The organism is Streptomyces sp. NPDC000878, from assembly GCF_053599695.1.
Window position 1 is genome coordinate 56,785 of sequence record NZ_JBSFMT010000008.1, and the last position, 57,671, is coordinate 114,455.

At 71.2% G+C, this 57,671-nt stretch carries 44 protein-coding genes (2 of these 44 only partly in view); 18 read left to right on the top strand and 26 right to left on the bottom strand.

Annotated elements, in window-relative coordinates; all coding sequences use genetic code 11:
* Nucleotides 1-555, bottom strand: partial view of a LacI family DNA-binding transcriptional regulator gene (locus ACWDR4_RS10100; protein ID WP_450406325.1) — the start only. The gene continues 606 nt to the left of window position 1, outside the view; 555 of the gene's 1,161 nt are visible here — the first part of the coding sequence; its start codon is at nucleotides 553-555; its stop codon lies off the left edge, out of view.
* A gap of 104 nt (nucleotides 556-659) precedes the next feature.
* Complete coding sequence (locus tag ACWDR4_RS10105) at nucleotides 660-1,682, bottom strand: hydroxyacid dehydrogenase (RefSeq protein ID WP_450406328.1); 1,023 nt, start codon at nucleotides 1,680-1,682, stop codon at nucleotides 660-662.
* A 323-nt stretch (nucleotides 1,683-2,005) separates the two neighbouring features.
* On the opposite strand from ACWDR4_RS10105, the gene ACWDR4_RS10110 reads away from it, so the two are divergent.
* The 3 genes from ACWDR4_RS10110 to ACWDR4_RS10120 are packed head-to-tail and all read left to right on the top strand — an operon-like array spanning nucleotide 2,006 to nucleotide 5,159.
* Nucleotides 2,006-3,334 (top strand): ABC transporter substrate-binding protein, encoded by a 1,329-nt coding sequence (locus tag ACWDR4_RS10110; RefSeq protein WP_450406329.1) that lies wholly within the window; start codon nucleotides 2,006-2,008, stop codon nucleotides 3,332-3,334.
* Between the two features lie 11 nt (nucleotides 3,335-3,345).
* A complete protein-coding gene (locus tag ACWDR4_RS10115) occupies nucleotides 3,346-4,230 on the top strand; it encodes a carbohydrate ABC transporter permease (protein WP_450406333.1) in 885 nt (294 codons plus the stop codon).
* The gene (locus tag ACWDR4_RS10120) at nucleotides 4,230-5,159 is read left to right on the top strand and encodes a carbohydrate ABC transporter permease (RefSeq protein WP_450406335.1); all 930 of its coding nucleotides are present in this window, start codon (nucleotides 4,230-4,232) and stop codon (nucleotides 5,157-5,159) included. The genes ACWDR4_RS10115 and ACWDR4_RS10120 overlap by 1 nt, the downstream gene beginning before the upstream one ends.
* A 48-nt stretch (nucleotides 5,160-5,207) precedes the next feature.
* Here the strand turns inward: ACWDR4_RS10120 and ACWDR4_RS10125 are convergent, their stop codons facing one another.
* From ACWDR4_RS10125 to ACWDR4_RS10155, 7 genes are all read right to left on the bottom strand, one after another.
* Complete coding sequence (locus tag ACWDR4_RS10125) at nucleotides 5,208-6,197, bottom strand: ABC transporter substrate-binding protein (protein ID WP_450406338.1); 990 nt, start codon at nucleotides 6,195-6,197, stop codon at nucleotides 5,208-5,210.
* Nucleotides 6,198-6,252: 55 nt separating this feature from the next.
* On the bottom strand, nucleotides 6,253-7,044 hold the full coding sequence (locus tag ACWDR4_RS10130; RefSeq protein WP_450406341.1) for an amino acid ABC transporter ATP-binding protein: 792 nt from the start codon (nucleotides 7,042-7,044) through the stop codon (nucleotides 6,253-6,255).
* A complete protein-coding gene (locus tag ACWDR4_RS10135) occupies nucleotides 7,041-8,048 on the bottom strand; it encodes an amino acid ABC transporter permease (protein ID WP_450406344.1) in 1,008 nt (335 codons plus the stop codon). The genes ACWDR4_RS10130 and ACWDR4_RS10135 overlap by 4 nt, the downstream gene beginning before the upstream one ends.
* A 152-nt stretch (nucleotides 8,049-8,200) precedes the next feature.
* Complete coding sequence (locus ACWDR4_RS10140; RefSeq protein WP_450406347.1) at nucleotides 8,201-8,719, bottom strand: GNAT family N-acetyltransferase; 519 nt, start codon at nucleotides 8,717-8,719, stop codon at nucleotides 8,201-8,203.
* Nucleotides 8,716-9,855, bottom strand: a complete 1,140-nt coding sequence (locus ACWDR4_RS10145) for an LLM class flavin-dependent oxidoreductase (protein ID WP_450406349.1) — start codon at nucleotides 9,853-9,855, stop codon at nucleotides 8,716-8,718. Before ACWDR4_RS10145 ends, ACWDR4_RS10140 begins: the two co-directional genes overlap by 4 nt.
* A gap of 347 nt (nucleotides 9,856-10,202) precedes the next feature.
* On the bottom strand, nucleotides 10,203-13,100 hold the full coding sequence (locus tag ACWDR4_RS10150; RefSeq protein WP_450406350.1) for a SpoIIE family protein phosphatase: 2,898 nt from the start codon (nucleotides 13,098-13,100) through the stop codon (nucleotides 10,203-10,205).
* A gap of 90 nt (nucleotides 13,101-13,190) precedes the next feature.
* Nucleotides 13,191-14,753 carry a serine/threonine-protein kinase gene (locus ACWDR4_RS10155; RefSeq protein WP_450406353.1) on the bottom strand — a complete coding sequence of 521 codons (1,563 nt, stop codon included), beginning with the start codon at nucleotides 14,751-14,753 and terminating at the stop codon, nucleotides 13,191-13,193.
* A gap of 101 nt (nucleotides 14,754-14,854) precedes the next feature.
* Between ACWDR4_RS10155 and ACWDR4_RS10160 the strand changes: the two genes are divergently transcribed.
* Together ACWDR4_RS10160 and ACWDR4_RS10165 are read left to right on the top strand one after the other, a co-directional pair.
* Complete coding sequence (locus ACWDR4_RS10160; RefSeq protein ID WP_450406355.1) at nucleotides 14,855-15,598, top strand: Mut7-C RNAse domain-containing protein; 744 nt, start codon at nucleotides 14,855-14,857, stop codon at nucleotides 15,596-15,598.
* Nucleotides 15,599-15,862: 264 nt separating this feature from the next.
* Nucleotides 15,863-16,906, top strand: coding sequence for a lysylphosphatidylglycerol synthase transmembrane domain-containing protein (locus ACWDR4_RS10165; protein ID WP_450406357.1), 1,044 nt, complete (start codon nucleotides 15,863-15,865; stop codon nucleotides 16,904-16,906).
* A gap of 330 nt (nucleotides 16,907-17,236) precedes the next feature.
* Here the strand turns inward: ACWDR4_RS10165 and ACWDR4_RS10170 are convergent, their stop codons facing one another.
* The 7 genes from ACWDR4_RS10170 to ACWDR4_RS10200 form a co-directional block, all read right to left on the bottom strand.
* Nucleotides 17,237-18,385, bottom strand: coding sequence for a class I SAM-dependent methyltransferase (locus ACWDR4_RS10170; RefSeq protein ID WP_450406360.1), 1,149 nt, complete (start codon nucleotides 18,383-18,385; stop codon nucleotides 17,237-17,239).
* The gene (locus ACWDR4_RS10175) at nucleotides 18,382-19,614 is read right to left on the bottom strand and encodes a glycosyltransferase (protein WP_450406363.1); all 1,233 of its coding nucleotides are present in this window, start codon (nucleotides 19,612-19,614) and stop codon (nucleotides 18,382-18,384) included. The genes ACWDR4_RS10170 and ACWDR4_RS10175 overlap by 4 nt, the downstream gene beginning before the upstream one ends.
* The gene (locus ACWDR4_RS10180; protein ID WP_450406366.1) at nucleotides 19,611-20,453 is read right to left on the bottom strand and encodes an alpha/beta fold hydrolase; all 843 of its coding nucleotides are present in this window, start codon (nucleotides 20,451-20,453) and stop codon (nucleotides 19,611-19,613) included. The genes ACWDR4_RS10175 and ACWDR4_RS10180 overlap by 4 nt, the downstream gene beginning before the upstream one ends.
* 2 nt (nucleotides 20,454-20,455) lie before the next feature.
* Nucleotides 20,456-20,776, bottom strand: coding sequence for an acyl carrier protein (locus ACWDR4_RS10185; RefSeq protein WP_450406368.1), 321 nt, complete (start codon nucleotides 20,774-20,776; stop codon nucleotides 20,456-20,458).
* Nucleotides 20,773-26,451 (bottom strand): beta-ketoacyl synthase N-terminal-like domain-containing protein, encoded by a 5,679-nt coding sequence (locus tag ACWDR4_RS10190; RefSeq protein WP_450406371.1) that lies wholly within the window; start codon nucleotides 26,449-26,451, stop codon nucleotides 20,773-20,775. Before ACWDR4_RS10190 ends, ACWDR4_RS10185 begins: the two co-directional genes overlap by 4 nt.
* A gap of 5 nt (nucleotides 26,452-26,456) precedes the next feature.
* Nucleotides 26,457-33,782, bottom strand: a complete 7,326-nt coding sequence (locus ACWDR4_RS10195; RefSeq protein ID WP_450406372.1) for an SDR family NAD(P)-dependent oxidoreductase — start codon at nucleotides 33,780-33,782, stop codon at nucleotides 26,457-26,459.
* 471 nt (nucleotides 33,783-34,253) lie between these two features.
* Nucleotides 34,254-35,747, bottom strand: a complete 1,494-nt coding sequence (locus ACWDR4_RS10200; RefSeq protein WP_450406375.1) for an MFS transporter — start codon at nucleotides 35,745-35,747, stop codon at nucleotides 34,254-34,256.
* A gap of 180 nt (nucleotides 35,748-35,927) precedes the next feature.
* Between ACWDR4_RS10200 and ACWDR4_RS10205 the strand changes: the two genes are divergently transcribed.
* A complete protein-coding gene (locus ACWDR4_RS10205) occupies nucleotides 35,928-36,383 on the top strand; it encodes a MarR family winged helix-turn-helix transcriptional regulator (RefSeq protein ID WP_450406645.1) in 456 nt (151 codons plus the stop codon).
* Nucleotides 36,384-36,527: 144 nt separating this feature from the next.
* Entirely contained in the window at nucleotides 36,528-37,817 is a 1,290-nt protein-coding gene (locus tag ACWDR4_RS10210; RefSeq protein ID WP_450406378.1) for a beta-ketoacyl-[acyl-carrier-protein] synthase family protein, read from the top strand.
* A gap of 132 nt (nucleotides 37,818-37,949) precedes the next feature.
* Here ACWDR4_RS10210 and ku read toward each other — a convergent pair whose 3' ends face one another.
* Complete coding sequence (gene ku, locus ACWDR4_RS10215) at nucleotides 37,950-38,951, bottom strand: non-homologous end joining protein Ku (RefSeq protein ID WP_450406381.1); 1,002 nt, start codon at nucleotides 38,949-38,951, stop codon at nucleotides 37,950-37,952.
* Nucleotides 38,952-39,030: 79 nt separating this feature from the next.
* Here ku and ligD point away from each other — a divergent pair, with 79 nt between their 5' ends.
* Nucleotides 39,031-39,894, top strand: coding sequence for a non-homologous end-joining DNA ligase (ligD, locus tag ACWDR4_RS10220; RefSeq protein ID WP_450406384.1), 864 nt, complete (start codon nucleotides 39,031-39,033; stop codon nucleotides 39,892-39,894).
* Between the two features lie 32 nt (nucleotides 39,895-39,926).
* Here the strand turns inward: ligD and ACWDR4_RS10225 are convergent, their stop codons facing one another.
* From ACWDR4_RS10225 to ACWDR4_RS10235, 3 genes are all read right to left on the bottom strand, one after another.
* A complete protein-coding gene (locus tag ACWDR4_RS10225; protein WP_450406386.1) occupies nucleotides 39,927-40,319 on the bottom strand; it encodes a hypothetical protein in 393 nt (130 codons plus the stop codon).
* Nucleotides 40,316-40,600, bottom strand: coding sequence for an Arc family DNA-binding protein (locus ACWDR4_RS10230; RefSeq protein ID WP_450406389.1), 285 nt, complete (start codon nucleotides 40,598-40,600; stop codon nucleotides 40,316-40,318). Before ACWDR4_RS10230 ends, ACWDR4_RS10225 begins: the two co-directional genes overlap by 4 nt.
* Before the next feature lie 81 nt (nucleotides 40,601-40,681).
* Nucleotides 40,682-41,485 (bottom strand): nuclease-related domain-containing protein, encoded by an 804-nt coding sequence (locus ACWDR4_RS10235; protein WP_450406392.1) that lies wholly within the window; start codon nucleotides 41,483-41,485, stop codon nucleotides 40,682-40,684.
* 123 nt (nucleotides 41,486-41,608) lie between these two features.
* Here ACWDR4_RS10235 and ACWDR4_RS10240 point away from each other — a divergent pair, with 123 nt between their 5' ends.
* The 6 genes from ACWDR4_RS10240 (at nucleotide 41,609) to ACWDR4_RS10265 (ending at nucleotide 47,913) form a co-directional block, all read left to right on the top strand.
* Nucleotides 41,609-42,115, top strand: coding sequence for a protein-tyrosine phosphatase family protein (locus ACWDR4_RS10240; RefSeq protein WP_450406394.1), 507 nt, complete (start codon nucleotides 41,609-41,611; stop codon nucleotides 42,113-42,115).
* A gap of 148 nt (nucleotides 42,116-42,263) precedes the next feature.
* Nucleotides 42,264-43,004: a hypothetical protein gene (locus tag ACWDR4_RS10245; RefSeq protein WP_450406397.1), complete on the top strand. Its 741-nt coding sequence runs from the start codon at nucleotides 42,264-42,266 to the stop codon at nucleotides 43,002-43,004.
* Complete coding sequence (locus ACWDR4_RS10250) at nucleotides 43,001-44,311, top strand: ATP-binding protein (RefSeq protein ID WP_450406400.1); 1,311 nt, start codon at nucleotides 43,001-43,003, stop codon at nucleotides 44,309-44,311. The genes ACWDR4_RS10245 and ACWDR4_RS10250 overlap by 4 nt, the downstream gene beginning before the upstream one ends.
* A 68-nt stretch (nucleotides 44,312-44,379) precedes the next feature.
* The gene (locus ACWDR4_RS10255) at nucleotides 44,380-44,958 is read left to right on the top strand and encodes an SH3 domain-containing protein (protein ID WP_450406403.1); all 579 of its coding nucleotides are present in this window, start codon (nucleotides 44,380-44,382) and stop codon (nucleotides 44,956-44,958) included.
* A 58-nt stretch (nucleotides 44,959-45,016) separates the two neighbouring features.
* Nucleotides 45,017-46,438 carry an FtsW/RodA/SpoVE family cell cycle protein gene (locus tag ACWDR4_RS10260; protein ID WP_450406406.1) on the top strand — a complete coding sequence of 474 codons (1,422 nt, stop codon included), beginning with the start codon at nucleotides 45,017-45,019 and terminating at the stop codon, nucleotides 46,436-46,438.
* 17 nt (nucleotides 46,439-46,455) lie between these two features.
* Nucleotides 46,456-47,913: a penicillin-binding transpeptidase domain-containing protein gene (locus tag ACWDR4_RS10265; protein WP_450406409.1), complete on the top strand. Its 1,458-nt coding sequence runs from the start codon at nucleotides 46,456-46,458 to the stop codon at nucleotides 47,911-47,913.
* Between the two features lie 267 nt (nucleotides 47,914-48,180).
* On the opposite strand, the gene ACWDR4_RS10270 is transcribed toward ACWDR4_RS10265, so the two are convergent.
* Nucleotides 48,181-49,029, bottom strand: coding sequence for a hypothetical protein (locus ACWDR4_RS10270; protein WP_450406411.1), 849 nt, complete (start codon nucleotides 49,027-49,029; stop codon nucleotides 48,181-48,183).
* Nucleotides 49,030-49,161: 132 nt separating this feature from the next.
* Between ACWDR4_RS10270 and ACWDR4_RS10275 the strand changes: the two genes are divergently transcribed.
* From ACWDR4_RS10275 to ACWDR4_RS10290, 4 genes are all read left to right on the top strand, one after another.
* The gene (locus ACWDR4_RS10275) at nucleotides 49,162-50,091 is read left to right on the top strand and encodes an AurF N-oxygenase family protein (RefSeq protein WP_450406414.1); all 930 of its coding nucleotides are present in this window, start codon (nucleotides 49,162-49,164) and stop codon (nucleotides 50,089-50,091) included.
* Nucleotides 50,092-50,344: 253 nt separating this feature from the next.
* Nucleotides 50,345-51,001, top strand: a complete 657-nt coding sequence (locus ACWDR4_RS10280; RefSeq protein ID WP_450406415.1) for a TetR/AcrR family transcriptional regulator — start codon at nucleotides 50,345-50,347, stop codon at nucleotides 50,999-51,001.
* Nucleotides 51,002-51,005: 4 nt separating this feature from the next.
* Complete coding sequence (locus ACWDR4_RS10285) at nucleotides 51,006-51,329, top strand: hypothetical protein (RefSeq protein WP_450406418.1); 324 nt, start codon at nucleotides 51,006-51,008, stop codon at nucleotides 51,327-51,329.
* 103 nt (nucleotides 51,330-51,432) lie between these two features.
* The gene (locus tag ACWDR4_RS10290; RefSeq protein ID WP_450406420.1) at nucleotides 51,433-52,698 is read left to right on the top strand and encodes an NlpC/P60 family protein; all 1,266 of its coding nucleotides are present in this window, start codon (nucleotides 51,433-51,435) and stop codon (nucleotides 52,696-52,698) included.
* Here the strand turns inward: ACWDR4_RS10290 and ACWDR4_RS10295 are convergent.
* The 5 genes in view from ACWDR4_RS10295 to ACWDR4_RS10315 are tightly spaced (at most 40 nt apart) and all read right to left on the bottom strand, a layout consistent with a single transcriptional unit that may run on beyond the window.
* Complete coding sequence (locus tag ACWDR4_RS10295) at nucleotides 52,653-53,924, bottom strand: styrene monooxygenase/indole monooxygenase family protein (RefSeq protein ID WP_450406421.1); 1,272 nt, start codon at nucleotides 53,922-53,924, stop codon at nucleotides 52,653-52,655. The two genes, ACWDR4_RS10290 and ACWDR4_RS10295, sit on opposite strands and share 46 nt — an antisense overlap.
* A gap of 40 nt (nucleotides 53,925-53,964) precedes the next feature.
* Nucleotides 53,965-54,630: a GTP-binding protein gene (locus ACWDR4_RS10300; RefSeq protein WP_450406423.1), complete on the bottom strand. Its 666-nt coding sequence runs from the start codon at nucleotides 54,628-54,630 to the stop codon at nucleotides 53,965-53,967.
* Nucleotides 54,611-55,021, bottom strand: coding sequence for a DUF742 domain-containing protein (locus ACWDR4_RS10305; protein ID WP_450406424.1), 411 nt, complete (start codon nucleotides 55,019-55,021; stop codon nucleotides 54,611-54,613). Before ACWDR4_RS10305 ends, ACWDR4_RS10300 begins: the two co-directional genes overlap by 20 nt.
* Nucleotides 55,018-55,572 carry a roadblock/LC7 domain-containing protein gene (locus tag ACWDR4_RS10310; RefSeq protein WP_450406427.1) on the bottom strand — a complete coding sequence of 185 codons (555 nt, stop codon included), beginning with the start codon at nucleotides 55,570-55,572 and terminating at the stop codon, nucleotides 55,018-55,020. The genes ACWDR4_RS10305 and ACWDR4_RS10310 overlap by 4 nt, the downstream gene beginning before the upstream one ends.
* Nucleotides 55,569-57,671, bottom strand: partial view of a nitrate- and nitrite sensing domain-containing protein gene (locus ACWDR4_RS10315; RefSeq protein ID WP_450406430.1) — the 3' portion only. Its footprint extends 930 nt past the window's final position; 2,103 of the gene's 3,033 nt are visible here — the last part of the coding sequence; its start codon lies beyond the right edge, outside the window — the gene reads right to left on this strand; it ends in the stop codon at nucleotides 55,569-55,571. Before ACWDR4_RS10315 ends, ACWDR4_RS10310 begins: the two co-directional genes overlap by 4 nt.

Here is a 57,671-nt window from a genome sequence, read left to right on the forward strand (position 1 = left end):
CGGCGGGCGTCCGCACAGCACCAGGCGGGAGCCGACCGCGTCCAGCGCCCTGGCGTACTCGGCCATCCGTGCGTGGTACGCCTCGTCCAGGACCGCGCCGCCCACGAGGATGACCGCCGCCGCGTGCTGTTCCCGCATCAGCTGGACCAGGTCGTGCTCGCGGTTCTGGTCGCCGTGGGTCGTACAGACGAGGCTCAGCCGGCCCCGGGCGGCGGCCTCCTGCTCGACTCCGGAGGCGACATCGGCGAACGACGGGCCGATGATCTGCTCCATGACTAGGGCGACCGGGCCGGCGACCCCGCCGGACAGTGCCTTGGCGTGGACGTTCACCACGTAGTGCAGAGACTCGACCGCCGCCATGACCCGGGCCCGGGTGGCGGCGGAGACGGGGTGGCTGCCGGCCAGGGCCCTGGAAACGGTTGCCACCGAGACGCCCGCCTTGGCCGCGACATCGCGAATCGTGCTGGGCCGGTCGCCGTCGGCCCCGGTCCGTCTGCGCTTGCCCGACGTGGCGCGAGGGCCCGATTTCCGGGCTTCGGTTCCGTTCTCCGTCACGTTCCGACGTTACTGCATCGCCGGTGTGCCGACCGGTGGCTGTGCAGCAACTCCCTCCCCTCCTCATGAAAACGATTACCTCTCACTCCCACTCCTGCTCCCGCCTACGCGCTCCTCGCCAGATCGGTCTGCCGCACCCGATGCCCCAGCGGCACCCCCGCGCCGAGAAGCTCCAGTTCGTCCACCACCGTCCGCCCGAGACGCGCGAGTTCGTTGCCCAGCGAACCCGCGATGTGGGGGGTCAGGAACACGTTCGGCAGGTCGTACAGGGGGGAGTCCGCGGGCAGCGGCTCCGGTTCGGTGACATCGAGCACAGCGCCCAGCCGCCCGGAGACCAACTCCCCCGTGAGCGCGTCGTGGTCCACCAGGGCGCCCCGGGACGTGTTGATCAGGACGCCCCCGTCCGGGATCAGCGCGAGGCGTTCGCGGTCGAGCATGCGGTACGTCTCCGGGATGTCCGGGGCGTGCAGGGTCACTATGTCGCTGGTGCGCAGCAACTCCTCCAGGGACAGGGAGACCGCGCCCAGCGACCGGGCCTCGTCGGCGTCCACGTAGGGGTCGTACAGCGTCGCCGTCAGTTCGAACGGGCGCAGCAGTTCCAGTACCCGGCGGCCCACCCGCGAGGCCCCGATCACGCCGACCCGCCGGCCGAGGTTGCCCACCCGCGCGTAGTCGGCAGGGCCCGGGTAGACACGCTCGCGGCGGAAGCGTTCGCGCAGGCCGAACGCGTCTTTTCCGGCGAGGAGTACGGCGGCCAGGGTGTACTCGGCCACCGGGAGCGCGTTGGCCTGTACCGCGCTGGAGACGGTGAGCCCGCGCTCCCAGACCGCGTCGCCGAGCAGGCTGCGGACGCTGCCCGCGGCGTGCAGGACGGTGTGCAGCCGGGGTGCGGCGGCCAGGGCGTCGGCGCCGATGTGCGGGCAGCCCCAGCCGGTGATCAGCACCTCGGCCTCGGCCAGCGCGGCGGCGGCACCCGGGTCGGCGAAGTCCTGGACGACCAGCGCCGGATCAATCCGCACCAGCTCCCGCAGCCGTTCCATCAGGTCGGGCGGGAAGAGTTCGGGCAGGTGCACCGGGTCCATCGCGAACAGGGCGACCGGGAGACGTGGTGCGGGCACGGCGGGCATGGGACTCCAGGTTCGGGGCGGGACACGCACCACGGGTGCGGGATGTAAACGTATTCCAAGCTAGGACCGGTTCTCCGGGTCGGTCAATGCCCCCGAGGGAGATGCGATCACGCGACCGCCGCTCTCCAGAACTGGCATGGAAGAGGAAACCCCAGGTCATCCATGCTAATTCGTAACCCGTCGGCAAGGTGCGTGAAACAGAAATCGGACGACCTCTTGCTTCTCGGCCATACGCGGGCCTACCGTCCAGCACGGCAAACGGTTACATCCCTGGCCTCGCGGCGACACCCGGCGATACCTGGTGCTACCTAAGGAGCACGCTCATGTCCGTCAGATTCAGGCGCCCCGCCCTCGCCGGAGTCGCCTGCGCCCTCGCGCTCACCGTCTCCGCCTGCGGCGGGTCCGGTTCAGGTGACGACGCCTCGGGGTCCTCCGGACCGGTCACCCTCGACTTCTGGGGCTGGGCCAACGGCCAGGAGGCGGTCGTCAAGGCGTTCAACGCCTCGCACAAGGACGTCCAGCTGAAGTACACCAAGGTGACCGACCAGTTGACGATGCAGAAGCAGCTGAGCAACGCGGTGAAGGCCGAGAACGCGCCCTGTCTGCTGCAGAACACCGGTGAGTACGTGACGAGTTGGGTCGCGCAGGGCGCGCTGGCCGACATCACCAAGTACGTGGAGTCGAGCAAGGACAAGTTCAACCCGGGCTCGTGGGCCGTCGGCCAGGTCCAGGGCAAGGTCTACGGCGTACCGACCGCCTCCGCACCGGCGTTCACGATCTACCGTACGGACATCTTCGCGAAGTACGGCCTCAAGGCCCCGGCGACCTGGGACGACTTCATCGCGGCGGGCAAGGTGCTGAAGAAGCACGGCATCAAGATCACCAACTACGCCGGTGAGGACCCCAGCACCCTGGAGGTGCTGGCCATGCAGGCGGGCGCCCACTGGTACGCCATCGACGGCGACGCCTGGAAGGTGGACTTCCAGGACGCGGGCAGCCTCAAGGCCGCGAAGGTGATCCAGGACGTCATCGACAACGACCTCAACTCGAAGCTGTCCTTCGCCGACTACGCGGCCGTGCAACGCAACTTCGACAAGGGCGGCACCGCGACCCGGCAGATCTCCACCTGGCAGATGTCCGGGATGGTGCAGAACTTCACCGACTCCTTCGGCAAGTGGGCGCTCGCGCCGTGGCCGACGTACAAGGGCGAGGCCGCGAAGACTCCGGCCGGGACCAACCAGAGCGGCAATCTGACCCTGGTGTCGAAGCAGTGCGAGCACCAACAGCAGGCTGCCGAGGCCGCGTTGTGGATGTCGACCGACACCGGCGCCGTCAAGACCATGGCGAGCCCGGAGACCGGCAGCGGGGTGATGCCGGCGCTGGCCGACAGCGACTCCTACGTCCCCGAGGCGATCTCCGAGAAGCTGCTCGGCTCCAACTACCAGCCGGCGCAGCAGATCGTGAAGGACAGCCTGTCGACCGTGACCACCGACTGGACCTTCGGCCCCGACTGGACCGCGATGTTCTCCGAACTGCAGAGCCAGTGGGGCCAGGTGGTCGGCAAGAAGCAGACGGTCACCGAACTCCTCGCGCACATGCAGGAGTGGACGGTCAAGGATCTGAAGTCCCGCGGTATCAACGTCAAGGGCTGAGGCACATCCCGATGATTCGCTCACTGCGCTGGAAGGGCGCCGCCTTCACGGTGCCCTTCCAGCTCGGCTTCGTCTTCCTCTATCTGCTGCCGATCGGGTACGCCGTCTACCAGTCGCTGTATCGCTCGCAGTCCTCCGGGCTTGGCCTGGGCGGCACCACCGACGAGTTCTCCGGCCTCGACAACTACCAACAGGGCCTGACGGACCCGAAGTTCATGGGTTCCGTGCTGCGGGTGGTGCTGTTCGCCTTCGTGCAGATCCCGGTCATGCTGGTGATCAGCCTGGTGCTGGCGCTGTTCCTGGACGCGCTCACGGCCAAGGCGGCCGGCCGGTTCCGGGTCATGCTGCTGGTTCCGTACATGATCCCGGGTGTGGTCGCCGCGCTCGTCTGGATCAACCTCTACAGCCCGGACGTCGGCCCGCTCACCCCGCTCGGCGACCTGTTCGGGTTCGACTGGAACTTCTTCGCGCCGTCGATGGTGTGGCCGTCCATCGGCAACCTGCTGACCTGGCACGGCATCGGCTACAACATGGTGATCATCTACGCGGCGCTGCAAGGTGTCCCGCGTGAGCTGTTCGAGGCCGCGCGGTTGGACGGCGCGACCGAGTGGCGGATCGCGACGAGCATCAAGATCCCGTTCGTACGGGGGGCGTTGGTGCTGACGGGCATGCTCTCGATCATCCAGATGCTGCAGATCTTCAACGAGCCCGCGCTGTTCCGGAACATCACCCCGCAGACGGTCGACGACAGCTTCACGCCCATCATGATCATCTACAACCAGGCGTTCAACGCCGGCAACTACCACTACGCCGCCGCCCTGTCGGTCCTGCTCGCCCTCATCCTCGGCGTCGCCTCCTTCCTCTTCTACCGGCTGACCTCGAAGGAGACCGACTGATGGCCACCACCGCGACGACCACTACCGCCGACTCCTCTAAGGGGTCTCCGGCTCCTTCGGCCCGGCGCCTCAACCGGCCTGATCCCAGGGCGCGTTCGCGTGGCGGTCAGCGGTTCGTGCTGGTCGGTCTTGTACTGGCCAGCGCGTACAGCCTGTTCCCGGTGTACTGGCTGATCATCGCCGCCACCAAGGACCGTACGGGCCTCTACCAGTCCAATGGCCTGTGGTTCTCCGGCTGGCACCTCTGGGACAACCTGCAGCAGGTGTTCACCTACGAGGACGGCATCTTCCTTCGCTGGACGGCCAACTCGTTCCTGTACGCCGGTGTCGGCTCCCTCGGCGGCACGCTGATCGCCCTCGCGACCGGCTACGGCCTGGCCCGCTTCGACTTCCCCGGGCGCGGTGCGGTGTTCGCGGCCGTGGTGGGCTCGTTCCTGATCCCGATCGCGCTGCTCACGCTGCCGCTGTATCTGCTGTTCTCGGAGATCGGGCTGGTCGACACCCCGTGGGCGATGCTGATCCCCTGCCTGATCAACCCGTTCAGCGTGTATCTCGCCAAGGTGTACGTCGAGGCGACGATCCCCTTCGAACTCCTGGAGGCGGCGCGGATCGACGGCGCCGGCGAGCTGCGCATCTTCTTCAGCATCGTGCTGCGGATGATGACGACGGGCGGCGCGACCGTCTTCCTGCTGGCGTTCGTGAACACCTGGAACGCCTTCTTCCTGCCCCTGACCGTCCTGCGCGGTGAGGAGAACTGGACGCTCAACCTGGGCCTGTACAACTGGTCCGGGAAGCGTGCGGAGTCCGGCGTCGACCTCACGAGCCTGGTCCTGACCGGTGCGCTGCTCTCCATCGTCCCGATGGCGATCATGATGGTGGCGATGCGTCGGTACTGGCGTACCGGTGTCACCATGGGGGCCCTCAAGTGAGCCTGGTCGAGGGTCACTTGAGGCCGCCACATCTGTCTACGCGTTCCTCTACTTGTTCGTCTTCGGCAGGCCCGGCGGGTTGATCTCCGACTTGGTCACGGCCTCGTCGGACAGGCCCCAGCGCTCCAGCACCTTGCCGTACGTGCCGTTCTCGATGATCTCGTCGATCGCGCCGGCCAGCGCCTTGACCAGGCCGCTGTCCTTCTTGGTGGTGGCCGCGATCAGGCCCTGGAGGGTGGAACCGGCGCCGGAGTAGGTGCCCACGACCTCTGTCTTCCCGGAGACGGCCGCGTGGTAGGCGGCGGTCGGGTTGGGGCCGAGGTAGAGGTCGATACGGCCGGACTGGAGGGCAAGGTAGGTGTCGCTGTCATTCTGGTAGTACTTGATGTCCACCGGCTTGAGGCCGGCCTTCTCGTCCTCCTTGCTCCACTCGATGAGCAGCTTCTCCTGGTTGGTGCCGCTGCCCACGGCGATGGTCTTGCCCGCCACGTCCTTGGGCCCGGTGATGTTCAGACCGCTGCCCTTCTTCGCCTCGAAGCCGAGGTTGTCCTCGCGGTAGGTGGCGAAGTCGTACTTCTCCTTGCGCTCTTCGGTGACGGTGATGTTGCTGAAGCCGACGTCGTACTTGGCGCTGTCGAGGCCGACGAAGATGTTCTCCCAGGAGACGGTGTTGAAGTCCGGCTTGAGGCCGAGCACTTCGGAGACGAGGTAGGCGAGGTCGGACTCGACGCCGATCCGGGTCTTGTTGTCGGTGGCGTAGAAGCCCAACGGCGCCGCGCTGCCTGAGGAGTAGACGATCTCCAGGGTCCCTCTCTCCCTTGTCTTCGCCGGGAGTTCGGCGGCTATGGAGTCGACCTTCTCGGTGGTGACACGGTTCTGGTCGGGGCTCAGGTTGATCTTCGTGCCGCTGCCTGCGCCCTTCGTGGCCGCGACCTCGGTGGTCCCGCCGTCCGAGGGGTTCGAGCAGGCGGCGAGGACCAGTGCGGAGACGAGGCCCAGGGCGGCTGCGGTGGATCGGCGGGCGAGGGTGTTGGTCACGGTCGTACTCCCTGGATGGGATATTCGGCGTATTCCGGATACCGGGTAAGGGTGGTCAGAGGACCTTGGAGAGGAACGCGCGCGTTCTTTCGTGCTGCGGGGCGTCCAGGACCGCTGTGGGCGTGCCCTGTTCGACGACGAGTCCGCCGTCCATGAACACCACGGTGTCGGCGACCTCGCGGGCGAAGCCGATCTCGTGGGTCACGACGATCATGGTGGTGCCGGTGCTGGCCAAGTCCTTGATGACGTCGAGGACTTCACCGACCAGTTCCGGGTCGAGGGCCGAGGTGGGCTCGTCGAAGAGGAGCACCTTGGGTTCGAGGGCGAGTGCGCGGGCGATGGCGACGCGCTGCTGCTGGCCGCCGGACAACTGCCGTGGATAGGCGGCCTTCTTGTCCGTCAGACCGACCCGTTCGAGGAGTCGTTCGGCCGTGGCGACGGCCTCCTTGCGCGGGCGGCGCAGCGCGGAGACGGGTGCCTCGACGAGGTTCTCCAGCACGGTGAGGTGCGGGAAGAGGTTGAAGTTCTGGAAGACGAACCCGATGTGGGTGCGCTGCTTCAGTACGTCCTTCTCGCGCAGCTCGTGCAGCTTGTCGCCGGAGCGGCGGTAGCCGATCAGCTCGCCGTCGATGCTGATCCAGCCCTGGTTGACCTTCTCCAGGTGGTTGATCGTGCGCAGCAGGGTGGACTTGCCCGAGCCGGACGGGCCGAGGATCACGGTGACCTCACCGGCCCTGACCTGGAGGTCGACGCCGCGCAGCACCTCCAGCGGGCCGAAGCTCTTGTGGACACCCCGGACGTCCACCATCACGTCGTTCACCTGGCTCGCCTGGCTCACCTCACTCATCGACTGCCTCCTGCGGATACGACGGGCTGGGTGCGCTGGGCCGCCGCGGTGCGCAGGTCGCGTACGAAGCGCCGTACGCGTTGGAGCGGGGTGGGCGGCGGGGTGCGGTTGGCGCCCCGGGCGTAGCGGCGCTCCACGTAGTACTGGGCGACCGTGAGCAGGGAGGTCAGTACGACGTACCAGGCGGTCGCGACGAGCAGCAGCGGGATCACCCGGCCGTTGCGGCCGTAGATCACCTGGACCTGGTAGAAGAGTTCGCCGATCGCCATCACGTACACCACCGAGGTGCCCTTGAGCAGGCCGACGATCTCGTTGCCGGCCGTGGGGAGGATGGCGCGCATGGCCTGCGGGAGCACGATCCGCCGGATCTGCCGCAGCCGGGGGATGCCCAGCGCGGCGGCGGCCTCCAGCTGGCCCTGGTCGACCGCGATGACCCCGCCCCGGACGATCTCTGCGGCGTACGCGGCCTGGTGCAGCGTCAGTCCGATGATGGCGGCGCCGATCGTGCCGATCAGGGTGTTGCTGTCGACGGACCAGAACACCGGGCCGAAGGGGATGCCGACGCCCAACCTCTCGTACAGCGCACCGAGGTTGAACCAGAACACCAGCTGGACGATCATCGGGATCGACCGGAAGATCCAGATGTAGGTCCAGGCGACGGTTTGGAGCACTGGGCTCCGCGACAGCCGCATGAAGGCGAGTACGGCGCCTAGGAGGAAGCCCAACACCGTTGCGTAGGCGGTGAGTTGGAGGGTCACGCCGACTGCCTGGACGATTGTCTCGGAGAGTACGTAGTCGGCGAAGACGTTCCATTCCCAGACGGGGTTGGTGATCAGGCCGTGTGTGAACTGGGCGGCCAGGACGATCACTGCGGCTGCTGCTGCCCAGCGGGCGTAGTGGCGTACGGGGATGACTTTTAGAGAGGCGGGGTCCTCCGGACGGGGCGAGGTTGACGAGGTCTCGGTGTCCCCGGGTGGTGCTGCGGAGTCGGTGGTGAGGCCCATGGTGGGGTTCCTGTCCGGGGTTGAAGGTGAGGTGAAGGTCGAGGGGTGAGGGGTGGTTGGGGCTTGGTTGTTGGCTGCGGGCCCGTGGGGGCTTGTCGCGCAGTTCCCCGCGCCCCTATCGGGGCGCTCGCGCGCACCCTCATCCGGTGGGCTCAGGGAGCCAGGCGTGCCGGCAGGTGTTTTTCGAAGGGGAGTTTGCCGATCGTTTCCGGGTCGGCTCTTGTGTCGAAGAGGGGGGTGTAGCCGGTCGTCAGGTAGAGGGCTCGGGCCTCGGGCTGGCGGGGGCCTGTCGTGAGGTAGATGCGGTGGTAGCCGCGGGTGCTTGCCTCGTGTTCCAGTTCCTCCACTACCCTGCGGGCCAGGCCTCGGCGGCGGTGGGCGGAGTGCGTCCAGATGCGTTTCAGCTCCGCCGTGTTCGTGTCGTATCTGCGGAATGCGCCGCCTGCTACCGGCTCGCCGCGCTCCAGGAGGAGGAGCAGGACTCCGCCGTACGCTGCCGTGAACTCCTCGTCGGGGTAGCGGGCCAGTTCGGCGTGGGCGTCCTTGCCGTAGCGGGTGGAGTACTCGTCGCCGAGTTCGCGCAGGAGTGGGGCTACTAGGGGGTCCGCCACAGTGACCTGACCTATCGTCAAGTTGCTTGCCGACAGCTGCGGTTGTGCGACGGACGTCATCCGTTCACCGCCGGTGCCAGTACCCGCGTACCCCGTGCCGCTCGTTCCGCGTCGCGCTTGGCGACCTCCTCGCGGACGATCGGGATGACGTGGCGGCCGAAGTCGATGGCGTCGCCCAGCAGGTCGTAGCCGCGGGCGGAGAGGATGTCGACGCCGAGGTCGTAGTAGTCGAGGAGGGCCCGGGCCACGGTCTCGGGGGTGCCGACCAGGGCGTTGGAGTTGCCCGCGCCTCCGGTGGCTGCGGCGGTCGGGGTCCACAGGGCTCGGTCGTAGCGTTCGCCGGCCTCGGCTATGGCGATCAGGCGCTGCGAGCCCGAATTCTGGGGCTGGGCATCGCCGTTGTGGCGCTTGCTGATCGACTCGCCCCGCTCCTTGCGGGCGTTGATCGTGCCGACCGTGCGGTGGGCCTTCTCCCAGGCCAGTTCCTCGGTCGGGGCGATGATCGGGCGGAAGGCCACCTGGATGCGGGGGACGTCGGTGCGGCCCGCTGCCTTGGCGGCGGCCTTCACGGCCTCGATCTGCTCGGCGGTCTTCTCCAGGGGCTCGCCCCAGAGGCAGTAGATGTCGGCCTCGGCGCCCCCGGCCTCGTACGCGGCGGGTGAGGAGCCGCCGAACGAGACGTTCGGGCGCGGCTGTTGGACCGGGAAGACATCGCTGACGAAGTCGTGGAAGCGGTAGTGGTCGCCCTCGTGGTCGAAGGACTCGTGGGTGGTCCAGATCTTCTTGACGATCCGGATGTACTCCCGGGTGCGCGCGTACCGCTCGTCCTTGGTGAGGGTGTCGCCCTCGCGGCCCTGCTCCTGGTCGTTGCCGCCGGTGATGAAGTGGACGGTCAGCCGGCCCTCGCTGATCTGGTCGAGGGTGGCGAACGTCTTGGCGGCGAAGGTCGGGTAGGAGACGTTGGGACGGTGGGCGAGCAGGATCTGGAGGCGGTCCAGCTTGCTCGCGATGTACGCGGCGGCGGGCGCGGGATCCGGCGACCCGGAGCCGTAGGCGAACAGCACCCGGTCCCAGCCGTGGTCCTCGTGCGCCCGGGCGAGCCGGAGCGTGTAGTCCCTGTCGAAGGCGGCGCCGGAGCGCGGGGTGGTCTCGGAGCCGTCGTTGGTCGCGGCGATGCCAAGGAATTCCACGGGCATGGGAACGGCCTTTCTCGGGTCCCCCGGAGACGTCGACGCAGGCGGGCCCCGCACACGGGCAGAACGGAACAGCCCTGCGTACGGCCGCACTTGACGACGCGTCAGGAAAGGGGGAGACACACGGGAACGAAGGAGAGCGAAGGAAGAAGAGGAGAGAGGAGGCCGGTCAGACGGCCCACTGCCGAGTCAGGCGCGACACGCGGCGGAGCACACTCGACAGAGGTCGATGTGGCCGCGCGTAACCAAGCGCTGCTGCTGGGCATCCATGCGGACAATTGAGCAGTACGGCTCGCCATCCGTCAACCACTGCCCGGATGCCGGACAACTGGACCAGATCTTGGGACGGGTCACGGCAGGGGCTGTTCGGTCCAGATGATTTTGCCGTCGGCCGTGTAGCGGGTGCCCCAGCGTTCGGTGAGCTGGGCGACGAGGAACAGGCCCCGGCCGCCCTCGTCCTCGGTGCGGGCGCGGCGCAGTCGCGGTGAGGTGCTGCTGCCGTCGAAGACCTCGCAGATCAGCGCGCGGTCGCGAAGCAGCCGGAGGTGGACCGGGCCGGTGGCGTGGCGGAGGGCGTTGGTGATCAGTTCGCTGGCCACGAGTTCGGTGGTGAAGGCCAGTTCGTCCAGGCCCCAGGCGGTGAGCTGGTCGATGACGGCCGCGCGGGCGTGGGACACGAACGCCGGGTCGCGCGGCACCGGCCACTGGGCGACCTGGTCAGGACCCAGCGCGTGGGTACGGGCGACCAGCAGGGCCACGTCGTCGCTCGGCCGGGCGGGCAGCAGGGCGTCGAGGACGGCCTCGCAGGTGTCCTCCGGTGCCCGGCCGACGCAGGCCAGGACGGTACGGAGCCGGTCCAGGCCGACGTCGATGTCCCGGAGCCGGTCCTCGATCAACCCGTCGGTGTAGAGCACCAGTTGGCTGCCCTCGGCCAGTTCGAGATCGACCGTCTCGAACGGTGTCCCGCCGAGCCCGAGCGGCGGTCCCGGCGGCAGGTCGACGAAGTCCACGGTGCCGTCGGGGCCGACGACCGCGGGGACCGGGTGCCCGGCGCGGGTGAGGGTGCAGCGCCGGGACACCGGGTCGTAGACGGCGTAGAGGCAGGTCGCGCCGATGATGCCCGAGTCCTGGTGGGTGTTCTCGACGGCCCAGCCCTCGCCCCGGTCCAGTCGGCCGACCAAGTCGTCGAGGTGGGTGAGGAGTTCGTCGGGGGCCAGGTCCAGCGCGCAGAAGTTGTGCACGGCGGTGCGCAGCCGGCCCATCGTCGCGGCGGCGTGCAGCCCGTGCCCGACGACGTCGCCGACGACCAGCGCGACACGCGCGCCGGACAGCGGGATGACGTCGAACCAGTCTCCGCCGACCCCGGCCTGCGCGGGCAGATAGCGGTAGGCGACCTCGACGGCGTTCTGCTGGGACCGGCCCCGGGGCAGCAGACTGCGCTGGAGGGCGAGCGCGGTGTTGCGTTCGCGGGTGTAGCGGCGGGCGTTGTCGACGCAGATCGCCGCGCGTCCGGCGAGTTCCTGGGCCAGGGACAGGTCGTCGTTCTCGAAGGGCTCGGGCCGTTCGGAGCGGTAGAAGCAGACCGAGCCGAGCGTCGTGCCGCGGGCGCGCAGCGGCATGGTGATGAGGGAGTGGATGCCCGCCCGGAGCACCCGCTCGCCCCGCACCGGATCCTGCGCGATCCAGCCGCCGTCGACGGTCAGCGTCGGTTCGAGGACGGGCTTGCGGCTCTCCAGGGCGCGGGCCTGGGGTGTGGAGGCGACGTACCGGACCTCGTCGCCGACCCCGTACAGCCAGGATTCGTCGTGCACGGCGCCCAGCGCGACCCGGCGCAGCGGGATGTCCGCGCCGAGGTGCCCCGGTTCCTCGCCCCGCAGCACGGAGTCGGGCAGGTCGACGGCGGCGAAGTCGGCGAAGCGGGGGACGGCGACCTGCGTGAGTTCCTCGGCGGTGCGGGTGACGTCCAGGGTGGTGCCGATCCGGACGCCGGCGTCGTGCAGCAGCTCCAGCCGTCGGCGGGCCAGTACGGCGAGCCGCCCGACGCCGGGTTCGCCGACAAGGAGCAGCCATGCGTCGGTGTCGGTGGGTTCCGGCGCCGGGGGCGCATCGGGGACCGCGCGCAGGACGACGGGGGGCTTTCGGGCCGGCTGCGGCACGGGCGGGACATCCACGGCCGGGGTGTGGCGCAGGCGCGGGCCGCCGAGGACCCGGGCCTCGACGACCACTCCCGTCTCGCCCGCCGCACCCTCGACCTGGCGGCGCAGGAGCGTGGCGGTACGGCCGCCGGACAGCACGACCTCGTCGAGGGTGCGGTGCGGGGCAGCGATCAGGGCTTCGGCCTTCTCGCGCAGGACCGCCAGGTCGATCGGGCCGAGGACGACGCCGTCGGGGACGGCTCCTTGGTTCGCGGTCAGGTGGAGCGACTGGGCCTGGGACGGGTCATGGGGCTCGGACGGATCGTGGAGCTGGGACGGATCGTAGGGCTGGGACGGATCGTGGAGCTGAGGCGGCCATTCGCTCGCCTGCGTACCGCGCGTGCCGTGCAGCCCGTGAATGCCGTGCGTGCCATGCGTGCCGTGGTCGGCCCGGCGGTACGCGGTGAGGAGCGCCCGCTCCCGCTCCGTGGCCTGTTCCAGCAGCCGCGTCTCGATGTCGCGGACGGCTTCCCGGACGAGCCGCATCATCGCGGGGTCGCCGTCGTCGTGCAGCGAGGTCAGGTCGAGGACGGCCTCGATACGGCCGCTCAGCGGGTTGCGGATCGGGGCGCCCGCGCAGGCGAACGGTTGCAGACAGTCGGCGAAGTGCTCACGGCCGGCGACATAGACGGGGCTGCGCCCGGCGAGGGCGGTGCCGACACCGTTCGTCCCCGCGGCCCGTTCGGAGGCGTCGAAACCGGGGGCGAAGCTGACGCCGTCGAGGCGGTCGCGGAGCTTGCGGTCGCCGCCGTAGCGCTCGACCATCCTGGCCTGCGCGTCGCAGAGCGCGACGGTCGTGTTCAGCTCGGCGAGCGATGAGGTGAGACGCTGGAGGACGGGCTCGGCAGCATGCAGGAACAGGTGGTCGAGCGCCAGGTCGGGGGCGTACGGGATCAGCAGCCGGTCCGGTTCGACCCCCGCGTACCGGCACCGCTTCCACGAGTCGAGCACCGGGTCCCGGACATCGGAATCGACCCGCGCACCCGCCAGGAACCGCTCATGGGCGTCTACCAACCCACCGATGGCGTCCCAGGCGACGGACAACGGGATCACTTCCCTCAGCCGTTCTCCACTGTAGTCCTCGCAACCTCCTTGTGGTACGGATCACAGCGGGATCAAGCCTCACGCCCGGCTCCCGACTCCTCACGCCCGAGGCCGGAAGTACGCCCCCGTCGACTCCTCCCCGGTGACCGTGGCCACGCAGCGCATGACGCGCAGTCCGTCGGCGTACTGGGTCGCCGTGGGCGGGAGTACGTCGATGGTCCAGCGGGAGGAGTCGATCTTGAGCCCGTCCGCCTGCCTGGACTCGGCGAGGACCTTGCGGGAGCAGAGTTCGCGTACGTCGGGGTGCTTGATCAGTTCCTTCTGGTTGTTGGTCATCCCGTCGGACGGGAGCGGGGCTATCGCGAAGGTCTCCCACAGGTGCGACACCAGACAGTCGGAGCGGTTCACGCTGACGATGCCGACGTCGACGACCATGCCGCTCCAGCATTCGGCGGTCGTGGTGCAGCGGCCTCCCAGTCCCTCGACACCGGCCGCCGGGCAGTCCTCGGTCGTCGTCGGTACACCGAATCCGGCGTTCGCTGCCTGGGCCGACGCGCTCGCCCCGCCCGTACCGGAGGCGGAGGCGGAGGGTCCGGCAGTGGACGCCTCGGAGGTCGACGGCGGCAGGTACTGGTACGCCACCGTCCCGCCCGTACCGACGACGACCACCCCCACGGCCACGACGGACACCCGCAGCCGCCCCTTCTTCTTGCGCGCGGCGGAAGCGGACTCCGGGACGGTGGGCGGGGCGGCGGGCTGCGGGACCGTGGGGGCAGAGGTGCGCGTGGGGGTGAAGGCGAGGGTGGGAGCGAAGGTGGGGGTGCGGGGGCCCGGGGCATCCTCCACCAGGTCTACGGCGGCCAGCGCGTCCCGCAGCGCCGCCGCGCTCGGGAGACGGTCGGCCGGGTCCGGGGCCATGGCGTGGCGGAGTACCTCGGTGAGGCGTGGGCTCACTCCGGGGAGGTCCGGCAGGGGCCAGGTGTGCCGGACGATGACCTCGGCGATACCGAGGCTGCCCTCCGCCGGGAAGTGCGGGGGCCTGCCGTGGACGAGGGCGTAGATCGTGGCGGCGAGGGAGTAGACGTCCCCGGCGGGCGTGGGCTCGGCCAGCCGGAACGCCTCCGGCGGGGCGAACGCGGGCGTCAACGCCTCCCGGGTGACCGACAGTTCCTGCCCGGGGCGGGGCATCGCGGCCAGCCCGAAGTCGGCGAGGCCGACATTGCCGTACCGGTCGATCATGATGTTGCCGGGCTTGATGTCGCGGTGCAGGACGCCGCCGGCGTGGGCCGCGGCCAGCGCGTCGGCGATGCGTACGCCGATGTCCCGGGCCTCGGCGGCCGGGAGCGGGCCCGTTTGGTGGAGGCGGTCGCCGAGCGAACCGCCGGGGCACAGCTCCAGGACCATGTACGGGCGGCCGTTGTCGAGCACACCGGCGTCGTAGACCGCCACCACGTGCGGGTGGCCGGACAGCTGACCGGCCGCCGTGACCTCGCGCAGGAAGCGCTGCCGGTCGCGGTCGGTGGCCAGGACGCGGCTGTCCATCTTGAGGGCGACCTCGCGGCCGACGGCCAGTTGGCGGGCCCGGTACACGGTGGCGAACCCGCCCTGCCCGAGGACCTCGACGACCTCGTAACCGGGCACGCCCGTACGTTCGAACTGCATGCTGCCGTACTCCCCCACCAGCGAGGCGTGTTGAGAGCGATGAGAGTAGTGCACCGGAAAGTCCCGGGCGCTCCCGGCCGGGTCGATGACATGCTGATCGGGTGAGCAGACCGGAGATCGTGATCAGTTTCGCCCCTGAGCTGCGGCTTTTCGTCCCGGCCGAGCGGCGTGCGGGGCGTACGACCGTGGTCACCGACGGGTCGTCCTCGCTCGGGCACGTGGTGGAGTCGCTGGGCGTGCCGCTCACCGAGGCCGGGCGGCTGCTGGTCGACGGCCGGGAAATGCCGGTGTCCCATGTGCCGGTCGCGGGCGAGACGGTGGAGGTCGCCGCCGTCGTCCGACCGCAGCGGGTCCCGGGAGCGCCGCTCCGATTCCTGCTCGACGTGCACCTGGGCACGCTCGCCCGCCGGCTGCGGCTGCTCGGCGTCGACGCGGCGTACGAGAGCGAGGACATCGGCGATCCGGCGCTGGCCGCGCTGTCGGCGGCGGAGCGGCGCGTGCTGCTGTCCCGGGACCGGGGTCTGCTGCGGCGCCGGGAGCTGTGGGCGGGCGCGTACGTCTACAGCGACCGTCCGGACGACCAACTCCGGGACGTGCTGGACCGGTTCGCGCCCGCACTCGTCCCCTGGAGCCGGTGCACCGCCTGCAACGGACGGCTGGAGCAGGCCGACAAGGAGACGGTCGGGGAGCGGCTGGAGGACGGGACGCGGCGGACGTACGACGTGTTCGCGCAGTGCGTGGACTGTGAGCGTCTGTACTGGCGGGGCGCGCACCACGCGCGGTTGGAGGCGATCGTCGAGGGGGCGGTGCGGGAGTTCGGCGGGGCGGCGGGGCTGCCGGTGTGAGCACGCGCTGACGTCGCCGGGCGTGGCGGCGTCCGTGTGAGACGGCTCACGATTGAGGCGTCGATCGGTGACGACGGGGGGAGACTCCGTAAATAAAGATGCAGGCATCTTTTGTGTCGCCCGTCCGCCCTCACCCCTTCTGCTCCTGGACACCACCCCGTCACGCGGACTGGGCACGCTCCTGCCGTCCCGCTTGCTTCGCTCTTCATTTCCCCCCGTTCGCCCCGTTCCGCGTGGGCGCCACGCGGAAGGACGACGCGCGCTGTGTCCTCATTGCCGATAGTCCCCATAGCCCCGCCCACCTCAACGGTCCCGCTCCCTCCCCAGGACGCCACGGACCACTCCCCCACCGCTGCCCGACCCCCGCGGTTCCCCGCCGCCCGGCACGCCCGCCGGGTGCTCTGTCTGCTGCCGCTCCTGCTCATCGGGGTGTGGGCGGCCGACAACTGGCGGGTGCTGCACGACGGGGCCCGCCAGCTCACCACCGCCGACCCCGGGTGGCTGGCGATCGGGGCCGCGTTCACGTTCCTGTGCTGGGTCTCCGCCGCCTTCGCCCGGCAGGGGGCGATCCCGGAGCGGCTGCCGCCCGGGCTGCTGCTGGCCTCGCAGTTCGCCGCGGGCGCCGCCAACAACGTCCTGCCGGCCGGCCTGGGCGCCCACGCAGTCACCCTGCGTTTCCTCACCGGCCGCGGCATCCCACTGACCCGCGCCACGGCGTCCCTGGCCCTGTACTCGCTGGTCAAACCGGTAGCGAAGCTCCTGGTGATCCTCGCGCTGCTGGCCACCTTCCCGACGTCGCTGGGCGCCACCGACCTCCTACCGGACAGCGGAACGCTGCTGCCCATCGCCGGGGGCGTAGTCGCAGCCGTGGTCGCCGTGACCCTGATCCTGACCTTCGTACGTCCGCTGCGGCGCCCCCTGCTCGACGGTCTGCGCACCGCCCTGACCGACGCACGGCGGCTGCACACCAGGCCCGTCCGGGTCGCCGCGCTCTGGGGCGGGGCCGCGGGCTTCTCCCTGTGCCAGGCGGCGGTGCTGGCCTGCGTCGGAGCCTCACTGGGGCTGCCGATCGCCTGGCCGGACGTGCTCTTCGCCTACCTCGCCGCGAGCGCCGCGGTCGGCGCCGTCCCCGCGCCGGCCGGGATCGGCCCGGTCGACGCGGCTCTGGTCTTCACACTGGCCGCGCTGGGCGCCCCACTCTCCCTGGCCGCCGCGACCGTCGTCGGATTCCGCGTCCTGACTGTCTGGCTGCCACTGCTGCCGGGGGCACTTGTGCTGACGCTGCTGGTGCGCAACAAGGTGTTGTGAGGCGGCGGGGTGCGGTGGCGCACCCCGGTTTCGTGTCCCACCCAGGTGCGGTGACGCGCCCGGTGCGGTGCCCCGCCGGGGTGCTCTGACCGACCCGGGTGCCGTGGCCCATCCGGCTGTTGTGGCGCCCGGTGCGGTGCAGCACCCCAGTGCGGTGACCCGCCAGGAGGGCGGACCCACCCAGGTGCCATGGCCCACCCCGGTGCAGTGACCCGCCGGGGCGTTCTCACCCACCCCGGGGCGGTGACCCGCCGGGGTGCTTCGCCCCACCCAGGGATGGTGACCCACCCAGGGATAGTGACGCGCCCGGTGTCATGGCGTACGCCGTTCTCAGTCCCGGCGGGCCACCAGGCGGTATGCGTTGGAGACGCCGAGGCGGTGGGAGAGGGGGCGGACGGCGAAGCGGTCCAGCAGGGTGGCCAGGATCAGGGCCGGGACGCCGGCCAGCAGCAGGAGTCCGCGCAGTGTGCGGCGCCAGCCGTTCGGGGGGTGCGGGATCCACGGGAGGTTGTCGCGCGGGGCGGCGTTGTCGAGGGCCAGCCAGATCGCGGCGAGCAGGTCGACGGGGTCGTGCGGCTCGGCGTGCTGTTCCAGGACGACGGTGAAGCCGAGGTCGGTGAGACGTCGGCGGAGATTGTCCACGGGCACGAAGTGCAGATGCTGGGGCTGGAGCCAGGGCAGCCACCAGCGGCCGAGGAGGCGGGCGTACCGGCTGTCCGGGTCCGGAACCTCGATCACGAGGTGACCGCCGGGGCGTACGGCCTGCCGCGCGGCCTCCAGTTCGAGTGGGGGCTCGGTGCTGTGCTCCAGGTAGTGGAACATGCTGACGACGTCGTAACGGGCGGCGAGTTCGGGGGCCAGCTCGGTGAAGCTCCCCCGGTAGCCGCGCTCGACCCGCCCCGCCCGCTCGGCGAGTTCGGCGCCGTCGGTGAAGTCGAGCCCGTCGAAGGTGGTGCCGGTGTGGACACTCCGGGCGGCCTCGCAGAAGTGGCCGTGGCCGGTGCCGACGTCGAGCCAGGTCTTCGGCGCGTCGTCGAAGGGGAGCAGGGACCGGGCCCGCTGCTCGTACATCTTCGTGCGGCCCGCGAAGGTGTTGCCGAGCTGCTTCTCGCCGAGTCCGTCGTAGAAGTCGCGGTAGTAGAACTCCAGCCCGGCGGCGCTGAGTCGGGGGTTCTGGAAGGTGTGCCGGCAGTCCTGGCAGCGGTCGAGCACGAACCGTCCGGGCTTGTGCTGGAGCAGGTCGGTGGTCCGGACGCGCGTCTCCAGGCGGGCCGATCCGCACCAGGGGCAACTGGTGCGCGGGGGTTCGAAGAACCGGTCGAGCCCGAAGGCCAGGTCGGCCTGGTAGGTGGGCCGGAGGGCGGCGACCTGCTCGGTACGGTTCGGCGCGGCCGGTGCTTCGGCCTCGTTTGCCCCGTTGCCCCCGTTGCCCCCGTTACCGACGTTGCCCCCGTTGGCCCCGTGCTCGTCGTCGCTCATACCGTCTCCTTGGCGTGCGCATCAATGGCGAGTTGCTCAAGATGAGTTGCCGCCGCGGAGGCACCCCCGGCGGCCCGGAACGCGGTACGGATCCGGCCCGCCGCGAAGCGGTAGCCGGGCTCGTGCAGTACGGCGTCGATCGCGGCGCCCAGTTTCGGCGCGGTGACCCGCCCGAACCGCACCCGGATGCCCGCCCCGGCCGCCACGACCTGCCCGGCGACCACGGGCTGGTCGTCCCGGATGGGCGCGACTACGAGCGGCACCCCGTGCCAGAGCGCCTCGCACACGGTGTTGTGCCCGGCATGGCAGACGACGGCGTCGACCCGTTCGAGAAGCGGGAGTTGGGGGACGGAGGGCACGATCAGCACGCCCTTGTCCTCCCCCCTGTCCTCCCCCTTGTCCTCCTCGGCACTGTGGATCGCGCCTGCCGGGTCGACGATCACCGTCTGCGTCCGGTCCGCCCGCTCACGTGCGGCGGCCTGACACTCACTCAGGAACCGTGCGCCGACGTCTGTGTTGGCGGTGCCGAGGGTGACGAGGACGGTCGGGCGGGCGGGGTCGAGCCAGTCCCAGGGGAAGCCGGGCGGGGCGGGCCGGTCGGCGACGGACGGGCCGACGTAGCGGATCTGGTCCCCGGTCCGGGCCTCAGGGCCGACGAACTCCGGTGTGCTGAAGGCGAGTACGAGGTGCGGGGAGAACCGTGGATCGGCGCTGTCGGCGGGATTGCCGACCCGGTCCCGGAGCCCGTCGAGCAGCTCGTTCAGCCACTCCTCGACCTTGGGCATGCCGGAGAGTACGTCGGTGAACTCGGCGGAGGTGGTGGCCGAGGTGGCCCAGGGCAGGCCCAGGCGCTCGGCGACGAGGCCTCCGGCCAGGGCCTGTTGGTCGGCGACGACGACGTCCGGCCCGAACTCCCTTACGGCGGCGGCGACTCCGGGGGCCATCTCCTCGGCGAGCGGGGCGAGGAAGCGTTCCCAGAGGAACTTCAGCGCCTCGGGCCCCCGCAGGTCCGGCGGCCGTACGCCGTCACCGGAGCCGGGGACGGGCCCGGCGCACGGGAAGACGGTGGCGTCCGCTCCGGCGAGCCTGCGCACCAGCCCCGGATCGGCACACGCCCAGGCCGACTCGTGCCCACGCGCGGCGAGTTCGGCGGCCACTCCGACAGCCGGGTTGATGTGCCCGACGAGCGGCGGCACGACAAACAGGAACCTGGAACTGGAACGGCTCACCGCGCGTCCGCCCCCGCCAGCTGAACCGGAACCGGAACGGGAGCGACGGAGGCGCTGTGGATGAGCGACAGGATGTGCCCGCCCACGGTTCCCGACGCCTCGACGAGCACCGAGTGTTCGTGCCCCGGTACGACGACGGTCCGGCAGTCGGGCAGCAGGGCCTCCAGCCAGGGCGCGTGCTCGGCGAGGTCGGAGTCACCCCCGTACAGGCCAAGTACCGGGCAGCGTACGGAACTTATCTCGGCCTCGGTCAGGACGCGGCTGGCCGGGATGTCCTGGGCGAGGGTCGTCTCGCGGGCCAGCCGGGCGGCGCCCTTGGCCAACCGGGCGGTGTTCTGGCTGCGGTTGGCGGTGATCCAGGCGATGGCGTCGGCCTCGTTGTGGGCGAGTTCGTGCATGACCCGGCCGAGGATGCCGTCGAGTTTGCCCGCCCAGGCGGCAGTTGCCGGTTCCGACTCGATGAGGGAGACACTGGCGGCGCGCTCGGGATGGCGGGCCGCGTAGCCGAACGCGACTGTCCCGCCGTAGGAGTTGCCGACGAGATGGACCGGGCCGGTCACCTCAAGGTGGTCGAGGAGGGCCTCCAGGTCGTCGATGTTGTCGTCGAGGGTGTAGCCGGTGGCGGGGCGGGTGGAACGGCCGTGGCCGCGCAGGTCGTACATGACGACGTCGATGCCGGAGGCGGCGAACGCCGGTGCCACGGTGAAGTAGTAGCTGGCCAGGCTGTCGGTGAGCAGGCCGTGCACGAGTACGGCGGTGGCCGTGACGGGCCGTTCGCCGCGCGGCCCGATGCGCTGGGCGTGCAGGCGCAGACCGCCCCCGATGTCGACGATCGCCATGGTCAGCCCGCCTCCGCCGCTTTGAGGCTGGCGACGACGTGCTCGACGAGCCGGCCGACGGTGAGTTCGATGATCTCGTCGAACTCCATCCCGGCCAGGAACTCGGCGAAGTTGACCTGGTTGCCGTACTTCTCCTCCAGCAGCCCGGCCAGGGTCACCAGGTCGATGCTCTCCAGCTCCAGGTCACGGTTGAAGGTGGTGTCCATGCGGATCTCGACGTCGTCGAGGCCGTACTCGTCGAGGAGGGTCGCGAGCATGCCCGCGATGTCGGCGAGCACCGCCTCCTCGTCAACGGTCCCGATTTTCTGCCCGTTGAGGCTCATAGCTCCAACTCCCTTTCCTCTTCCGCTGCTTCCACTGCTTCCGCTGTGGCTGATCCGGTCGTCCAGGCCACGACGTACTCCCTCTCCGGCAGTCCGGGAGGGTTGCCGGTCCGCTCGTGGTGCACGGTGTAGGCGGGCGCGAGCCGCCCGGAGACCAGCAACCTGTCGGCGGCCGGTACCTCCCGTACGGCGAAGTCCCTCGGCCTGCCCCCGAATCCGGTGCCCTCCGCCTTCGCGACCGCTTCCTTGGCGGCCCAGAAACGGGTGAACCAGAGCGCCTCGCACTCGCCGGTGGTGGTCGACTGGGCCCGGAGCAGGGCGAGTTCGGCCGGGGAGAGGGCGGTGGCCAGGGTGGAGGCGTCCCGTTCGACGACTTCCTCGATGTCGATGCCGGGTCCGGTGCGGGCGCTGGTGCCGGTGCCGGGGGCGGAATCGGTCCGGCGCGGTCGTACGATCGCCACGCCCGCCTCACCGCAATGGGCGAGCGAGATGTCCAGCGGGGGCAGGGTCCGGCCGTGCAGCCCGGTGACGTACGGCCGCCCGTTCGGGTCGTTGTGCACCCGGATCTCGGCCGGGAACACGTCCCCTTCTCCCTCCCGCTCCCAGAGCCACCGCCGGACGGCGTCCTTGGCCGCGATCCGGCCGAGCAGCCACTGCCGGCGCCCGCGCGGCGCGTGCCGCTCGTACAGCGAACGCTCCTCCCCACCAAGAGAGTTGCGCATGATGAGGTCGCGGGAAGCGAGGTCGGGCCAGCGTTCGTGGAGCAGTACCCAGCTGCCCGGGCGGGCCTCGGAGAGGGTGTTGCGCTCAGGGAAGCGTTCGACGGGCCTGGTCTGCGGGTCGTTGTCGAAGCGCCGGTCCTGCCAGCCGCTGAGTACGGCCCAGACCCGCCCGCCGACGGTGAGTTGAACGTCGGCTTCGAGGACGGTGTCGGTGAGCGAGGTGATCCGTACGAAGCAGTCGACGTCGGTGCCGGGGGTGGGGTGGGGCCCGTAGAACCGCATCTCCCTCATGCCCACCGGGAACACGACCGTCCGCGCGGTGCGTGTCGCCATGATCCAGTACCCGAGGATCTGCCCGACGTTGTCGAGCAGGGACCCGGGCGCGGGCGGGGTGGTGATGACTCCCCGCACATGCGCCTCCCCCATCGCGGTCAGCTCGGTGACCCCCTGGAACGCCGGGCCGTGGAACATCCAGCGCTCGGAGTAGAGCTGGGCGGCGGTGTGGTCGGGGGCGCGTTCGGTGGAGGGGGCGACGGGCCAGGGGGTGGGGTGGGTCGCGGGGTTCGGGTAGGCGGGGGCGAGTTCGACCGTGGCTCGGGCCCGGGGGCCGAAGGAGACGGCGTGGTGGGTGGGGGTTCCGGGGACGGGGGTGACGGTCACGTCCACGTCGAGCGGCGGGGTGGCGGTGAGCCACTGATCGAAACGGGCGTTGTGAACGGCGACGGCTGCTACGGCCCGGGGCCCGGTTCGCGTCCGCTCCGCCGTCTCCGCCGCTTCCATGATGTGCTGCACGATCGTCGTCGCCGGGACCACCGGCCAACGGTCGGCCACATCCGGCCAGCCCGGACGCTGCGGGAAGAAGCAGTGGTCCAGGAGGTACGGCATGGTGTCCGGGGACACATGGACTGTCGTGCGCCAGGAGGGTGGGGCAGCCTCGGTGGGCGGGGGTGGGAGGAGCGGTCGTCCGCCGGGGGTGGCGGACCGAGGGTGCGGGGACGGGGGGAACGGTCGTCCGCCGGGGGCGGCGGACCGGGAGTGCGGGGCCTGGGACAGAGGTGCGGGCGTGTGGGTGCCCTGAGCGGGGTGGGGCGCACCGGCCGGGGTGGGGGTGGCGGGCGGTGCGGACAGCCCGGTTGGCGTGGCGAAGGCTTGTCGGAAGGGCCCGGTGGGTGGGGGGCCTGCCGGGGCAGTGGGGGCGGTGGTCCCGGCTGGGCCGGCGATCCCGGGGGTCCCGGGGATGCCGGGGGTCGGGGGGATCCCAGCAGGCCTGGCGGCCCCGCCAGGCCCGGCAGACCCGCCAGGGCCGACGGCCCCAGCAGTCGCGGGGATTCCGCCGGTCCCAGCAGGGCCCACGGTCGCGGGGATCCCAGCAGGCCCGATGGCCCCGCCAGGCCCGGCGATCCCGACAAATCCGGCGGCCCCGGGGATCCCGGCGGGCCCGCCCGAGCCCCGGGCGGAGCCGTCCGTGTAGGCCGCAGCGGCACCCGGACGGCGACCGGCTGCGCCGATCAGCTCGGCAGCGGTGTCCGCCGTTTCCCGCAGCAGGGCACGGAGTTCGGCGGCGGCAGGGAAGCGGCCCGCGATCGCGTCCAGCGGTGACGTCGGTCCGGCGGTGGCCGGGAGCCCGGCAGCACCGGCTGTTTCCGGAGCGCCCAATGGCCCTGCGGCAGCACGAGTCCGTTGAGTCGGTACCGGCGTCGAGGCGGCGGCCACCGGCGGTGTCAGCCCGGCGGTGCCCGGGAAGCCAGCAGCACCGGACGTCTCCGTGGCCCCCAATGCCCCTGCGGCACGCGTCCGTTGAGCCGGAACCGGCGTCGAGGCCGCGACCGGCGACGGACCGGCGGCCGACAGCGCGGCGGTGACCGAGGGCCGCGCGAGGCTTCGTCCCGGGGTCAGTTCCGCGCGTAGGCCGGTGAGCGTCTGTTCGTCGAGGGAGACGAGGGCGCCGCCCAGGTCAAGCCGGACCGGCGGGCGGGCTGGCCGGTCCCTCCGCACGGGGGTTCCGGCGCCGGCCGGTTCCGTGGAGCGGTCGGAGGGACCGGCGGCGTGGAGGGCGACGTGGGGAGCGGCGGCGTCGCTCATGGCGGGCGACGGCAGCGCCGGTGCCGTCACCCGCCCCGTCACCCACAACGCCGTTGCCACGCGCCGGAGTTGCGCGAGACCGTCGCGGTGCGGGGAGTTGGCGGCCACGACCAGGTGGTCGTGCCCGGACAGCGTGTCGCCGATCAGGGAGCCGAGTTGGCCGGTGCCGACCTGGATGAAGGTCCGGTGTCCGGCCGCGTACATCGCCTCGACCAGCTGCCGGAAGCGCACCGGCTCCAGCAGATGCCGTACGAACAGTTCACGCACCGCCGATTCGCCCGCCGGGAAGGGCGCCGCCGTCGTCCCCGACCAGACCGGAACCGTCGGGGGGTGGAGTCGGAAGCGGTTCGCGGCCTCCTTGATGGGGGCCAGGTAGGGCGCCAACATCGGTGTGTGGAAGCCGGATTGGAAGGGCAGCACCTGGCTGAGCACACCCCTCGCACGGAACGCCCGGACGAACTCCTCGACCGCCGCGTCCGGACCGCACACCATCGACTGGTTCGGCGCGTTGTCGTGCGAGAGCACGATTCCGGCGTCCGCCCAGCCCTCCTCGGCGAGTGCCGTGAGGACCCGTTCGGCGGGTGCGCCGATCGCCCCGAAGGCCAGCCCCGGCACGGTCACGGAGTCGGGGTCGAAGGTCGCCATGAAGGCGCCGACCTCGTCGCCGTCGTACAACCCGGCGGCCGTCATCGCCGTCCATTCGCCGACACTGTGCCCGGCCACCGCGTCCGGGACGACGCCCATACGGCGCAGCGCCCGGTCGAGCAGCAGCCCGACCCCGACGACCCCGAACCCGTGCCGGCCGACGTCCCCGACCTCGGCCCGTTCGTCGCCGGCCGCCAGTACGCCGTCCAGGCCGAAGTGGGCGGCTATGTCGTCGACACGGGGGTCGAAGTCGCCCTCCAGGCCCGGGAAGACGAAGGCCAGGCCTCCCAACTCCCCCTCCTGTCCTGGCTGTTCCGCCCGCAGCGGCTCCGGGCGGAACCAGACGTCGCTACGCCCGTGCCACGCCCGCCCCTTGGCGACCGCCCGGCGCGCCAGCGTGAGCCGCTTCGCGGTCGGGTCGACGATGCCGAGCCTGGTACGCCCGGCCTCTACATGCGTGCGGGTGGCGTCGAGACCGGCGGCGAGTACGGCCGTGTCGTCCGCGTCCAGGAGGGCGGCGAGGCCCTCGGGGGTCTCGGCGGCGAGCAGCAGGACGCGCTCGGGCTCGACGACGGTCACCGACGGCTCGGGCGCCGGCGACACCGAAGCCAATGACACGGGAGCCGGTGACACAGGCGCCGACGGCACGAGGACCGATGAGCCGCGTCCCGACGTCCCGGGGGCCGCCGCCGCACTCCTCGCACGCGCCCCCGGCGCCTCCTCCAGCACCACATGCGCGTTGATCCCGCCGAACCCGAAAGCGTTGACCGCCGCCCGCCGTACGGGCTGCTCGGCCGTTGTCTCCCAGGGCGCCGCCTTGTCCAGCGGGCGGAAACGGGTGGCCGCGAGGGCCGGGTTCGGGTCGTCGCAATGGAGGGTGGGCAGGAGCATGCCGTGGTGGACGGCGAGGGCGGCCTTGACCAGGCCCGCGACCCCGGCGGCGGGCATGGTGTGCCCGATCATCGACTTCACGGAGCCGATCACCGCCGTACCAACACCACCGCCACCGCCACCCGCGCTCCCGCCGTCCCCGTCCTCCCCCGGCCCGAACACCTCGGCCAGCGTAGCCAGTTCGGCCGCGTCTCCGGCGGGTGTCGCCGTGCCGTGGGCCTCCAGGAGGCCGAGCGAGCCGGGCTGGGCGGGGTCGAGTCCGGCGGCCCGCCAGGCCTGGCGTACGGCGTGGGTCTGGCCGCCGGGGTCGGGGTTGACGAGCCCGGCGGCGCGGCCGTCGCTGGCCACGCCGGTGCCCCGGATGACGGCGTAGATCCTGTCTCCGTCGCGCTCGGCGTCCGCGAGGCGCTTGAGGACGACCACGCCGGTGCCCTCACCGATCAGGATGCCGTCGGCGCCCCGGTGGAAGGGGCGGATGCGCTGGCTGGGCGAGAGGGCGCGGAGCTGCGAGAACACGCTCCACAGGGTGATGTCGTGGCAGTGGTGGACCCCGCCCGCCAGCATCAGGTCGCAGCGTCCGGAGGCCAGTTCGTTCACCGCCTGGTCCACCGCGACCAGCGAGGAGGCACAGGCCGCGTCCACCGTGTACGCCGGTCCGCGCAGGTCGAGCCGGTTGGCGACCCGGGAGGCGGCGAGGTTGGGCACGAGCCCGATCGCCGACTCGGGACTGTCTGGACCAAGGCGATCCGTGAACGCCGTACGGACTCGGTCTAGTTGGGCGGAATCCAGGTCCGGCAGCAACTCCCCCAGCGTGCGGACGAGTTGGCCCGCCGTACGGACCCGCTGGTCGAGCCGGACGAGGCCGGGGGTGAGGTAGCCGCCCCGGCCGAGGATCACGCCGATCCGGTGCCGGTCGGGCAGCCAGCCGGTCAAGTCCCCGCTGCCCTCGCCTCCTTGCTGTGTGTCGGCGAGGGCGGCGGCGGCCACGTTGAGGGCGATGAGCTGGTCGGGTTCGGTGCCGGAGACGGAGTTCGGCATGATCCCGAACCGGGTGACCTCCACCTCCGCCAGCTCGTCCACGAACCCGCCACGCCGGCAGTACACCTGGTCGGCGACGGCACGGTCACCGGCGGAGTCCGGCCGGTAGTAGGCGTCCGTGTCCCAACGCCCGTCCGGTACGTCGGTGATGGCGTCCGTACCGGCGAGCAGGTTCCGCCAGTAGGCGTCGAGGTCGGCGGCGCCGGGCAGCAGCACCGACATGCCCACGATCGCCACCGGAGTCGACGTACCGACCGACGTACCGACCGATTCACCTGGTGCTTGACGATCCGTCATGTCGGTTACCAGCCCGACGAGGTGTAGACGACGGCGCCCGCCGACTCCTCGCCCCAGGCCAGTTCACGGAGCAGCGCGGCCGTGCCCTCCTCGGGGTCGATGAGCCTGACCCCGCGCCGGGCGTACTCGCGCCCGAGTTCGGGGGTCACCATGCCGGTGTGGCCGCCGGTCGGCGCCCATGGCCCCCAGTGCACGGTCAGGGCCCGCTGTCCGCTCCGGGCCGCCCAGGCGGCGCCGAGGCTCTGGAGGGCGTCGTTGGCGGCGGCGTAGTCGACCTGCCCCCGGTTGCCGAGGACGGCGGAGATGCTGCCGAACAGGACGGCGAAGGAAGGGCTGTTGGGGAGTTGCTCCAGCGCGGCGAGCAGGGTTTCGGCGCCGTTGGTCTTCGTCCCGTACACGCGCTGGAAGGACTCGGTGGTCTTCTCGGCGATGAGCCGGTCCTCGATCACCCCGGCCGCGTAGACGACCCCGTCGAGGCGGCCGTGTTCGGCGTGGATCTCCTTGACGGCCTGGAGTGCCGCGTCCTGCTCCCTGAAGTCTACGGAGTGGTAGCGGGCCGGGCTGCCGAGGGCTGTGAGTTCGTCGAGGGTGGCGGTGATCTCCCGCTGGGCGAGCAGGAGTTCGGCCTCGCGGTTGATCTCGGCGGGCTTCAGTCCGCCCCGGGCGGCGAGGACCGCGCGCAGTTCGGCCTGGGTACGGGCGGCTGCCGTGGCCGCGCCCTCCGGGCCCTCCGGTGCGGGGGTCCGGCCGAGGAGTTCGATCCGGCAGCGGGAGGCGGAGGCCAGCGCGGCGGCGAACTTCGCGGTGATGCCCCGCGCCCCGCCGACGAGCAGCACCACGCTGTCGCGGTCCAGTCCGACGGCGGCGGCCTCGGCGGCACCGTCCCCGGCGGGTCCTGCACCGGTGCTACCGAGAGCGCCCAGCGGGGTCTCGACCAGCTCAAGTCCATGACGCCCGGCCGCAGTTCGCAGGACGACCGGGGTCCGGTCGGAGGCGAACAGCTCGGCGAGCAGGGCATCGGCGACGGCAGCGGCATCCGCCTCCCCCGCCCCGAGGTCGATGATCCGCGCGTCCGTCTCCGGGTACTCCCGGGCGACCGTCCGGAAGAGCCCGTGCAGCCCGGCCGACCTCAACTCGCCCTCGTCCGGGCCGCCTTCACCGGCAACCCGTATCGCGAACAGCCAGCGGGGGCCGAGCCCCAGGGCCGCCTTGAACACGGGGAACGCCTCGGGCAGTACGGGAGGCCGGGACACGGCCAGCGGATCGAGGAACAGCACCCCGTCGACCGGCCCGTCGGCCTCGGTCAGCAGATGGTCGGCGCCGAGGACCACCGCGTCGGCGCCATGCCCGACCAACCGGGCCACGACCTCACGGGCCACCGCACCCCCGTCGTCGTCACCGAGAACCGCGAACCTCTTGCCGCCCAGTACGGCGGAGAAGTCGACGTCACCGTCCTGCTGCTCCAGCAGCACAGGCCGCAACTGGAACCGCTTCGGCGCCTCACCGACGACCTCCGGGGCCACGTCGGCCACCTCCGGCCGGAGAGGCTGCGGCGGAGCCACCTGCTCCTCGGCCTCGGCGGCCGGACCGCCGAGCCGCGCCGCCAGCCATCCGGTGACCGAGGCCGCCGTACGGGCCTTGGCGAGATCCTCCAACTCGGCGTCGTCGAGCGAGGTGATGTCACCGCCGCCCCCGACCCCGAGCCGCTGGGCCAACTCACCAGCGATCTCGGCCCGCTTGATCGAGTCGATGCTGAGATCGGCCTCCAGATCGAGGTCGGGCTCGATCATGTCCACGGGGTATCCGGTGCGCTCACTGATGATCTCCAGCACCACACCCAACACATCCGCCTCCGAGAACCCCACGGCGGCAGAAGCAGGAGCGGCAGCAAGTGCGGGCGGGGCAACGGCCGTCGTGGTGAGCCGCGCCGCGAGCCACGCCGTCACCGCAGCCGCCGTACGGGCCTTGGCCAGATCCTCCAACTCGGCATCACCGAGCGAGGTGATGTCCGCGCCCGCGCCCCCGACCCCGAGCCGCTGCGCCAACTCACCAGCGATCTCAGCCCGCTTGATCGAGTCGATACTGAGATCGGCCTCCAGATCGAGATCCGGCTCGATCATGTCCACCGGATACCCGGTCCGCTCACTGATGATCTCCAGCACCACACCCAACACATCCGCCTCCGAGAACCCCACGGCGGCGGGGGCCGGAACGGGAGCGGGTACGGCGTAGAGCGCGGGCGGATACGTGGGGGCGGCGGGTATCGCCTGGGGTGCCTCGGCCGCCCACAGGGGCTCCGGAGCCGCCGGGCCGGGTATCCACTGGCCGGGTGCCGCACCGAAGTACGTGAGGAGCACGTCCCGTTGGGCGGCGACCATCTCGCGGCTGGTGCGCAGGAACTCGGAGATCAGCGCGTCCCTGCCACCGGCCCCGGGGGCACCGTCCTGGTGATTCGCGGTCACTGTCGTCGTCTCCAGTACGCGTCGGGCCGGTGCGAGGGCACCGGGGAGGAGGTCGCCGGCGGCGGTGCGGACCAGGTGGCCGTCGACCGTCCAGCCGGGCCGCTTGGGCGCCTTGGTCCGGGTCGCGTCGACGGCGTCGCGCCCGTGGAACAGCCAGCCGGTGCGCACCGGCAGCCCCGCGACGGCCAGTTGGGCCAGCGCGTCGAGCCAGCCGCGCAGTCCTCTCTCGGGACGCGGTTCGCAGGCGACCGTGCGGTGCGGGCGGTCGCCGAGGATCTGGCCGACCAGCCGGGTCAGTACGGAACCGGGCCCGGCCTCGACGAAGATCCGGGCGCCCGCCTCGTACATGGCCTCGATCTGGGCGACGAAACCGACGGGGGCGCCGATCTGGGCGGCGAGTTCGGCACGTACCGCTTCGGCGTCGGTGCCGTACGGGGTGGCCGTGCGGTTGGACCAGACCGTGAACTCGGGTGCGTGGACGGTCTGTTGGGCCAGTGCTGTCGCGAACCGTTCTCCGGCCCCGGCGACCAGCGGGCTGTGGAAGGCGCAGGCGACGGGGATGCGCTTCGCGCCGAGTCCGGCCGCGCGCAGCAGCCGTACGGCCTCGTCGACCGCCTCCGTCGGGCCCGAAATCACCGTCTGCTTGGGCGAGTTGTGGTTGGCGACGACGACAGAGGCGGGCGCGTCGGCGGTACGCAGGGACGCCGCGACCTCCTCGGCGCCCGCCGCCACCGCCGCCATGGTGCCCGGGTCGTCGCCGTTGGCCTCGTCGGCGGCCGAGAGGATCGCGGTCGCGCGCTGCGCGCTCAGGGCGAGGAGGGCCTCCGGGTCGAGGGCGCCGGCCGCGCTGAGGGCGACGAGTTCGCCGTAGCTGTGTCCGGCGGCCATGTCCGGGCGTACGCCTGCCGTGGTGAGCAGGGCGTGCGCGGCGAGGCCTGCGATGCCCAGGGCGGGCTGGGCGACCCGGGTGTCGGTGAGGGCGGTGTGCTGGCGGTCGCGGGTGGTGTCGTCGAAGGCGGTGGGCGGGTAGAGGGCGTCGGCGTGGTCGCGGCCGAGTTCCAGGTAGTACTGGAGTTCGGGCAGCGCGACGAACACGTCGGCGAGCATCCCGGTCCGCTGGCTGCCCTGCCCCGGGAAGAGGAAAGCGACCTGGCCGGAGGCCTCCTGCGAGTCCTGGGCAGCGAGGTGGATGCCCGCGCGCGGGTCGTGCTCCCCCGCCAGCGCCCGCCGCAGCTGGCCGACGAGTCCCTCCCCGTCCGTCGCCACGACCGCCACCTGTACGGGCTCGTGCCGGGCGTCGGAGCGGCGTGAGGCGGCGAGGGCGAGGTCGCGCAGGCGCCAGGAGGACTGCTCGTCCTCGGCCGCCTTCAGCACGTCCTCGATGGCGCGCCGCGCCCCCGCCGGATCGGCCGCCCGGAACGTGAACAACTCGGCCGGCCAGGCGTCCAGCGCGTGCACGGGCGGAGCGGAGTCCGCGTAGGCCTCAAGGACCACATGGAAGTTGGTGCCGCCGAAGCCGAACGCGCTGAGCCCCGCGACCCGTTCCGCCGCCGGCGCGGCCCAGGGCCGCGCCTGGCCATGGAACGCGAACGGGCTGCTGCCCTCCTCCCAGGCGGAGTTGGGCCTGCTGACGTGCAGGGTGGGCGGCTTGACCCCGGTGTGCAGGGCGAGGACGGTCTTGATGAGCCCGGCCAGGCCTGCGGCGCACTTGGTGTGCCCGATCTGCGACTTGACGGAACCGAGGGCGATTGCCCCGGACTTGGCCCCGGCCTCGGTGAACACCTCGCTCAGGATGGTGAGTTCGGTGCGGTCCCCGACCACGGTCCCGGTGCCGTGCGCCTCGACCAGTCCGACCTCGGCGGGCGACACCCCGGCGTTGCGGTACGCCCGTTGCAGCGCGGCCCGCTGGCCCTCGGGCCGGGGAGCCGTCAGCCCGAGCGACCGCCCGTCGCTGGAACTCCCCACTCCCTTGATGACGCCGTAGATCCGGTCGCCGTCGCGCTCGGCGTCGGCCAGCCGCTTCAGCACGACACACGCGACGCCCTCCCCCAGCGCGATGCCGTCCGCCGAACTGTCGAAGGCGCGCGACCGCCCGGTCGGGGACAGGGCGTGCACGGAGGAGAAGAGCACGTAGTCGTTGATGCCGTTGTGCAGATCGGCGCCGCCGCACAGCACGACGTCGCTGGTCCCGCCCACCAGTTCCTTGCAGGCCACGTCGACGGCGGCCAGGGACGAGGCGCACGCGGCGTCGACCGTGTAGTTGGCGCCGCCGAGGTCGAGCCGGTTGGCGATCCGCCCGGAGATGACGTTGGCGAGCATGCCCGGGAAGGAGTCCTCGGTGAGCTTCGGCAGCTGGTCCACCAGCCCGTCCGGCACCTTGCCGTAGTACGACGGCAGTACGGCTCGCAGCGTGCCCGCGTTGGACAGGTCGCTGCCCGCCTCCGCGCCGAAGACGACCGAGGTGCGCGAGCGGTCGAACTCCCTTCCCCGCTCGCCGTATCCGGCGTGCGCCAGGGCCCGCCGGGCGGCTTCGAGGGCCAGCAGCTGGACGGGCTCGATGCTGCCGAGCGAGGTGGGCGGAATGCCGTACGACAGCGGGTCGAAGGGGATGCGGGGCAGGAAGCCGCCCCACTTGGAGGGCGTGACGCCACCGTCCCCGTCCGCCGCCGAGTAGTGCACGGCCGGGTCCCAGCGGTCGACAGGCACCTCACCCACCGCATCATGGCCGCCGAGGACGTTGGCCCAGAAGGCGGCGAGGTCGGGGGCGTCCGGGAACATGCAGGCCATGCCGACGACGGCGACGTCGAGGGGGGCGGGGGCCTCGGCCTCTTCAGGAGGATGCACCCCGAGCCGCTCCCTCAGCTGTGCGGCCTGTCCGGTGAGGAAGTCGGCGGCGCCGTCCGCCACGGAGTGGTGCAGCGCGTCGACGGTCGTGGTCGCCGAGCGCAGCACGGCCACCTCCCCGGCCATGAACATGCCCTCGGCGTGCTGCCGTTGCTCGTCCACGGCCGCCAACTCGCCGTCGGCGTCCCGCTCGATGCCCTTGCTGGCGATGCGGAGCCGACCGACGTTGAGCCGCTCCAACTGCTCCCAGATCTGCCGCTCGGGCACCCCGTTCGCCCTCAACTCCGCCTCGAACTCACGGTAGTTGTCGCTGAACGGGCTGGGCACACACCGGGTGGCATGACCGGGCGCCGTCTCAAGGAGCGCGGTACCGGTCGCCTCGACGACCTGCTGCTGGAAGAGCGGCTGAACCGCCCCGCAGGCCACGGCCTCCTCGGTGAACAGGTAGGCGGTGCCCATCAGTACGCCGACGGCCGCACCGCGCGCGGTCAGCGGAGCGGCGAGTGCGGCGACCATCGCGGCCGACCGCTCGTCGTGGACGCCACCCGCGAAGAACACCTCGACCCGCTCGGCGGCGTCCTCCCCGGCTGTCGCCAACCAGTCCTCGATGACGGCGAGTTGGGCCTCCCAGAGCGGAAAGCTGCCGCGCGGTCCGACATGCCCGCCGCACTCGGACCCCTCGAACACGAACCGGCGGGCCCCCGCCTCCAGGAACTGCTTCAGCAGCCCCGGCGACGGCACGTGCAGGAAGGTGGCGATCCCGGCCCGCTCCAGCGCCTCGGCCTGGGCGGGCCGGCCGCCCGCGATGATGGCGTGCGTGGGCCGCAGCTCCCGTACGGCTTCGAGCTGGGCGTTGCGCATCTCCTCGGGCGCGAACCCGAGGACGCCGACACCCCAGGGCAGGTCGTCGCCGACGGCCTCCCGGGTCTCGGCCAGCATGGTCCGGGTCTGCTCACCACTGGCAAGGGCCAGCGCGACGAACGGCAGCGCGCCGCTCCCGGCGACAGCGGCGGCGAACCGCGCCTGGTCGCTGACACGGGTCATCGGCCCCTGCGCGATGGGGAGTTGGGTACCGAGCGCCCGGCTCATCGGGGAACCGGTGCGCAACGCGCGGACGGGACTGTCACCTCGTACGGCGTCGTGGACGGCGTCGGTGAGGGCGCGGACCGTGCGGCCCGCGTCGGTCCAGCGGTCGGCGAACCGGGCGGCGAGGAAGCCGTCCTGGCCGACCGGGAGGAGCTGGGTGCGCGGGTCCTGGGCGCCGAGCAGCGCCGCGACCGCCGCCGGGTCGCCGGCCGGGACGGGCGGGGCGTCGGGGCCGCGCCGGTGCAGTACGCGGTGACCGGCCACGACGACGGTCTCCGAGCCGTCCATCGAGCGCAGCGCGGCGGCCGTGGCCTCCGGCAGCGAGGACTCGGCGAGCAGGGCGAGCTGGCTGTCGAGCACGACGCCCGCCGCTCCCCCGGCCACCGCGGCAGCCGCCGTACGGGGGCCGATGCCGCCGCGGGCCCAGACGGGGAGGTCGATGCCGGGGTCGGCGAGGAGGCGTTGCAGCAGGACGAAGGTGCTCAGCTCGCCGATCCGGCCGCCGCCGTCGCTGCCCCGGGCGATCAGCCCGTGCGCCCCGGCGCGGACGGCCGCGAGGGCCTCCGCCAGGTCGGTGACCTCCACGAGGACGCGGTGGTGGGCGGCGACCTCGGCAACGCTCCAGGGCACGTCCGGGACATCGGCGGCGAGGATCACGGTGTCGGGGCCGCCGTCGCCCGCGAGTTCGGCCGGCGCGAGTCGGCAGTGGGGGCCGATCCGTACGCCGTACCGGAAGCCGGAGCCGGGGGCGGGGGCGGGGGCGGGGGCGGCGAGGCGTCGTATCCGCGCGAGGGCGTGTCTCGCTCTCCGGTCGCCGAGGCCCAGGTCAAGTACTCCCAGGGCGCCGGCCCGGCTGACGGCAGCGGCAAGCCGGGCGTCTGGTTCGCCGAAGGGGGTTACTCCGATGATCAGTTCAGAGGCGCGCACGGCAGACGTCATGATTCTCCGAAATATTCGGTGAAACTGCACGGTGGGGTTTTTGTGTGGCGCGGAAGCACTTCACTTCAGGGCACTTCACTCAGGGGGGAATCCAACGGGAAGTTAGCGCCGACATTACTCACCAGTCAACATGGCGTGGAACGATCCGTATGCGGCCGATTCCATTCGGCCAGCATCGACCGGCCACCCCAAGTCCCGAAAAACCGTCCAATTCCAATCGGTTACGACGTCACCGCAGACCCGACGTCACACCTCTTGACGTCAGGGTCCTGTCAGATACACGGTTGAATTCACTTCCGCCTCACGCTTCGGAAACACGACCAGCGGGCGAAGTAAACCTTGTAAATTCTTCATGTACTTATCCGGCATTCCACGCCTCCTTCCCGAACAAGAGGCAGGACATGACAGAACGAACCGACCTCCCCGGCGGAAACCCGGGGAGGTCGACCCGTTACGAGGGTTGAGCGGCCGTCAGGCCTTGGCCTCCGACACCTCGGACACGTCGGACACGTCGGACACCTCGGGAGCGGTGGCCTCCGGGGCCTCCTCCGGCGCCGGGGCGGCCTCCACCGGGCGGACCGGAATGAGGAAGGCGACGACCGCCGCCGCGAGGCCGACAGCGCAGCCGAGCATCATGGCGGCCCGGAAACCGGCCTCGGAGGGCAGCGCGTAGCCGCCGAAGTCGGTGGTCATCTGGGCCAGCACGACGCCGATGACGGCGGCCGAGACCGAGCTGCCGATCGAGCGCATCAGGGTGTTGAAGCTGTTGGCGGAGGCGGTCTCGGACTGCGGGACCGCGCCCATGATCAGGGCCGGCATGGCGCCGTACGCGAAGCCGACACCCGTGTTGCAGACGATGGTCACCGCGAGCAGGGCCCAGGTGGAGCCGGAGCCGACGAGCGGCAGGGAGATGCCGTACCCGAGGGCGATGAACAGGCTGCCGACCGACAGCGTGACCTTGGGGCCGGACTTGGCGGAGAGCATGGCGCCGAGCGGCGACATCAGCATCATCATCAGACCGGCCGGGGCCATCCACAGCCCCATGGCGAGCATGGACTCGCCGAGCCCGTAGCCGGTCTCCTTGGGCAGCTGCATCAGCTGCGGGATGACCAGGGACTGGGCGTACATCGCGAACCCGACGAGGACCGAGGCCGCGTTGGTCATCAGCACCTGCGGACGGGCGGTCACGCGCAGGTCGACCAGCGGCTCGGTGTTGCGCAGCTCCCACCAGCCCCAGGCCAGCAGCACGACCACGGCGACGGCGAACAGCCCGAGGGTGGTGCCGCTGCCCCAGCCCCAGTCGGCGCCCTTCGACACGGCCAGGAGGAGGCAGATCAGCGCGGTGCCGAGCCCGATCGCGCCGAGCACGTCGAAGCGCCCGGCGGCGGTGTTCTCGCGCCCGGCGGGCACGAAGACCGCGATCAGCGCGGCGACGGCGGCGGCCAGCGCGGCCACCACCCAGAACAGCACCCGCCAGCTGGCGTTCTCGGCGATCGCCGCGGAGAACGGCAGCCCGAGCGCGCCGCCGACACCCATCGAGGCGCTCATGATCGCGATGGACGAACCGAGCTTCTCCGCCGGTACGACGTCCCGCAGCAGGCTGATGCCCAGGGGTACGACGCCCATGCCCATGCCCTGGAGTCCGCGCCCGGCGATCATCGGGAGCACGGAGGAGGACAGCGCGCACACGATGGAGCCCAGGACGAGCGGCACCAGCGAGACGAGCAGCATGCGCTTCTTGCCGTACATGTCACCGAGCCGGCCGGCGACCGGGGTCACGACCGCCGCGGCGAGCAGGGTGGCGGTGATCACCCAGGAGGCGTTCGAGGCGGAGGTGTCGAGCAGGCTCGGCAGCTCCCCGATCAGCGGGACCACGAGGGTCTGCGTGATCGCGGCCACGATGCCGGCGAAGGCGAGGATGCCGACAACTCTGCCGGAGCCGGCGTCGGGCTTGGAACTGTCCACTGCGATTGCTCCTTCGTATCTTCTGGGGTCTTCCTCGGGTCTTCACGAGGGATGTGCATCATGCACGAGAAGTGCATCATACATATCACTCGTGAACGCATTAACTTGGGACAGGGCCTGCCGAGCCGAGGGCCCGTTCAGGAGCCGAAGGCCGAAGGAAGCAGCCGCATGGACGAACACGTGGACAAGCCCGTTGATCTGGTCGAGTTCGAGACGATGCTTCTCGGTCGGTATATGCATCTGCTCTCACCGAAGGCGCGGGGGGCCGTGGGACGGCTCGACCGCAGCGCGTACATCCTGCTCAGCCGCATCCAGGCGGAGGGGCCGATGTCGATCGGCCAGCTCAGCGCCGCGTTCGGGCTGGACGCGTCCACGCTCAACCGGCAGACGGCCGCGATGCTCCGGGCCGGAATCGTCGAACGCATCCCTGACCCCGAGGGCGGCATAGCGCGCAAGTTCGCGATGACGGAGGAGGGCGAGCGCCGGCTGGCCGCCGACCGCGCGGAGAACCGGAAGGGCCTGGCCAAGGTGCTGACCGACTGGACGGCCGAGGAGGTCGCGGACTTCGCGGCCCAACTCAGCCGCCTCAACCGGGATGTGGAGCGACTGGACGGCCGGCCGTGGCCGCGCGAGTAACCGACGCCGGCTGCAAGTAGTGAACGGACGTTCACGCTTGAAACGTGAATCATCCCAGGCCATTCCGGCATGAAGTGCCCCTGGCATGGGCAGAGTTGAGGTGCGCCGACCGTCCCGCGCCGCACTCCGGGAGGCAGCCTCGTCATGCGCTCCAAGCCGGACATCCCCTACTCCAACCAGGTTTTCGTCCGGCGGGTCGTCGTCACCGGCCTGGGAGCCATCACCCCGCTCGGCGTCGGAGTCCCCGACCTCTGGCGCGGCCTCCTCGAAGGCCGGTGCGGGATAAGGGAGTTGACCGGCGAGGAGTTCACCGGGCTGCCGGTCCGCGCGGCGGGGACGGTCCCCGTGGACCCGGCCGGTCTGCTCCCCCGTCCCCAGGCCCGCCGGATGAACCGGGCCGCGCAGTTCGGCGTACTGGCGGCCCGGGAGGCCTGGCGGGACGCGGGCTTCGACGGTTCGGGGACGGAGGCGAGCGGGCTGTCCCCCGACCGGGTGGGCGTGTCGGTGGGCGCGATCCTGGGCGACGCGTCGGTCCTGGTCGGCGGCGACCGCCGGCTGCGCGACAAGGGGCCCCGGGCGGTCTCCCCGCTCACCACCCCCATGACGGTGCCGTCGCAGGCGGCGTCCCAGATCTCCCTGGCCCTGCGCATCACGGGCGAGGCCCGCACGGTGACGAGCGCCTGCGCGTCGGGCACGGAGGCGATCGGCCAGGCGATCGACCGCATCCGGTACGGCCATGTCGACGTCGTCCTCGCGGGCGGCGCCGAGGCTGTCGTCACGCCGGCGATCATGGCGTCGTTCGCCGCGATGCGCGCACTGTCGACGCGCCCCGCCGGGGAGTTGCCGTCCCGCCCGTTCGCCAGGGACCGGGACGGTTTCGTCAACGGCGAGGGTGCGGGTTTCCTGGTCCTGGAGTCCGAGGAGCACGCACGGGCGAGGGGCGCCCGCGTCTACTGCGAGGCGGCCGGCTGGGGCCTGTCGGCCGACGCCCACCACATGGCGGCGCCTGACCCGTCCGGCACCGGGGTGGCCCTGGCCCTCCGCCGCGCCCTGCGGGACGCGGGCGGCGGCCCCGCCGACGTGATCCACGTCAATGCCCACGCCACGGCCACGATCGACGGCGACCTGGCGGAGGCGAACGCGCTGCGGGCGGTACTGGGCGCGGCCCCGGTCCCCGTCACGGCCCTGAAGGGGCACCTCGGGCACCTCCAGGGCGCTGCGGGCGGGGTGGAGGCGGTGGCCACGGCCCTGACCCTGCACCACGGCATGATCCCGCCCACGATCGGCTGCGCGGAGGGCGGGCAGGACGAGGGGATCGACTTGGACGTGGTGTGGGGTGTCCCACGTCCGCTGCCCGGCCATGGCGATCTGGCGCTCAGCAATTCGTTCGGGTTCGGGGGGCACAACGCGGTGCTGGCGCTGCGACGGGTGTAGCTCCGCTGGGTGTGTGGTTCCTCGGCTGCGGGCCGGTGGGGGCTGGTCGCGCAGTTCCCCGCGCCCCTATCGGGGCGCCAACGGGCCGCCGGATTCATCAGGCACCGCCTGGACCAGGGAGAAGGGGCGCTGTCACGCCGAACGTTTGCGGGTGGTCGTCTTCTTGGCGGTGGTCTTCTTCGCCGGGGTCTTCTTGGCGGTGCTGGTCGACTTGTTGGCGGTGGTGGTCTTCTTGGCGGTGGTCTTCTTCGCTGTGGAGGTCGACTTCTTCCCTGCGTCGGCCTTGGGGGCTGCCTTGGATGCCGTACGACGCCCCCGCAGGGGTTGGACCTCCCCCTCCGCCGCCTTCTCCTGCTCGCCGCGCGACTCCTTGGCCTCGCGGACGCTCTTCTCCAGGGCGGCCATCAGGTCGAGCACCTTGCCGCCGCCGGTCGGCGCCGGGGCGTGCGGAGCCTCCTCGCCGGAGGCCTTCGCGGCGATGAGTTCCTCGACGGCTTCGCGGTAGTCGTCGTGGAGGTCGGCGAGGTCGACCTCGCCGAGGGTGGCCATGAGGGCGTCGGCGAGATCGAGTTCCTGGTCCCGCACGGTGACGCTCGTGTCCGGCGCGACACCGTCCGTGGCCCGGATCTCGTCGGGCCAGAGCAGGCCGTGCATGGCGATGACGTCGTCGACGACCCGCAGCATGCCGAGCCGTTCCCGCCCCCGGAGCGCGAACTTGGCGATGGCGACCTTCTGGCTGCGCTTCAGCGCCTCGCGCAGCAGGGTGTAGGGCTTGGCGGCCGGAACGCCGTTCGCGGAGAGGTAGTAGGCGGCGTCCATCTGAAGCGGGTCGATCCGATCGGCCGGCACGAAGGCGACGATCTCGATGGTCTTGGCGGTGGGGAGGGGCAGGGACCCCAGATCCTCATCGGTGATCGGGATCATCGCCCCGTCGGCGGCCTCGTACGCCTTGCCGATCTCCGCACTCTCGACCTCACGGTCCTCCAGCTCGCAGAACTTGCGGTACCGGATGCGCCCGCCGTCCTCGACGTGGACCTGCCGGAAGGAGATCGCGTGGCTCTCGGTGGCGTTCACGAGCTTGATCGGGATGCTGACCAGCCCGAAGGAGATGGCGCCGTTCCATATGGATCGCACGAGGGAACCCTTCCTCCGACCGTCCGGGACCACTTTGCTCCCTTGCCCATTCGTCCCGCTTTCATGGGATTCTCATCGTATGACGCCGATCACGGAGGTGGAGGGGCGAAGGGTGGCCCTCTCCAATCTGGAGAAGGTGATCCACCCGGCGACCGGCTTCACCAAGGGCGAGCTGCTCCACTACTACGCGACCACGGCGGACGCCCTCCTCCCCCACCTCCACGACCGCCCGCTCTCCTTCCTCCGCTACCCGGACGGCCCCGACGGCCAGGTCTTCTTCGCCAAGAACGTCCCGCCGGGTACGCCCGACTGGGTGTCGACGGCGGAGGTCCCGCGCTCGGAGGGCCCGGCGCACATGGTCCTGATCCAGGACCTGCCATCGCTGATGTGGGCGGCGAACCTGGTGACGGAGTTCCACACCCCGCAGTGGCTGATCGACGCCCCCGGCGAGGCCGACCGCCTGGTCCTGGACCTGGACCCCGGGCACCCGGCGACGATCGTGGAGTGCTGCGAGGTCGCGCTGTGGCTGCGGGAGCGGCTGGCGGCGGACGGGGTGGAGGCGTACGCGAAGACGTCCGGCTCGAAGGGCCTGCACGTACTGGCGCCCCTGACGGAACGGACCCCTTCCAGGGAGGTCACGGCATACGCGAAGACCCTGGCGGTCGAGGCGGAACGCACCCTCCCCCACCTGGTCGTCCACCGCATGACCCGCAGCCTGCGCCCGGGAAAGGTCTTCGTCGACTACAGCCAGAACGCGGCCCGCAAGACCACGGCGACGCCGTACACCCTGAGAGCGGGCAGGGAACCGACGGTGTCGACGCCGGTGACGTGGGAGGAGGTGGCGGGGTGCACTGATCCGGCCCAACTCGTGTTCCGGGCACCCGATATCGCGGCCCGGCTCGACCTGTACGGAGAGCTGCTGGCCCCCCTGCTGTCACCATGACCCGAGACATCCCCCACTCCTCCCCGCCCCCCTCAGCGATTCAGATCCATGACCCCGACCCCGAGACCGCCATAGCCTTCCGGCGCAACCGTGGCCACCAGGGCGCCCTCCATAAGCGTGAGGTTCGGCCGCGCGACATGCACGGCGGCCGCGACGCCGAAGTCGACACCGCTACGGCACAGTTCGGCGATGGTCACGGCCATCGCACAGTCGTCGTCAACGACACGGAGCACGTCGACCAGCAACCCGACATGCTCGACGATCCCGGCACGCTCACGCTCGGCCTCCAGCATGCACAGCACAGGCACCCAGAGACGTACGTCTTCGCTCCCGGCCGCGGCGTGAACAAGACCGGAGACCTGCTTGTCGCCTCCCAAGGCCAGCAGTGTCGACGTATCGAGAACGTAGTGCTCGACCTGGCTCAACGGGAGGACTCCCCTTCCCCCGCAAGAGCAGCCCGATGAGCGGCGGATGCCTCACGCATCCTGCGCCGCATCTCGGCGGACTCCTCATCCGTCACATAGTGACCGAACCGCTCGGCGAGTAGGGCACGGGTGCGCTCGGCCCTCGCCTTGATCTGCTCGGGAGTCAGCGTCTGAGCGGCTATCTCCTGCATGAGGGCACGCAGACTGGTCCCCCTCGCCTCAGCCACGGCGGCGAGCTGATCACGGACTTCGGCAGGCACACGGATCATGACGTCAGACATGGGCGTAGTATACGCGACGTATACGAGACCGTCCGGCCTGCTGACGAGCACCCCGCGATGTCTGCTTCTTGCCCAGCGCGGTTACACCCGCCCCCAGGTCCCCCGATCCCGAGCCACCGCGTGCAGTGCCTCCACATCCGCCGGCTTGAGTACGCCCCCCAGTCGCGCCAGCCCCGACAGATCCGTGTCCTGGAGAACCCTGACCTCCCGCAGCGGAACCGTCACCGTGAGGTCGGCCGGGCCTGCCAGGGCCAGGATCGGGTGGACCTCGGCCGTCAACGCGTACGAGGCCCGGTCGGCGTCCGAGCGCACCCGGTGCAGGAGCGGGCGGGGATCCTTGCGGCCCAACGACACCATCGGGTCGGCCACATGGACCCGTTGTTTACGGGCGTACAGCGTGTGCACCGCGAACAGGCCGCCCGGGCCGATCACCAGGTGGTGGATCCGGTCGCCGCCCGGGAGCGGGAGCGAGTGCAGGGTGTGCCAGCCCGCGCCCTCCAACGCCTCCAGGGCCTCGCCCACCGCCTGTTCCGCCGTCAGAGCCCGGCGGCGAGGGTCCGGGCGGAGACGGTGGGACGGGCCCGGGTCGCGGTCCAGGGCGATCTGGAGTGCCTCGCCGGGACGGTTCGGGGCCAGGTCGTCGTCGGGGTGGAGGGAGAGGCGGGCCATTTCCGCCGGGGTCGGGACCGGGGGCGGTCCCACCGTCACCGGGCCCGTCAGGAACGGGCCCAGGGCTTCCAGTACGTCCCCTCTGAGATCCTCGCTCAGCAGGTTGACCCGGGACGACTCACGGTCGTACCAGGCGATGTTCCGTCCGTCCGTCATGCACACATACAGCCGCTCATGACCCTGACGCCAGGCCGGTACGACGCGCAGTCCGCTCATCCACCATCACCCCATTCCCCGCATGACCATGGGAACAGGCGGGGTGCTGCCGAGGCAAGAAGCCGGTTACCTTTGGGGAGAGTTGGGTGGCCGAGTGGGGCCCGAGTGGGGGAGGCGGCACAGTTGCGGACCCGCAGGAAGCAGCCCGACGTACCGGCTCCGGGTGAGCGGTGGAGCGAGATCGTGCCCGGGTTGTGGATGGGTGGGCACGAGTTCGTCAACCGCTCAGGGGAGCTTGAATTCGCCGTCGTGCATGATGAGTTCGACCTGGTCATCACCCTTCTGAAGCTACCCGGACACGGGCCCGATCCCGGTGTCGAGCATCATGTGTGGCCCGTTCCGGACGGGCCGCTCGACGGGACCCAGCTGGCCGGTGTGATCCGGCTCGCGGAGGCCGCGTGCGCCGCACTGGAGGACGGGCGCAAGGTGCTCGTGCGCTGCTACAGCGGCTACAACCGCTCGGGGCTCGTCGTCGCACACTCCCTCGTCCGGGACGGGCACGACACCGAGGAGGCGATCCGTCTCATCAGGTCCCGCCGCTCCCCCTGGGCTCTGCACAACGAACTGTTCGTGGAGTATCTGCGGACGGGCCTGTCCACGGCCCGCCTGCTGGAGGAACTGGCGGAATAGGTGGAACCGGACGAACAGGTGGAGCGGGCGGAGCAACCCGTCCGGCAAATACGTCATCCCTGCGAATAAGGTGTGGCGTACGAGGCGACCGGTCGTCCTTCGTCCACCGTCCGCCCTATCGCCGGACCCGACGCAGGAGTGAGTGCAGTTGAACCCCAGCCGCACCGCACGCGTCCCCCTCGCCCTGCCCGTCATCCTCCTCGCCCTCGCCTCCCTCACCTCCGCCTGCGGCGACGCCGGTGAGCTGCGCGGCGCCGGGCCCACCGCCATCGCCGTCAGCCCCGCCCGGCTCTGGCCCGAGTTGCCCGCCGCCTCCAGCCCCGCCTGGGACTACGGCGAGGCCGAGACCGAGACCGTCAAGGGCGTGACCGCCCCCGGCGACGACATCCACATGATCGACCCGGTGGCCGTCGTACGGGCGGAGATCGCCGCCCACCCCGACATGTACACCGCCGACAACTCCCCGTACGCCGGGACTGCCACCGGGATGGCGGCCTGCGGGCGCACGGGCGGTACCGGCAGCGGCACCGGCGCCTGTCCCGTCCTCAAGGCCTACTACCGCGACCTCACCGGCGACGGCCGCGACGACATGGCCCTCGGTTTCCGGCTGCTGCCGGGCAACGGGACGGCCGTACGCGTGTACACCTTCCAGCGGCACAGGCTCGTGCAGATCATGGCGAACGACGACGCCGTGACCGCCGTGGAGCTGGCCGGCCGGGCCGTGATCATCCGCTCGCCCTCGCAGATCCCGGGGTACGAGTACCGCACCCAGTGGACCTGGGACGCCGACCAGAAGGCGATGCTCCTCACCCGGGACGAGTTCCTCCGTACGGGCAAACCCCAGCGCACTCCCGGCCCCGTGCCCTCGTCCTCCGCGAGCACCCGATGAGGGTCGCGCTGCCCGGCTGGGCAGGCACCCTCGCCGTCAAGGCCGCGCTGTTCATCACCGTGATGTGCTGCGCCCTCGCCGCCCTGCTCGGCGTCCTCGTGCATGTCTCGGTGACCCACCAGACCGTCGACCAGGCCCGCGACCGCGCCCTGTCCCGGCTCGTCGAGGCGACGGCGGCGTACGAGGCGGGGGACGCGCTGCGGCCCCACACCGGCATCGATCCCGACGGGCTGCCCGAGTCGCTGCGGGCCCTCGCGGCGGCCGGGGAACGCGGCACGATGGTCACCGACCACGACGGGGTCCCGACGATGTGGGCGGCCGGTCCTGCCGACGGCGGGCACGCGCTCGCCGTGGCGCTCGACTACTCGCAGAGCGCCCGCACGATCGAGGGCCTCGACCGGGCCATCCTGTGGTCGTCGGGCCTCGCCATCGGCGCGACGCTGCTGGTCGGCGCGGTCGCGGTGACCCGGGTGACCCGCAGGCTGCACGCGACCGCCCAGGTGGCCCGCCGCATCAGCGCCGGCGACCTGGACGCCCGCGTCGGCGACGCCCGTACGCAGGACCCGAACCGTCCGCCGGACGAGGTCGCCGCCGTCGCCGCCGCCCTCGACACGATGGCCGCCTCGCTGCAACGCAAGCTCCTCAGCGAGCAGCGCTTCACCGCCGATGTCGCGCACGAACTGCGCACTCCGCTCACCGGACTGCACGCGGCGGCCGAACTGCTGCCGCCCGGACGGCCGACCGAACTGGTCAGGGACCGGGTCGCCGCGCTGCGCACGCTCACCGAGGACCTGCTCGAAATCTCCCGCCTTGACACGGGCAAGGAGCAGGAGCGCCTGGAGCTGGACACCGAACCGCTCGGCGCCCTCGCCGAACGGGTCGTCAGGGTCGTCCGGGCCTCGGGGACCTCCGGTACCGCCGGAGCCGACACGGAGATCGTCGTCGTCCGTGACGCCCGCGTCGACACCGACCGACGCCGGCTCGAGCGAGTGCTCGGGAACCTGGTCGCCAACGCCCACCGGCACGGCCGTACGCCCGTGACGCTGACCGTCGACGGTCCGGTCGTGACCGTGCGGGACCACGGGGACGGCTATCCGGAGTACCTGGTGGAGCACGGGCCGCAGCGGTTCCGTACGGAGGGCGGGGCGACCGGGCACGGGCTCGGCCTGACGATCGCGTTGGGCCAGGCGGAGGTGCTGGGCGCCCGGCTGACCTTCGCCAACGTGCCGGAGGGGGAGGGCGGGGGCGCGCTGGCGACGCTCACGCTGGCCGAATCACGGGGGCTTGCCACCAACGGCCCAGCGTGACGGGCGTCTTACACGAGCCGCTCCTAGCGTGGCGGGTAGTCAGCTCTGCCCCCGGCAAAGGAGCCAACATGACATCGCGGACCACCCTCACCCGCCTCGGCATAACCGCTGCCGCCACCGCGCTCTCCGTCTGCGCCGTCACCCCGGCACTCGCGAGCCCCGCCGACGACGACTGGGGCACCAGCTGGAACCAGCAGCAACAGCAGACTCAGCAGCCGCAACAGCAGAACCCGCAGCAACAGCAGCAGAGCAATCAGAGCCAGAACCAGAACCCCACCCCGAACCCGAACAGCAACACCGGCACCGGCACCTGGAACCAGGGGAACAGCAACCAGCAGAGCAGCAGCCAGCAGAGCGGCAACGGCGACTGGGGCCAGCACAACAGTGGCAACTCCAGCACCAGCAGCTCCGGGCCCTACCAGGGGGTCGTCACCGCCAACGGCGGACTGCGGCTGCGCAGCGCGCCGAACCGTGGCAGCGCGATCATCCGGGTCGTCCCGCAGGGCGCGATCGTCAACATCTACTGCAAGGTCGGCGGCGAGAACGTCGACGGCAACTCGCTCTGGTACCTCCTCACGGACGGCACCTGGGCCTGGGGCGCCGCCCGCTACATCGACAACATCGGCGCCGCGCCGCGCTTCTGCTGACCCGGCACATATAGACCACATCACACAACATTCCGTGAACTTTGGGTAAGTTCCGGACATGACGAAGCCCGGAACCACCGTGGCGGCGGAGTACGAGGAATCCCCGGAGCCCTGGCTCTCGGAGCCCGCCGATCCCTCCGCTCCCGCCCCGCGCGTCCCCCGGCGCCGTGGCATCGAGCTGGTCCTGATCGTCGTAGCCGTCCTCCTCTCCGTGTACGGCTACTGCGACGTCGGCCTCGCGAAGAACGGCACCCTCCCGCCCGGCGCCGTCGGCTACGGCGCCGGGCTCGGTGTGCTCGCGCTCCTCGCCCATCTCGCGGTACGCCGGTGCGCCCCCTGCGCCGACCCGCTCCTGCTCCCCATCGGCGTGCTGCTCAACGGCCTCGGCCTGGTCCTGATCTACCGGCTGGACCTGGAGACACCGGGACACCGGGCCGCGCCCACCCAACTCGTCTGGTCCACGGTCGGCGTGGCCCTGTTCATCGTGGTCGTCGTCCTGCTGCGCGACCACAGGGTCCTCCAGCGCTACGCGTACGTGTGCGTAGCCGCCGCACTGATCCTCCTCACCCTCCCGATCTTCTTCCCCTCCGTGAACGGGGCCCGGATCTGGATCCGGATCGCCGGATTCTCCATCCAGCCGGGCGAGTTCGCGAAGGTGCTGCTCGCGGTCTTCTTCGCCGCGTACCTCGCCGCCAACCGCAAGGCGCTCGCGTACACCGGCCGCCGGATCTGGCGGTTCAACCGGCTCCAACTGCCCACCGGGCGGGTCCTCGGCCCGATCGTCGCGATCTGGCTGATCAGCGTCGGCGTACTGATCCTGGAGCGCGACCTCGGCACCTCGCTCCTCTTCTTCGGCCTCTTCGTGGTCATGCTGTACGTCGCCACGGGCCGCACCGGCTGGATCGCGGTCGGGCTGACGCTGGCCGCGCTGGGCGCCTTCGCCGTCGGCACCCTCGAACCGCACGTCCACAGCCGGGTCGAGGACTGGCTGCACCCGTTCGCGACGATCGAGGCCGGCCAGGGCCCCAACCAGCTCTCCCAGTCGCTGTTCGCGTTCGCGGAGGGCGGCATTCTCGGCACCGGCCTCGGTCTCGGCCACTCGATCCTGATCGGCTTCGCGGCCAAGTCGGACTTCATCCTGGCGACGGCGGGCGAGGAACTGGGCCTGGCCGGCCTCTCCGCGATCGTCATCCTGTACGCCCTCCTGGTGGAGCGCGGCTACCGGGCCGGCCTCTCCCTCCGCGACCCCTTCGGCCGACTGCTCGCCGTCGGCCTCTCCTCGATCGTGGCGCTCCAGGTGTTCGTCATCGCGGGCGGCGTCTCCGGCCTCATCCCGCTCACCGGCATGGCGATGCCGTTCCTGGCGCAAGGGGGGTCGTCCGTGGTCACCAACTGGACCATCGTGGCGCTGCTGATCCGGATCAGCGACTCGGCCCGACGGCGGTACGACGGTCCCGGCAACGGGCGTCCCACGCCATGAAGAGAAACGCGCGCCCGATGACGCGCTGCATCAAGCACGCGGCCCTCTTCTGCGCCCTGCTGCTCCTGGCCCTCCTCGTCAACATCACCCGCGTCCAGGTCGTCCAGGCGGAGCGGTACGACGACAACCCGGCCAACCGCCGCCAGGTGATCGCCCGTTACGGCCAGCCGCGCGGCGCCATCCTGGTCGGCGAGCGGCCGGTCACCGGGTCCACGGACACCGGGGAGCAGCTCCGCTACGAACGGACGTACAGGGACGGCCCGTTGTACGCCCCGATCACCGGCTTCGCCTCCCAGGTGTACGGCACGACGTTCCTGGAGCACGCGGAGGACGGCATCCTGTCGGGCACAGACCCGATGCTCTCCCCGTTCCCTCTGTGGAACGACGTGACGCGCGCCCAGAACCCCGGCGGCAAGGTGGTGACCACCATCAACGCGCTTGCCCAACAAGCCGCTTACAACGGTCTCGGCGGACGCAAGGGCGCGGTGGCGGCGCTGGAACCCTCCACGGGCCGCATCCTGGCCCTGGTCTCCACGCCCTCCTACGACCCCACCGCGCTCTCCGGCAACGGGCGTTCCGTGGAACGGAGTTGGCGGCACCTCAACGACGACCCGGACAAGCCGATGCTCAACCGGGCGGTACGGCAGACATATCCGCCGGGTTCGACGTTCAAGGTGGTAACGGCGGCTGCGGCTCTGGAAGCAGGCGTGATCACCGACCTGGACGAGCGGACCCACTCCCCCGACCCGTACCGCCTCCCCGGCACCTCCACGAGGCTGACGAACGAGGGCGACGGCTGCGCGGACGTCTCGCTGCGGGAGGCGTTCACCTGGTCCTGCAACACCGTCTTCGCCAAGCTGGGCGTGGACGTGGGCGTCGCCGACCTGGCGGCCACGGCGGACGGCTTCGGCTTCAACGACGCGGGTCTGCGCATCCCGTTCTCGGTCGCGCCGAGCACCTTCGACACCCACGTGGACGAGGCGCAGTTGGCGCTGTCCGCGATCGGCCAGTACAACACGCGGGCGACGCCGTTGCAGATGGCGATGGTCGCGGCGGCGGTGGCCAACGGCGGCCAGGTGCCTTCCCCTTACCTGGTGGAGCGCACAACAACAGCACACGGCACGACAGTTGCCACATCAGGCGTACGCCAGCAGCGCCGGGCGATGCATCCGTCGACCGCCGTACGGATGCGGGAGCTGATGCGGGACGTGGTGGAGCGGGGCACCGGCAGGAACGCGGCGATCCCCGGCGCGGTGGTCGGCGGCAAGACCGGCACCGCCCAGCACGGCATCGGCAACTCCGGTACGCCGTACGCCTGGTTCGTCTCCTGGGCCCAGGGCGAACGGGACGTCGAGCCGTCGGTCGCCGTCGCAGTGGTCGTCGAGGACGCCTCAACCGACCGCACGGACATCAGCGGGGGTGGGGTGGCGGCGCCGATCGCCCGGTCGGTGATGCAGGCGGTGCTCGACAGCTGAGACCCGGGGGGCTTGGGGGGGGTGGGTCGCGCGGCCCGGCGCTGTGCGGGGTGCCGCCCTCTGTGGGACGGGAGCCGCCCCAGGCGGCACGCATGCCCGCAGGCTGGGCGGGGGCTTTTAGGGGCGCGGGGAACTGCGCGAGCAACCCCCACCGCCCCGCAGCCAAACGAATAGGGACGGACGGGGTTCTTTAGGGGCGCGAGGAACTGCGCGAGCAACCCCCACCGCCCCGCAGCCAGGCACCCCGGCCAACCGACGGAGTCGGACTCAGCCGATCGGCTTCCTGATCTCACCCCGGATCTTGACGGCAGTCTCCGCTGCCGCCGCCAAATCCACCTCCGCCGGCTTCTTCGTGACCGTCTCAGCCGTGATCTCGGCGATCGACGCCCCGGTGTTGCCATCCACCCAGCCACAGACAGGAATGGTGACCTCCGTACCGAGCTGCGTCTGGACAAGCACCTCGCAGGTGACGGTGACATCAGAACCCGCCGGCCTGAAGTCCTTGGGCTTCACGGCGACCTTGGCACCCTCACCACCGGCCGCCCCCTCCATCATGTTGTCGCGCGCAAGGTCCGTGTTCTTGAACCGCCCGTACATGCCCGAGATCACCAACGTGCCCTGCGCCTGATCGCCACCGAGGCTGTACTGCCCGACCACGGCCTTGGTGTCCCGGGCGTCCCAGGCACCGTCGGCCTCCTCCTCGATGGCCTGCCCCTCGGCACCGGAGAGGTCGCCGGCCAGCTCGTACTTCTCGTCGAGCACCTTCTGCGGCAGCGTCAGCTTGTACTCGGCCTCGGGGAAGCCGGTGTCGGACTTCACCCCGATCCAGACGAGCGCGGCCACCCCCGCCACCACCAGCACGACGACACCGCCGACGATGCCGAGGATGAGCCCGAGCCGGCTCTTCTTCGGCGGCGGGGGCGGCGCACCCCAGGGCGGCTGCTGCCCGTAGGGGAACGGGGGCGGCGGCTGCTGGCCGTACGGACCCGGAGGCGGGCCCGGGTACGGCTGCTGCTGCTGCGGCGGTCCCGGATACGGCTGCTGGCCATAGGGCCCCGAAGTCGGGGGCGGGCCGTAGGGGTTGTCGGGCGGCTGGGGCGGCGGAGTCGTGGACACGCCACGCACGCTACTGCACTTGGGTGACTCTATAAGCCCCACATAAAGCCACTCGTACGGCCACGCGAAAAGCTACGCGTAAGTAGCTCCCAGGGGATTGACCGGCTTGCTGACAAGCGGTCTCATAAGAGTGTGACGACAGTGACGGAAGCCGAGATACTCCGCGACGCGCTGGGCGTGCTCAAGGACCGGGAACAAGTGGCCGAACGGCTCCTCGAAGCGTCCGCCAAGCACTCCTTCGACCCCGACAAGGAGCTGGACTGGGACGCCCCCTTCGAGGACGGCAAGTGGTTCTGGCCGCCCGAGCTGGTCTCCCTGTACGGCACTCCGCTGTGGAAGCGGATGAGCGAGGAACAGCGCATCCTGCTCTCCCGGCACGAGTCGGCGGCGCTCGCCTCGCTCGGCATCTGGTTCGAGATCATCCTGATGCAGCTCCTCGTACGGCACATCTACGACAAGGCGGCGACGAGCGCGCACGTCCGCTACGCGTTGACGGAGATCGAGGACGAGTGCCGGCACTCGAAGATGTTCGCGCGCCTGATCAGCCGGGGCGGCACGCCGTACTACCCGGTCAGCCGGGTGCACCAGAACCTGGGCCGGTTCTTCAAGACGGTGTCCACGACACCCGGTTCGTTCACGGCGACACTGCTCGGCGAGGAGGTCCTCGACTGGATGCAGCGCCTGACGTTCCCGGACGAACGGGTCCAGCCGCTGATCAGGGGCGTGACCCGGATCCACGTGGTGGAGGAGTCCCGCCACGTCCGCTACGCCCGCGAGGAACTCCGCCGCCAGATGGTGACGGCCCCGAGATGGTCCCAGGGCTTCACCCGCGTCACGTCCGGCGAGTTCGCCCGCGTCTTCTCGGTCGCCTTCGTCAACCCGGACGTGTACGCGAACGTGGGGCTGAACACGGCGGAGGCGGTGGCGCAGGTGCGGGCGAGCGGGCATCGGCGGGAGGTCATGCAGACCGGCGCGAAGAAACTGACGGACTTCCTGGACGACATCGGGGTGCTACGGGGTCCCGGGCGGCGGCTGTGGAGGGCCTCGGGGCTGCTGGCTTGAATTCACAGTGCGGCCCGGTGGGGGCTGGTCGCGCAGTTCCCCGCGCCCCTGAAAAGCAGGGGCTGCGCCCCGTGCTTTCAGGCCCACAGGGCCAGGTCTTTTGCTTTGAGGGGCGCGAGGAACTGCGCGCTCAACCCCCACCGACCCGCAGCCGAACGACTACGGGACGGGCGGGGTCTTCAGGGGCGCGGGGAACTGCGCGACCAGCCACGACGGCGCCGCAGACAGCGAACCGCCCGACTACCCTGCACACATGCCCCCTGCCGCCCCCGCCTACCGCCGTCTGAACGTCGAGGAGCGGCGCAGCCAGCTCCTCGAAGCCGCCCTCACCCTCTTCGCCCACCGCACCCCCGAAGAGGTCTCCCTGGACGACGTAGCAGAGGCCGCCGGAGTCTCCCGCCCCCTCGTGTACCGCTACTTCCCCGGCGGCAAGCAGCAGCTGTACGAGGCAGCACTCCGCTCCGCCGCCGAGGAACTCGAACTCTGCTTCGACGAACCCCCACAGGGCCCGCTCCCCGACCGCCTCTCCCGCGCCCTCGACCGCTACCTCACCTTCGTCGACGAGCACGACGCCGGTTTCAGCGCCCTCCTCCAGGGCGGCAGCGTCGTCGAGACGTCCCGTACGACGGCCATAGTGGACCGGGTCCGCCGTACCGCCGCGGAGCACATCCTCAGCCATCTCGGCGTCACCGAACCCGGCCCCCGGCTCCGGATGACCGTACGGATGTGGATCACCGCGGTCGAGGCGGCCTCGCTGATCTGGCTGGACGAGGACAAGGAGCCGCCGGTGGACGAGCTGCGGGACTGGCTGGTGGAGCAGTTCACGGCGGTGCTGACGGTGACGGCCGGCCGAGACCCGCAGACGGCGGCCGTCGTACGCGACACCTTGAGCGCGGATACCGGAAACTGATCGCGTGAAGAGCCAAGACACCGCCTTCGAGGGCGGCCCCCTGGACGGCCGTGTGCTGCCCATCCTGCTCGGGCCGACCGGCCACCCCCCGAAGACGTACAAGGTCCCGGTGCCCGATGCGGCCGGCGGCCCGCCGACCGTCCTCGTCTACCGGCGTGTGTCCAGGGGGCGCCCGGGAAAGCTGGGCCTGCACCCGGGCTGGAAGTACGAGTACGACCCGGAGGAAAAGCCGACCGACGGCAGGCTGCGCTGGCCGTGGTCGAAACCGGCGGCCGGACCGGTGCCAGGCGCCACGCCGCAGGGCAAGCCGGAAGACACCGACGGGTGACGAGGTTGGGCCGAACCGCGCACGCTCGCCGCGCGGACCTCGCGCCCGCGTCACAAGCTCGCGGTGCGGAGCGGAAGGGCTGCCCCGCACCGGAGGTGATGACGTGTCAGGAAGGCTTCTGCGTCTGGTCTGTACGGCGGCGATGGCAGCCGGCACACTCCTCGCACCCGTCCCCGCCCTGGCCGCACCTGACCCGAGCCCCTCAGCCCCCTCAGCGACCGACTCCCCCACCGAGCCCACCGCCGTCATCCCCCAGGCCGACGAACCCTCCGTCGCCACCCTCCTGACGGACCTTCAGCAGCTCTACCGCGAGGCCGAGCAGGCCACTCAGACCTACGACGCCACCGCCGGGCGGCTGAAGCGGCAGCGGGACGAGGTGCGACGCCTCGACCGGCAGCTCGTGCGGGCCCGGCTCGCCCTGCACGAGCGGCGTGGTGCCCTCGGTCGGCTCGCGCGGCAGCAGTACCAGAACAGCACCGACATCTCGCCGTACGTCCAGCTGCTGCTGGCCCGCGATCCGCAGCACGCCCTCGAACAGGGCCATGTGATCCGGCAGTTGGCGCTGGAGCGGGCCGAGACGGTGGGCCGGCTGGTCGGCGGCGAGCGGCGAGCCGGCGGTCTGGCGCGGGCGGCGCGGGCCGCGCTGGACGAGCAACTCACCCTCGCCGAGCGGCAGAAGCGCGACCGGGACGCCGTACGGGAGCGGCTCAGGGAGGTCGAGGAGCTGCTCGCCGCGCTGAGCACCGAACAGCTCGCCGAGCTGGCCGAGTTGGAGCGCGTCGGCGAAGTCCCAGTAGAGCAGCGGGAGTTCGTCACCTCCGGTGCTCTGAGCGCCGGCCGTAGGCCCTCCCAGGACGGTGAGCAGGCCCTGCGGTATGCGGTGGCGCAGCTCGGGAAGCCGTACGAGTGGGGGGCCGAGGGGCCGGTGTCGTTCGACTGCTCGGGGCTGACCTCGCAGGCGTGGGAGAAGGCGGGGCGGCCCATCCCCCGGACCAGCCAGGAGCAGTGGGCGCGGCTGCCGCACATCCCGCTGGCCGAGCTGCGCCCCGGTGACCTGGTCGTCTACTTCCCCGGGGCGACACATGTGGCTCTCTACCTCGGGGACGGCATGGTCGTACAGGCGCCGCGTCCGGGCGCGAAGGTGAAGGTGTCGCCGATCTCGGCCAACCCGGTGCTGGGCGCCGTACGGCCGGACCCGGACGGGGAACCCCTGCGGCGGTACACACCGCCGAAGCTCCCCGCCGACGCCACGGCGGGCCCGGACAAGGGCTACGACTCCCTCACCGGACCCACCAGGACCATCGGAACGATCGGGACCAGTTCTTACGCGCCCGCGCCCGCTCCCGCCCCAGCGACCGAGCCCAGGTAGGCGGCCGTCTTCTCCGGCTCGTAGAAGAAGTTCTCGAAGTCCGCCGGGTCGTTGAACGCGTTGGCGAAGCGGGCTGCGACCGGGGGCAACTGGCCTGCCGCGCCGATGAGGTTGAGGATGTGCTCCGGCGGCGGGCCCAGCATCGCGTTGGTCCACTTGGTGACGTGCTGGGCGGTGTCCCAGTAGCGGTCGAAGGTGGCCCGCATCCAGGTCTCGTCGAACTCCTTCTCGCCCTGTTCGAGGATCGAGTCGAGGTACGAAGCCGCGCACTTCGAGGCCGAGTTGGAGCCCTGGCCGGTGATCGGGTCGTTCGCCACGACCACGTCGGCCACGCCGAGGACCAGGCCGCCGCCGGGGAGGCGGCCGACCGGGTTACGGACGGTGGGGGCGTAGCGGCCGGCCAACGTGCCGCCCGCGTCGGTGAGTTCGGCCTTGGTGGCCCGCGCGTACTCCCACGGCGTGAACCGCTCCATGAGTTCCAGGGTCAGGGAGAGGTGCTCGGCGGGGTCGCGGACGCCGTTGAAGACGTCGAGCGGGCCTCCGGGTATGCCCTCCCAGAACAGGATGTCGGCGCGGCCCGAGGTCGTGAGTGTCGGCATGACGAACAGCTCGCCGACACCCGGGACCAGGTTGCAGTGGACGCCGTCGTAGTCGGGGTGTTCCGGGCGCGGGCCCAGGCCGTGGACGTAGGCGACGGCCAGTGCGCGCTGGGGCTCGCGGTACGGGGAGCGCTCCGGGTCGCGGCCGAACATCGACACCAGCTCGCCCTTGCCCGCCGAGACGAGGACCAGGTCGTACGTACGGGAGAAGTAGTCGAGGTCGCCGACCGCCGCGCCGTGGATGACGAGCTGGCCGCCGCGCTGGGCGAACGTCTCCATCCAGCCGGCCATCTTCACCCGCTGGTCGACCGATTGGGCGTAGCCGTCGAGCTTGCCGATCCAGTCGATCGCGCGCTGGGTCGGGCCGGGGTCGTGCGAGCCGGGGACGGCGACCGAGACGCCGAGTCCTTCGATCTTCGGGGCCTGGGACTCCCAGAAGTTCAGCTGGAGATCGCGCTCGTGCTGGAGGGCGGTGCGGAACATGCACTGGGTCGACATGACCCGGCCGGACCGGATCTCGTCCGAGGTCCGGTTGGACATCAGGGTGACCTCGTAGCCGTGCGACTGGAGGCCGAGGGCTATCTGGAGTCCGGCCTGACCGGCTCCGACGACGAGTATCTTCCGCATTCGGTCTCCTGTCGCAGTAAGCAGTAACTCGGCGTCAGACCTACTCGGGACTGACGTCCAGCGCGTGGCCCACCAGGGCGAGCAGGGTCTCGATCACCGGGATGCGGCGCCGCGCATCCATGATCATGACAGGTATGTGCGGCGGCACGGTGAGCGCCTCCCGCACGTCCTCCGGGTCGAACTCGGCACTGCCGTCGAAGTGGTTGACGGCCACGACGTACGGCAGCCCGCAGCTCTCGAAGTAGTCGAGCGCCGGGAAGCACTCCTTCAGCCGCCGGGTGTCGGCCAGCACGACCGCGCCGATCGCGCCGCGCACCAGGTCGTCCCACATGAACCAGAACCGCTGCTGGCCCGGCGTACCGAAGAGATAGAGCACCAGGTCGTCGGCGAGCGTGATGCGGCCGTAGTCCATGGCGACGGTGGTGGTGCGCTTCTCCGGGGTGGCGGTGAGGTCGTCGGTGCCCTCGCTCGCCTCGGTCATCAGCGCCTCCGTCTGGAGGGGCTCGATCTCCGAGATGGTGCCGACCATCGTGGTCTTGCCGACGCCGAAGCCGCCCGCGATCACGATCTTCGTGGCGATCGGAGCGCGGGTGCGGTCCTCCTGCCACGGCCGCAACTCCTCTGTCTCGGCGGGAAGTTGTCCTTCCGCCGGGAGGTGGAGAAGCGGGGAGACGCCACGGGCGACGTCAGAGACGACGGAGTCCACTCAGCACCCTTTCCAGCAGCGCGCGGTCCGGCTGCCCCGGCCCGTGACCGGTTCCGTACACACGGATCTTTCCCTGGTCCGCGAGATCGCTGAGGAGCACGCGGACCACGCCCAGCGGCATCGTCAGCAGCGCGGCGATCTCGGCCACCGTACGCATCCGGCGGCACAGTTCGACGATGGCCCTCATCTCCGGCATGACCCGGGTGCTGAGGGAACCATTCTCCAACTCCTTGCGCTCCTCGGGCGCTTCGATCGCGGCGACGAACGTCTCGACGAGGAGGACGTGTCCGAAGCGGGTCCGGCCGCCGGTCAGCGAGTACGGGCGTACCCGGGCCGGTTTGCGGTCGCCGCCACGGACGGGAAGCCTGGGCGCGTCCGGGGTGGCGCTCACTTCGCGACCTCCGCCGAACGGCCCGGCACGGTTCGGACGGCCATCGGACCGACCGCCGTGGGCTCGCTGTCCGGCGCCCCGCGTTCGATCGACTCCCGCAGCTCGCTGCGGAGTTCGGGGGTCAGGACGTGTCCGGCGCGGCCCACGAAGAGCGCCATGTGGTACGCCACCACGCTCATGTCGCAGTCCGGGGAGCCGTGCACACCGAGCAGCGAGCCGTCGCTGATGGACATCACGAAGAGGCTGCCGTCCTCCATCGCGACCATGGTCTGCTTGACGCCGCCGTAGTCCATCAGCTTGGCGGCGCCGATGGTGAGGCTGCCGATGCCGGAGACGATGGTGGCGAGGTCGGCGGCGGAGCCCTTGGGGCCGGTCGGCTGATCGGGCCGGCGCTCCGCGTTCCTGTCCGGGTCGGACGAGAGCAGGAGCAGACCGTCCGAGGAGACCACCGCGACCGACGTCAGTCCCGGCACCTCCTCGACGAGATTGGTCAGCAGCCAGTGCAGGTTGCGGGCTTCACTACTGAGGCCGAAGGTACTGGGCGCGGTCAACTGCTTGCCTCCTCGACTGTTCCCCCCGTGGATTCTTCGGCGCGTGCGGGCTGTGCCGTACGTGCCGGTTGTGCCGTGTGCTCGGTCCGGTCGGGCCGCTCCGTCTGCTCCGCGATCTCCGCCTCCACGTCACGGCGTCCGTCACGTGCACCTCGGTGGAACCCGCCGAGCCTGCGGCGCAGTGCGTCGGCGTCGACGGATCCGATCCGTGGTTTCGGCGGTGCGGCGGGCGCGGTGATCTTCGGGGTCCGCTTGGGCAGGCCCTTGTCGGTGAGCGGTTCGTCCTCGACACGCTCATGCGTGTCGGGGCCGATGGCGTAGGGGTCCGGAGCGGTACTGCCGGGGTCGGGAGCCGTGGGGACGGTCGGCTCGGGGATGTCCTCGGCCGGGGGTTCCGGCACGAGCAGTTCCATGGTGATCTCTGAGGCGGGGAGGGCCTCGGGGACGGAAGCGGTGTCCTGAGCGGTGTCCTGAGCGGTATCGGGGGCGGTGTCGGAAGCGGTGTCGGGTTCCGGCGCCGACGGCTCGGCCGTGGCGAGCGTGCCGTCGACCGGGGTCGCATCCGCGCCCGCGTCCGCGTCAGCGCGCGTGCCCGTATGCGTGTACGTGTCCACGTCCACGTCCGTCTCGGCGTCCGCCTCCGCGTTCCGTACGGCCCGCTCCGCCAGGGCGATCATCAGGTCCGGCTCGTCGACCGCGATCGGGTCGTCGTCGCCCGGCTCCCCGCCCGACTGCTCGGCCAGGTCCTCGCCCAGCGCCTCGGCCCGGCTCTCCTCCGGGTCCTCGGCCTCCGAACGCCCTTGCAGGACATTGGAGTTGACCTCGGCGTCGGCGCCCGGGAAGGTCAGCGTGCCGCCACCGAGCGTCGAGTTGGCCGAGGGCGACACGGCGGCGGGGTCCGGGGCCAGCAGTGCCTTCGGCAGGACGACGACCGCCGCGACCCCGCCCTGCTTCTGCTCCCGCAACTGCACCCGCACACCGTGCCGGTGGGCGAGCCGCGCCACGACGTACAGCCCGAGGCCGATACCGTCGCCGGCCTCGCCTCCCCCGCCCTCCGCTCCGTCGCCCGTCTCGTACGGGGCGTCCGGATCGAAGTCGGCGAGGCGGGAGTTGAGGCGGACGAGGCGGTCGGCGGTCATGCCGATGCCCTCGTCCTGGACGGAGAGCATGATGTCGCCGCTCTCCAGGAGCCAGCCGGAGATCTCCACCGGAAGCTCGGGCGGGGTGAACGAGGTGGCGTTCTCCAGGAGTTCGGCCAGCAGATGACTGACGTCGTCGGCGACGAACCCGGCGAGATGCGCGTGCGGCGGCAGCGCGGAGATGCGCACCCGCTCGTACCGCTCGATCTCGCTCACGGCGGCCCGGACGACGTCGACGAGCGGGACGGGACCCGCGTGCTGGTGGCCGTGTTCGGCGCCGGCGAGGACCAGGAGGTTCTCGCTGTGCCGGCGCATGACGGTGGCGAAGTGGTCGAGCTTGAAGAGGGTGGCGAGCCGGTCCGGGTCCTGCTCACGCTCCTCCAGGCCCTCGATGACGGCGAGTTGACGCTCGACGAGGCCCAGGGTGCGCAGCGCGAGGTTCACGAACGTGCCGTGGATGTTGTGCCGGGTGCGGGCCAACTGGGTTGACGCGTCGGCGAGTTCGCTGCGCAGTTCCTCGCGGGCGTCGGCCATCTTCTGGCGCTGGCCGACCAGGTGCTTGCGGTCGGACTCCAGGGTGGCGATGCGCTCGTGGACGGCGAGGGCGCGGGCGTGCAGGGCGTTGACGGAGCGGACGACCTGGGCGAACTCGTCGTTGCGGCCGGTGAACTTGACCGGTTCCTCGGCGAGCGGGTCGGCTGCCCCGGCGAGCCGGGCGGTGCCCCGGCGCAGCACGGAGAGCGGCCGGGTGAGGGTGCGGGCCATGGCGGTGGCGATACCGGTGGCGATCAGCAGGAGCGCGCCGAGGGCGGCGATCCGGATCTCCAGCTCGGTGACGTCGTCGTCGCGGAGCTTGGTGAGGGCCTTGGTGCGGCGGTCGTAGAGGGAGGACTCGACGCCGCGCATCAGCTCGACGCGGGCGGAGAGCGCCGCGTCCACGCCGCTGAGACCGGTGGTGAG

What these genes read in the sequence shown, in the direction of transcription:
- ACWDR4_RS10105 (WP_450406328.1), bottom strand. Translation starts at nt 1,682, where the DNA reads ATGCCCGCCGTGCCCGCACCACGTCTCCCGGTCGCCCTGTTCGCGATG.
- ACWDR4_RS10110 (WP_450406329.1), top strand. Translation starts at nt 2,006, where the DNA reads ATGTCCGTCAGATTCAGGCGCCCCGCCCTCGCCGGAGTCGCCTGCGCC.
- ACWDR4_RS10115 (WP_450406333.1), top strand. Translation starts at nt 3,346, where the DNA reads ATGATTCGCTCACTGCGCTGGAAGGGCGCCGCCTTCACGGTGCCCTTC.
- ACWDR4_RS10120 (WP_450406335.1), top strand. Translation starts at nt 4,230, where the DNA reads ATGGCCACCACCGCGACGACCACTACCGCCGACTCCTCTAAGGGGTCT.
- ACWDR4_RS10130 (WP_450406341.1), bottom strand. Translation starts at nt 7,044, where the DNA reads ATGAGTGAGGTGAGCCAGGCGAGCCAGGTGAACGACGTGATGGTGGAC.
- ACWDR4_RS10135 (WP_450406344.1), bottom strand. Translation starts at nt 8,048, where the DNA reads ATGGGCCTCACCACCGACTCCGCAGCACCACCCGGGGACACCGAGACC.
- ACWDR4_RS10140 (WP_450406347.1), bottom strand. Translation starts at nt 8,719, where the DNA reads ATGACGTCCGTCGCACAACCGCAGCTGTCGGCAAGCAACTTGACGATA.
- ACWDR4_RS10145 (WP_450406349.1), bottom strand. Translation starts at nt 9,855, where the DNA reads ATGCCCGTGGAATTCCTTGGCATCGCCGCGACCAACGACGGCTCCGAG.
- ACWDR4_RS10155 (WP_450406353.1), bottom strand. Translation starts at nt 14,753, where the DNA reads ATGCAGTTCGAACGTACGGGCGTGCCCGGTTACGAGGTCGTCGAGGTC.
- ACWDR4_RS10170 (WP_450406360.1), bottom strand. Translation starts at nt 18,385, where the DNA reads ATGAGCGACGACGAGCACGGGGCCAACGGGGGCAACGTCGGTAACGGG.
- ACWDR4_RS10180 (WP_450406366.1), bottom strand. Translation starts at nt 20,453, where the DNA reads ATGGCGATCGTCGACATCGGGGGCGGTCTGCGCCTGCACGCCCAGCGC.
- ACWDR4_RS10185 (WP_450406368.1), bottom strand. Translation starts at nt 20,776, where the DNA reads ATGAGCCTCAACGGGCAGAAAATCGGGACCGTTGACGAGGAGGCGGTG.
- ACWDR4_RS10190 (WP_450406371.1), bottom strand. Translation starts at nt 26,451, where the DNA reads ATGACGGATCGTCAAGCACCAGGTGAATCGGTCGGTACGTCGGTCGGT.
- ACWDR4_RS10195 (WP_450406372.1), bottom strand. Translation starts at nt 33,782, where the DNA reads ATGACGTCTGCCGTGCGCGCCTCTGAACTGATCATCGGAGTAACCCCC.
- ACWDR4_RS10210 (WP_450406378.1), top strand. Translation starts at nt 36,528, where the DNA reads ATGCGCTCCAAGCCGGACATCCCCTACTCCAACCAGGTTTTCGTCCGG.
- ligD (WP_450406384.1), top strand. Translation starts at nt 39,031, where the DNA reads ATGACGCCGATCACGGAGGTGGAGGGGCGAAGGGTGGCCCTCTCCAAT.
- ACWDR4_RS10230 (WP_450406389.1), bottom strand. Translation starts at nt 40,600, where the DNA reads ATGTCTGACGTCATGATCCGTGTGCCTGCCGAAGTCCGTGATCAGCTC.
- ACWDR4_RS10235 (WP_450406392.1), bottom strand. Translation starts at nt 41,485, where the DNA reads ATGAGCGGACTGCGCGTCGTACCGGCCTGGCGTCAGGGTCATGAGCGG.
- ACWDR4_RS10250 (WP_450406400.1), top strand. Translation starts at nt 43,001, where the DNA reads ATGAGGGTCGCGCTGCCCGGCTGGGCAGGCACCCTCGCCGTCAAGGCC.
- ACWDR4_RS10255 (WP_450406403.1), top strand. Translation starts at nt 44,380, where the DNA reads ATGACATCGCGGACCACCCTCACCCGCCTCGGCATAACCGCTGCCGCC.
- ACWDR4_RS10260 (WP_450406406.1), top strand. Translation starts at nt 45,017, where the DNA reads ATGACGAAGCCCGGAACCACCGTGGCGGCGGAGTACGAGGAATCCCCG.
- ACWDR4_RS10265 (WP_450406409.1), top strand. Translation starts at nt 46,456, where the DNA reads ATGACGCGCTGCATCAAGCACGCGGCCCTCTTCTGCGCCCTGCTGCTC.
- ACWDR4_RS10280 (WP_450406415.1), top strand. Translation starts at nt 50,345, where the DNA reads ATGCCCCCTGCCGCCCCCGCCTACCGCCGTCTGAACGTCGAGGAGCGG.
- ACWDR4_RS10295 (WP_450406421.1), bottom strand. Translation starts at nt 53,924, where the DNA reads ATGCGGAAGATACTCGTCGTCGGAGCCGGTCAGGCCGGACTCCAGATA.